General features: G+C 67.7%; 35 protein-coding genes (1 of these 35 only partly in view). 17 read left to right on the forward strand and 18 right to left on the reverse strand.

All coding sequences use genetic code 11. The annotated features are described in order from the left end of the window. The 3 genes in view from ACYQ6W_RS16490 to ACYQ6W_RS16500 are tightly spaced (at most 20 nt apart) and all read left to right on the forward strand, a layout consistent with a single transcriptional unit that may run on beyond the window. Positions 1-1,017, forward strand: the 3' portion of a protein-coding gene (locus ACYQ6W_RS16490; RefSeq protein WP_459676827.1) for an acetylornithine transaminase. It extends 174 nt beyond the left edge of the window; the window shows 1,017 of its 1,191 coding nt (coding positions 175-1,191); its start codon lies off the left edge, out of view; the stop codon is at positions 1,015-1,017. A 20-nt stretch (positions 1,018-1,037) separates the two neighbouring features. Continuing rightward, positions 1,038-1,988 carry an ornithine carbamoyltransferase gene (gene argF / locus ACYQ6W_RS16495; RefSeq protein ID WP_459676828.1) on the forward strand — a complete coding sequence of 317 codons (951 nt, stop codon included), beginning with the start codon at positions 1,038-1,040 and terminating at the stop codon, positions 1,986-1,988. 3 nt (positions 1,989-1,991) lie between these two features. Continuing rightward, on the forward strand, positions 1,992-2,822 hold the full coding sequence (locus ACYQ6W_RS16500; protein ID WP_459676830.1) for an SDR family NAD(P)-dependent oxidoreductase: 831 nt from the start codon (positions 1,992-1,994) through the stop codon (positions 2,820-2,822). A 125-nt stretch (positions 2,823-2,947) separates the two neighbouring features. Here the strand turns inward: ACYQ6W_RS16500 and ACYQ6W_RS16505 are convergent, their stop codons facing one another. Then, positions 2,948-3,901, reverse strand: a complete 954-nt coding sequence (locus tag ACYQ6W_RS16505; protein WP_459676832.1) for an SDR family oxidoreductase — start codon at positions 3,899-3,901, stop codon at positions 2,948-2,950. Between the two features lie 35 nt (positions 3,902-3,936). After that, positions 3,937-4,407 carry a hypothetical protein gene (locus tag ACYQ6W_RS16510; protein ID WP_459676834.1) on the reverse strand — a complete coding sequence of 157 codons (471 nt, stop codon included), beginning with the start codon at positions 4,405-4,407 and terminating at the stop codon, positions 3,937-3,939. A gap of 106 nt (positions 4,408-4,513) precedes the next feature. Between ACYQ6W_RS16510 and ACYQ6W_RS16515 the strand changes: the two genes are divergently transcribed. Genes ACYQ6W_RS16515 through ACYQ6W_RS16530 form a run of 4 tightly spaced genes read left to right on the forward strand, consistent with a single transcriptional unit; the run spans position 4,514 to position 8,692 of the window. Then, positions 4,514-5,092, forward strand: a complete 579-nt coding sequence (locus ACYQ6W_RS16515; protein WP_459676835.1) for a YqaA family protein — start codon at positions 4,514-4,516, stop codon at positions 5,090-5,092. A 3-nt stretch (positions 5,093-5,095) separates the two neighbouring features. Next, positions 5,096-6,163 carry a DMT family transporter gene (locus tag ACYQ6W_RS16520; RefSeq protein WP_459676836.1) on the forward strand — a complete coding sequence of 356 codons (1,068 nt, stop codon included), beginning with the start codon at positions 5,096-5,098 and terminating at the stop codon, positions 6,161-6,163. A 16-nt stretch (positions 6,164-6,179) separates the two neighbouring features. Beyond that, entirely contained in the window at positions 6,180-6,830 is a 651-nt protein-coding gene (locus ACYQ6W_RS16525; RefSeq protein WP_459676837.1) for an NAD(P)H-dependent oxidoreductase, read from the forward strand. Beyond that, the gene (locus ACYQ6W_RS16530; protein ID WP_459676838.1) at positions 6,827-8,692 is read left to right on the forward strand and encodes a monovalent cation:proton antiporter-2 (CPA2) family protein; all 1,866 of its coding nucleotides are present in this window, start codon (positions 6,827-6,829) and stop codon (positions 8,690-8,692) included. Before ACYQ6W_RS16525 ends, ACYQ6W_RS16530 begins: the two co-directional genes overlap by 4 nt. A 15-nt stretch (positions 8,693-8,707) precedes the next feature. Here the strand turns inward: ACYQ6W_RS16530 and ydiK are convergent, their stop codons facing one another. From ydiK to ACYQ6W_RS16555, 5 genes are all read right to left on the reverse strand, one after another. Next, complete coding sequence (gene ydiK, locus ACYQ6W_RS16535; RefSeq protein ID WP_459676840.1) at positions 8,708-9,814, reverse strand: AI-2E family transporter YdiK; 1,107 nt, start codon at positions 9,812-9,814, stop codon at positions 8,708-8,710. 135 nt (positions 9,815-9,949) lie between these two features. Further along, entirely contained in the window at positions 9,950-14,518 is a 4,569-nt protein-coding gene (gene gltB / locus ACYQ6W_RS16540; protein ID WP_459676841.1) for a glutamate synthase large subunit, read from the reverse strand. A 64-nt stretch (positions 14,519-14,582) separates the two neighbouring features. Then, complete coding sequence (locus ACYQ6W_RS16545; protein WP_459676842.1) at positions 14,583-15,095, reverse strand: DUF2059 domain-containing protein; 513 nt, start codon at positions 15,093-15,095, stop codon at positions 14,583-14,585. Between the two features lie 125 nt (positions 15,096-15,220). Next, entirely contained in the window at positions 15,221-16,669 is a 1,449-nt protein-coding gene (locus ACYQ6W_RS16550) for an NAD(P)-dependent oxidoreductase (protein WP_459676844.1), read from the reverse strand. Between the two features lie 335 nt (positions 16,670-17,004). Further along, positions 17,005-18,570 (reverse strand): lysine--tRNA ligase, encoded by a 1,566-nt coding sequence (locus ACYQ6W_RS16555; protein WP_459676845.1) that lies wholly within the window; start codon positions 18,568-18,570, stop codon positions 17,005-17,007. 50 nt (positions 18,571-18,620) lie between these two features. Between ACYQ6W_RS16555 and ACYQ6W_RS16560 the strand changes: the two genes are divergently transcribed. Further along, positions 18,621-21,470, forward strand: a complete 2,850-nt coding sequence (locus ACYQ6W_RS16560) for an ATP-dependent DNA helicase (protein ID WP_459676846.1) — start codon at positions 18,621-18,623, stop codon at positions 21,468-21,470. Positions 21,471-21,561: 91 nt separating this feature from the next. Beyond that, a complete protein-coding gene (locus tag ACYQ6W_RS16565; protein WP_459676847.1) occupies positions 21,562-23,028 on the forward strand; it encodes an MFS transporter in 1,467 nt (488 codons plus the stop codon). A 3-nt stretch (positions 23,029-23,031) separates the two neighbouring features. Here the strand turns inward: ACYQ6W_RS16565 and ACYQ6W_RS16570 are convergent, their stop codons facing one another. Next, the gene (locus ACYQ6W_RS16570) at positions 23,032-23,991 is read right to left on the reverse strand and encodes a sulfotransferase domain-containing protein (RefSeq protein WP_459676848.1); all 960 of its coding nucleotides are present in this window, start codon (positions 23,989-23,991) and stop codon (positions 23,032-23,034) included. Between the two features lie 105 nt (positions 23,992-24,096). Further along, on the reverse strand, positions 24,097-24,528 hold the full coding sequence (locus ACYQ6W_RS16575) for a hypothetical protein (RefSeq protein ID WP_459676850.1): 432 nt from the start codon (positions 24,526-24,528) through the stop codon (positions 24,097-24,099). Between the two features lie 175 nt (positions 24,529-24,703). Here ACYQ6W_RS16575 and mgrA point away from each other — a divergent pair, with 175 nt between their 5' ends. Both mgrA and ACYQ6W_RS16585 read left to right on the forward strand, forming a co-directional pair. Further along, positions 24,704-25,735, forward strand: a complete 1,032-nt coding sequence (gene mgrA / locus ACYQ6W_RS16580; protein WP_459676851.1) for an L-glyceraldehyde 3-phosphate reductase — start codon at positions 24,704-24,706, stop codon at positions 25,733-25,735. A gap of 65 nt (positions 25,736-25,800) precedes the next feature. Beyond that, positions 25,801-27,978 (forward strand): amylo-alpha-1,6-glucosidase, encoded by a 2,178-nt coding sequence (locus tag ACYQ6W_RS16585; RefSeq protein WP_459676852.1) that lies wholly within the window; start codon positions 25,801-25,803, stop codon positions 27,976-27,978. A 180-nt stretch (positions 27,979-28,158) separates the two neighbouring features. On the opposite strand, the gene ACYQ6W_RS16590 is transcribed toward ACYQ6W_RS16585, so the two are convergent. Continuing rightward, a complete protein-coding gene (locus ACYQ6W_RS16590) occupies positions 28,159-29,079 on the reverse strand; it encodes a LysR family transcriptional regulator (RefSeq protein WP_459676853.1) in 921 nt (306 codons plus the stop codon). Between the two features lie 124 nt (positions 29,080-29,203). Between ACYQ6W_RS16590 and ACYQ6W_RS16595 the strand changes: the two genes are divergently transcribed. Continuing rightward, positions 29,204-29,923, forward strand: a complete 720-nt coding sequence (locus tag ACYQ6W_RS16595; RefSeq protein WP_459676855.1) for an SDR family NAD(P)-dependent oxidoreductase — start codon at positions 29,204-29,206, stop codon at positions 29,921-29,923. 4 nt (positions 29,924-29,927) lie between these two features. On the opposite strand, the gene ACYQ6W_RS16600 is transcribed toward ACYQ6W_RS16595, so the two are convergent. From ACYQ6W_RS16600 to ACYQ6W_RS16610, 3 genes are read right to left on the reverse strand one after another with little or no spacing between them, the layout of a single operon-like run. Continuing rightward, positions 29,928-30,458, reverse strand: coding sequence for a chromate transporter (locus tag ACYQ6W_RS16600; protein WP_459676856.1), 531 nt, complete (start codon positions 30,456-30,458; stop codon positions 29,928-29,930). Further along, positions 30,455-31,102, reverse strand: a complete 648-nt coding sequence (locus tag ACYQ6W_RS16605) for a chromate transporter (RefSeq protein ID WP_459676857.1) — start codon at positions 31,100-31,102, stop codon at positions 30,455-30,457. Before ACYQ6W_RS16605 ends, ACYQ6W_RS16600 begins: the two co-directional genes overlap by 4 nt. Further along, a complete protein-coding gene (locus tag ACYQ6W_RS16610; RefSeq protein WP_459676858.1) occupies positions 31,077-32,087 on the reverse strand; it encodes a phospholipase D-like domain-containing protein in 1,011 nt (336 codons plus the stop codon). Before ACYQ6W_RS16610 ends, ACYQ6W_RS16605 begins: the two co-directional genes overlap by 26 nt. A gap of 180 nt (positions 32,088-32,267) precedes the next feature. On the opposite strand from ACYQ6W_RS16610, the gene ACYQ6W_RS16615 reads away from it, so the two are divergent. Further along, entirely contained in the window at positions 32,268-32,471 is a 204-nt protein-coding gene (locus tag ACYQ6W_RS16615) for a hypothetical protein (RefSeq protein WP_459676859.1), read from the forward strand. A 50-nt stretch (positions 32,472-32,521) separates the two neighbouring features. On the opposite strand, the gene ACYQ6W_RS16620 is transcribed toward ACYQ6W_RS16615, so the two are convergent. The 5 genes from ACYQ6W_RS16620 to ACYQ6W_RS16640 form a co-directional block, all read right to left on the reverse strand. Continuing rightward, complete coding sequence (locus ACYQ6W_RS16620) at positions 32,522-32,791, reverse strand: HU family DNA-binding protein (RefSeq protein WP_459676860.1); 270 nt, start codon at positions 32,789-32,791, stop codon at positions 32,522-32,524. Between the two features lie 301 nt (positions 32,792-33,092). Continuing rightward, positions 33,093-33,902 (reverse strand): ABC transporter ATP-binding protein, encoded by an 810-nt coding sequence (locus ACYQ6W_RS16625; RefSeq protein ID WP_459676861.1) that lies wholly within the window; start codon positions 33,900-33,902, stop codon positions 33,093-33,095. A 7-nt stretch (positions 33,903-33,909) separates the two neighbouring features. After that, positions 33,910-34,944, reverse strand: a complete 1,035-nt coding sequence (locus ACYQ6W_RS16630; protein ID WP_459676862.1) for a taurine ABC transporter substrate-binding protein — start codon at positions 34,942-34,944, stop codon at positions 33,910-33,912. 39 nt (positions 34,945-34,983) lie between these two features. Beyond that, positions 34,984-35,760, reverse strand: a complete 777-nt coding sequence (locus tag ACYQ6W_RS16635) for an ABC transporter permease (RefSeq protein WP_459676864.1) — start codon at positions 35,758-35,760, stop codon at positions 34,984-34,986. Further along, positions 35,757-36,554 carry an ABC transporter permease gene (locus ACYQ6W_RS16640; RefSeq protein WP_459676865.1) on the reverse strand — a complete coding sequence of 266 codons (798 nt, stop codon included), beginning with the start codon at positions 36,552-36,554 and terminating at the stop codon, positions 35,757-35,759. Before ACYQ6W_RS16640 ends, ACYQ6W_RS16635 begins: the two co-directional genes overlap by 4 nt. 166 nt (positions 36,555-36,720) lie before the next feature. Here ACYQ6W_RS16640 and gorA point away from each other — a divergent pair, with 166 nt between their 5' ends. From gorA to ACYQ6W_RS16660, 4 genes are all read left to right on the forward strand, one after another. Further along, positions 36,721-38,106 (forward strand): glutathione-disulfide reductase, encoded by a 1,386-nt coding sequence (gorA, locus tag ACYQ6W_RS16645; RefSeq protein WP_459676866.1) that lies wholly within the window; start codon positions 36,721-36,723, stop codon positions 38,104-38,106. 119 nt (positions 38,107-38,225) lie between these two features. Beyond that, positions 38,226-39,644 carry a class II 3-deoxy-7-phosphoheptulonate synthase gene (locus ACYQ6W_RS16650; protein WP_459676867.1) on the forward strand — a complete coding sequence of 473 codons (1,419 nt, stop codon included), beginning with the start codon at positions 38,226-38,228 and terminating at the stop codon, positions 39,642-39,644. Between the two features lie 25 nt (positions 39,645-39,669). Next, complete coding sequence (locus ACYQ6W_RS16655) at positions 39,670-40,842, forward strand: nicotinate phosphoribosyltransferase (RefSeq protein WP_459676868.1); 1,173 nt, start codon at positions 39,670-39,672, stop codon at positions 40,840-40,842. An 81-nt stretch (positions 40,843-40,923) separates the two neighbouring features. After that, positions 40,924-42,692 (forward strand): methyl-accepting chemotaxis protein (locus ACYQ6W_RS16660; protein WP_459676869.1); only part of this gene is annotated, 1,769 nt, incomplete at its 3' end.

Below are 42,692 nucleotides of genomic sequence, written 5' to 3' on the forward strand. Positions count from 1 at the left end.
GCCGCGCGGGTCATGCACGTCTCCAACGTCTATCGCATCCCGCAGGCGGAGCAGCTGGCGGAGCGGCTGGTCGCGAACAGCTTCGGGGACAGCGCCTTCTTCTGCAATTCGGGCGCCGAGGCGAACGAAGGCATGGTCAAGATGATCCGCAAATATCATGCGGAGAACGGCCACGCGGAGCGCTGGCGCATCCTCTGCTTCGACGGCGCCTTCCACGGACGCACGCTCGCCATGATCTCGGCGACCGGAAACCCCGCCTATATCAAGGGTTTCGGGCCGGCGGTGGATGGCTTCGACCATGTGCCCTTCAACAATCTGAACGCGCTGCGCGATGCGATCACGCCGGAGACGGCGGGCATCATCGTCGAGCCGATCCAGGGCGAAGGCGGCATCCGCTCCGCCAATCAGGATTTCTTGCCCGGGCTGCGCGCGGCGGCCGACGAATTCGGCCTGCTGCTCGGCCTCGACGAGATCCAGACCGGCATGGGCCGCACGGGCAAGCTCTTCGCCTATGAGTGGTCCGGCATCACGCCGGACGTCATGTCTCTCGCCAAGGGCCTCGGCGGCGGCTTCCCCATCGGGGCCGTCGTCACCACCGAAGCCGTGGCCCGCACCATCCGGCCGGGCAGCCACGGCACCACCTTCGGCGGCAACCCACTCGCCTGCGCCGCCGGCAACGCCGTGCTGGACGTGGTGCTGGCCCCGGGCTTCCTCGACCAGGTGCAGGCGCGCAGCGCCCTGCTGCGACAGGAACTTGCCAAGATCGCCGCCGACTTCCCGGCGGTCATCAGCGAAATCCGCGGCCGCGGCCTGCTCGTGGGACTCAAGCTCGGCCTGCCCAATTCCGTGCTGCAGGCAGCCTGCCTGGAACAGGGGCTGATGACGGTGGCCGCCGGCGACAACGTGCTGCGCATGGCGCCCCCGCTCGTCATCACGGAAGACGACTGCCGCAGCGCCGCCCGGCTGTTGCGCCAGGCGATCCAGGCCGTGGCCGAAGCGAAGGTGGCGGCTCAGTGAAAGACGTCAGGGACGAAGTGATGGAACTCGCGACCGCAGGGACGGGCGATGAGCCGGCCCCCCGGCATTTTCTCGACATTCGCGATCTCGATACGAAGACGCTGCGCGACATCCTGACGACGGCCGAGGTCTGCAAGAGCCATCGCCATAGCCATGCGCGGCCGCTCGGCGGGCGCTCGGTCGCCCTCATCTTCAGCAAGCCCAGCACCCGCACCCGGGTCAGCTTCGAGGTCGCGATCCGCGAGATGGGCGGCGAAGCGGTGGTGCTCAACGGCAACGAAATGCAGCTCGGCCGCGGGGAGACCATTGCCGACACCGCTCGCGTGCTGTCGCGCTACGTCGATGCCATCATGCTGCGGACGGACCGCGTGGCGAACCTGCAGGAGCTCGCCCAATACGCGACGGTTCCGGTGATCAACGGCCTGACCGAAGCCTCGCACCCCTGCCAGATCATGGCCGATCTCCTGACCTTCGAGGAGTTGCGCGGCCCCATCGCCGGCCAGACCATCGCCTGGGTGGGGGACGGCAACAACGTCGCCCGCAGCTGGATCGAGGCGGCGGCGCGCTTCGACTTCACGCTGCGCCTCGCCTGCCCGGAGGCGCTGGAACCTCGGGCGGAGGTGCTGGCCTGGGCCAAGGCCGAGGGTGCACGCATCGAACTCACCCAGGACCCGCGCGCCGCGGTGCGGGACGCCCGCTGCGTCATCACCGACACCTGGGTCAGCATGTCGGACAATGAAGGCGAAAGCCGGCACAACATGCTCGCGCCCTATCGGGTGACATCCAAGCTGATGGCGGAGGCCGCGCCGGATGCGATCTTCATGCACTGCCTGCCCGCGCATCGCGGTGAGGAGGTGGAGGCTGCGGTGATCGACGGGCCGCAATCGGTCGTCTTCCAGGAGGCGGAGAACCGCCTGCATGCCCAGAAGGGCATCCTCGCCTGGGTTTTCGGCGCGGATCGAGACAAATAGCCGATGGCCGCCGGCCATGCGGTGGTCACCGGGGCAACCGGCGGCATCGGCCGCTGGATCGCCCGCGGCCTGGCCGAGGCCGGCTTCTCCGTCAGTCTGATCGCGCGCGACGCGGCCCGCGCCCAGGCGGCGCGGGACTGGCTGCTGGCGGAAACGCCAGGCGCTGACATCGACCTGTTCCTGGCCGATCTCTCCCTGATCGGTGAGACCCGCGCCGTCGCTTCCGCGATCCGGGCGGCCCATCCTGTGATCGGCCTCCTCGTCAACAATGCGGGCTTGCTGGCCCCGGTGCGGGAGATGACGGCGGAGGGGCATGAAAAGACGCTCGCCACCAACCTGCTCTCCCCCCTCGCCTTGACGGAAGCGCTGCTGCCGGCCCTCGGCGCGGGGGCGCCGAGCCGGGTGGTGATGATCGGTTCTTCCACCTCCGACCGCGCACGGCTCGATCCGGAGGACCTGGACCTCATCCATGGCTGGCGCATGAGCCGCGCTTATGCCCGCTCCAAACTGGCCCTGCTGATGATGAGCCGGCTCTGGGCCGAGCGCCTCGCGCCGCAGGGCATCACCGTCAACGTCGTGCATCCCGGGCTGGTCGCGACCCGTATCGTGCGCCATGGCGGGTTGGATGAGGCGGCCTGGCGGCTGATGCGGCCCTTCATGCTGAGCGCGGAACAGGGGGCAGTGACGCCGCTCTACGCCTGCCTCGCGCCCGAGATGGAGGGGCAAACCGGCCTCTACCTCAAGCGCCGGCGCCCCGTGTCACCCAACCCCCTCGTCCTCCATGCCGAGCTCCTGACACGGCTGGAAGCGGCGGTCGCGGGGCGCTTGGGCTAGGGCACATCGAGTGGCTCGCTCTGCTCCTCGCCACCCGCGGCTCCATGCCGCGGAACTACTGCTGCGGCGGCAAGGCCGGTCGATCGCGGCCAGGCAGGGATGACGATACCTTCGATGAAGAGTCGCTAGGCTCTGGGCGCGAGCCGCGCAAGGGCACGGCGCAGCGTCACCTGCAGGCTCCAGCGCCGTGCGCCTCGCCCGAAGGCGCCATGCGTGCCGGCCGCGGCGTCAGAGGGGGTGAAGACCGTGGGGGCCGTTTCGGACCCCTCTTCCCGCACGAGCTGGCCTTCCACCCCGAGCCGGCGGATCACCGCCCCCGTCCAGACCGGGGCGAGCCGGCTGAGCAGCGAAAAACCTGCGACGGTGCCGGTAATGGCCATCTCCGGCCGGCCGGTGCGGGCGGCGATGAGAATGGCCCGGGCGATGACCTCCGGCTGATAGACCGGCGGCACCGGTCGCGCCGGCCAGCCCATGTGGCTGATGGCGTGGGCGAAGAAGGGCGTGTTGACGGCCGGCGGAAAGACGGTCGAGACGCGCACCCGGCTGCGCTCGAACTGCAGTTCCACCCGCAGCGCCTGCCCGAAGGCACGCACCGCGGCTTTGGCGCCAGAATAGGAGGTCATCAGCGGCAGGCCGTGGAAGGCGACCCCCGAACAGACGTTGACGATGGTACCCCGGTCACGCGGCCGCATCAGGGAGAGCGCCACGCGGGTGCCGTTGACCGTGCCGAGATAGGTGACGTCGGTCACTTGGCGGAACTCCCGCTCCGGCACCTCGGTGAACCGGCCATAGACCCCATTGCCTGCCGCATTGATCCAGACGGAGACGGGCCCGAGCGCAGCCTCGATCGCCGCCGCGGCGGTGCCGAGCGCAGCACTGTCCGTGACGTCGGCGACCGCGGTCGCTGTCCGCGCGCCGCAGGCCTCCACGGCCATGGCGGAGGCCGCGAGCCCTGCGGCGCCGCGGGCGATCAGCCCGACACGCCAGCCGGCTTGGGCGAAGGTGACGGCGGTCGCCCGCCCGATGCCGGAGGACCCGCCGGTGATGACGACGACCCTGGGCCCGTGCGCCCGTGGCACGGCCCGCCTCCCCTAGGCGACCGCGCGGCGCGCGCTCAACGCGGCGCGGTGCAGCGCACGAGCGGCGCGGGAAAGCCCGTGCAGCCCGGCAGTTGGATTTCGTTCGGCCCGATCCGCACCACGCGCAGGACGTTGCCCGACGGGCAGCCAAAGCCGAGGTCCTCCGGCACGCCCGCGATCACCTCAGGTTTGTCCTGCGGCGGCGCCAGCATGAAGATCGTGCCGTTCGGTGTTCCGCGCACGCTGACGATGAGGTTCTGAATCCCGTCCGGATGGGTGAGGGTGCGGTGGATGACGACGTCCTGGGTGACGATGAGGGTGGTGTTCGCCTGGCATTCGGCCGGCGTCATGTGATCGGGCGCGGGAAAGATGCCGCCGGCCCAGGCGCCGAACAGCCAGGCATGGGGCGGCGCTTCGGCGGCGCGGGCGGCTGGGGCGCAGAGACCCGCCATGAGGGCACCGGCCAGAGCCAGCATCGCAATCCGGGGCGCGGACTTCAGGGGCATGATTCTCGTCTCGTCTGTTCGCGTCAAACTCATCCAATCGATCCATTGAAGGGCCGCCGCCGCCGTGGCAAGTCCCTACCCCTCACGAGAGATGGACTCCCGCCGCATGCTCAAGCGCCTCTATGACCGTGTGATGGCGCTGGCCGGCCACCGGCATGCCGGTTGGTACCTGGCCGCCGTCGCTTTCGCCGAGGCGAGTTTCTTTCCGATCCCGCCCGATGCGCTGCTGCTGGCGATGGGTCTCGCGCGGCCGCGCCGGGTCTGGGTCTATGCGCTGATCTGCACGCTCGGCAGCGTCGCCGGCGGGGCGCTCGGCTATCTCATCGGCTACGCGCTCTTCGCCAAGCTCGCCCAGCCCATCATCCACCTCTACCACATGGAGCATGCCTTCCAGGCCTTCCAAGCGAAGTTCGCGGAATACGGGCTCTACATCATCCTCATCAAAGGATTGACGCCGATCCCGTACAAGATCGTCACCATCGCCGCCGGTGCCGCGAAATTCCACTTCTGGGTCTTCATGGGAGCAAGCCTGATCACCCGCGGCGGGCGGTTCTTCCTGGTCGCCCTGATCATCCGCCTCTTCGGCGAGGCGGCGCGGGATTTCATCGAGCGGCGGCTGATGCTGGTGACGACCCTGCTCGCGGTCGGCATCCTGGGCGGCTTCCTCATCCTGATGTTCGCCTGACCCATGGGGACGGGCCTCTCCGCCGCGATTCCTGCTCTCGGCGCGGCCCTTCTCTTCGGCGCCAGCACGCCCTTCGCCCAGGCGCTGCTCGGCGGCACGACGCCTGGCATGCTGGCCGGGCTGCTCTATCTCGGCTCGGGCCTCGGCCTCGGCGCGCTTCTGCTGCTGCGCCGCCTCTCCGGCCGCCGGTCGGCCGAAGCGCCGCTGCGCCGAGCCGATCTGCCGACGCTCCTCGCCGTCGTCCTGGCCGGCGGTGTGCTCGGTCCGCTGCTCCTGATGACCGGCCTCGGCGCCGTGCCGGCGGCCACCGCCTCTCTTCTGCTCAATGCCGAGGGCATCGCCACCATGGCGATCGCCTGGGTGGTGTTTCACGAGAATGCCGACCGACGCATCCTCATCGGTGCCGCCGCGATCCTCCTGGGCGCGGCCCTGTTGTCCTGGCGGCCGGGCGCCGGGGCTGGGTTCGGCGCCGGCGCCCTGTTCATCCTTGCCGCCTGCCTCGCCTGGGGGATCGACAACAATCTGAGCCGCCGCCTGAGTGCCGCTGACCCGCTCACGGTCGCGATGATCAAGGGGCTCGCGGCCGGCACGGTCAATCTCCTGCTCGCCCACGGCCAAGGGGCCGCCCTGCCGCCGCCGCCTTTACTGCTTGGTGCCGCCCTCATCGGCTTCCTCGGCTATGGGGCGAGCCTCGTGCTCTTCATGCGGGCCTTGCGTGACCTCGGCGCCGCACGCACCGGCGCTTATTTCTCCCTCGCCCCCTTCATCGGCACCGTGATCGCGGTGCTCGCCTTCGGCAACGCGGTGACTTGGCCGCTCATCGCCGCCGGCCTGCTCATGGCGCTCGGCCTCTATTTGCACGTCGCGGAGCGGCATGCGCACGAACATACACACGAGGTGATGGAGCATGAGCACGCACATGTGCATGATGTGCATCATCAACATGTGCATGAGCCGAACGATCCGCCGGGCGAACCCCACAGCCACCCGCACCGGCACGCGGCGTTAACCCATACGCATGCGCATTATCCGGACCTGCATCACCGCCACCGGCACGGCGGCGATGCCTGAATGAAAGGGGCGAACCTTGGCCCTCGGCTTCTTGAAGACGAAAGCGCGGAAATCGCCGCAGACCACCCCGAGCTGGGTGCCCCCGGCCGCCGAACCCGAAGGCGAAGGCCGCCCGGCACTGCTCGTCCTGGCGCATCCAGCCATCCACCGGTCGCGCGCGAATGCCGCGCTGCTGGAGACGGTCCACCGCCGCGCAGACGTGACCGTGCATGACCTCTATCGGAAATACCCCGATTTCCTGATCGACGTGCCTGCCGAGCAGAAGAAGCTCGTCGCCCATCCCCTGATCATCCTGCAGTACCCCCTCTACTGGTATTCGACCCCGGCCCTGCTCAAGGAATGGCTGGATGCCGTGCTGCTGCACGGCTTCGCCTTCGGCCGTAGCGGGACTGCGCTGCGCGGCAAGACGTTGATGGTTGCCGTCACCGCCGGCGGCGATCACCACGCCTACCGGCCGGAAGGGATCAATCGCTACTCCATGGCCGAGTTTCTGCGGCCGATGGAGGCGACGGCGCATCTCTGTGGCCTGACATGGGCCCAGCCCTTCGTCCTGCATGACGCGATCCGGATGGGCGATGCCGGCCGCAGGCTCGCGGCCGACGCCTATGACGCCCATCTCGAAGACGCGATCGCCCAGGTCACGACCGCGCAGGGAGCCGGGGCATGAATACCGATACCGTCCTGCTGCAGGCCCTCGTCTATCTCGCGGCAAGCGTGGTCGCCGTGCCCATCGCCAAGCGCGCTGGCCTCGGCTCCGTCCTCGGCTATCTCATCGCCGGCGCCGTCATCGGGCCCTATGCCCTGCACCTCGTGGGCGACCAGAAGGACGTCATGGGCTTCGCCGAATTCGGCGTCGTCATCCTGCTCTTCCTCATCGGTCTCGAAGTGCGACCGGCGCTGCTGTGGACGATGCGTGCGGCGATCTTCGGCCTGGGCCTGGCCCAGGTTCTGGGCATCGGGGCCTGCTTGGCCGCGGCCGCCTTCCTGCTCGGCCTGCCCTGGCAGCAGGCGGTGGCGGTGGGCGCGATCCTCGCCATGTCCTCTACCGCCATCGTCTTGCAGACGCTGGACGAGAAGGGCCTGCGACGCGGCCCCGTCGGCACCGCCGCCTTCGGCGTGCTGTTGTTCCAAGATCTCTCGGTGATTCCGCTGCTCGTCCTGCTGCCGCTGCTGGGCGACATGCAGGCCGCGGCCCCCGGCGAGGATGGTGGGCTGCACGGCTGGATCCATGCGCTCGCCGTTCTCGCCGCCGTCGGCCTCATCGTCACCTTCGGCCGCTATATGACGGCGCCAATCTTCCGCTTCATCGCCGCCACCCGGCTCCGCGAACTCTTCACCGCAACCGCCCTCCTCCTCGTCTTCGCGGTGACGGCGCTGATGCAGGCGGTGGGCGTTTCCCCCGCCCTCGGCGCCTTCCTCGCGGGCGTCATGCTGGCCGAGAACGAATTTCGCCGCGAGCTGGAAGCCGATATCGAACCCTTCCGCGGCCTGCTGCTCGGCCTCTTCTTCATCACAGTGGGGGCCAGCCTCGACTTCAAGCTGGTGGCCGAGCATCCCGTGCTGGTGCTGGGCCTCACCGTCGGGCTCATGGCCATCAAGGGTGTGGCGATGACGGGGCTCGGGCGGCTCTTCCACCTGACCATGGGCGATGCGCGGATGGTCGGCGTCTCGCTGTCCCAGGGCGGGGAATTCGCCTTCGTGCTGACCAGCTTCGTGGTAGGCGCCCATGTTTTGCCGCACGATCTCGGCGCCCTGCTCAACGCCGTCGTCGCCGTCTCCATGGTGCTGACGCCGCTGGTCTTCCTGGGGCATGAGCGGATGGCGACCATGCCCGACCGCGCCGACGGGCCGAAGCCGGAGGCCCCGAGCTTCGACGCGGACCCCGACGTCATCGTCGCGGGCTACGGGCGTTTCGGGCAGATCGCCGGGCGTCTCATCCGCGCCAATGGCTTCAAGACCTCGGTGCTCGACATCAGCACTAGCCAGATCGAGCTGCTGCGGCGCTTCGGCCAGCGCGTGCAATATGGCGATGCCTCGCGCATCGAACTGCTGCAGGCGGCAGGTGCCGAGAAGGCGAAGCTCCTGATCGTCGCGATCGATGACCGGGAGAAGGCGCTGGAACTGGTGGAGGCTGCCCGGCACGCCTTTCCCGAGATCAAGATCCTCGCCCGCGCCTGGGATCGCCGCGCCGCCTACGACCTGCTGAACCATGGCGCAGACGTGGTGGAGCGTGAGACCTTCGAAGGGTCCCTCGCCCTGGCCCGTACCGCGCTCGAGAAGCTCGGCCTGCATCCGCATCAGGCGCATCGCGCGGCGGCCATCTTCCGCCGGCATGACCGCAAGCTTTTCCACAAGCTGCGCCCGCTCTGGGGCAATGAGGAAGGCTTCGTCCTCGCCTCCCGCCAGAGCGCGCAGACGCTGGAGGCGCTGATGATGGCGGAGCGCCAGGGCCAGGACCTGTCGGACCTCGACCTCGGCTGGGACACGACCTCGCTCGCGCGGGAGATGGAGACGGAGGAGCGGGAGTAGCAGCCGCCCCGCCGCTCAGATGTCGCCCGGCTCCACGGCCAGCGGCGCGGGCGGCATCGCATCCTCCTCCGCGATCCAGGCGCGGAGCAAGGTGTAGGCCACGGCAAGCACCGCGGGGCCGATGAAGAGGCCGATCAGGCCGAAGGCGCCAAGGCCGCCGAGCACGCCCACGAGGACGAGCAGCATCGGCAGGTTCGCCTCCTTCCGGATGAGCAGCGGCCGCATCAGATTGTCGATGGCAATGGCGACGACGGTGATGACCAGCAGCACCGTGCCCATGAGATACTGACCCGAGACGTACATCCAGATGTCGGCGGGGATCAGCACGATGCCCGGCCCCACCTGCGCCACGCAGAAGATGAACATCACGGCGGTCAGCAGGGTGGCCAGCGGCACGCCGGCGATGACGAGGCCGATGCCGCCGACCGCCGCATCCACCAGCGAGGTGAGCATGACACCGAGGGCCACGGCCCGGATGGCGCGGGCCCCCAGCACCACCATCTGCCGCCCGCGCTCACCGCCCAGCCGGCCGCCGAAGGCGAGCGCGACGGAGGCACCGGCCTCGCCATGCGTGCTCATGATGGCGACGATCACGGTGGTCAGGATGAACTGCACCAGCAGCCGGCCGAAGCTGCCGATGGAGCCCAGGAACCACTGGGCGGTGGAGCCGATATAGGGCGTGGCGGAGGGCAGCACCTTGCCGATGCCACTGCCCTGGAACTTGTCCCAGGCTTCCTGCAGCTTGTAGCCGATGAGCGGCACCGTCTCGACCCAGGGCGGTGGCGGCGGCAGCCGGAAGCTGACCACCGCATGCGCAAGCCCGATCAGGCTGTCGATGTGGTTCAGGATGGTGGTGACGGCGAGCCAGAAGGGCACGACGAAGAGCACGACGACGATGAGCGTCATCGCCGCAACCGCGAGGCCGCGGCTGCCACCCATCAGCCGCTGCAAGCGCAGCAGCAGCGGCCAGATGGCGACGACGATGGTGGTGGCCCAGATCGTCGCCGGCAGGAAGGGCTTCAGTACCCAGACGGAACAGAGCGTCAGCCCGCCGATGAAGAAGAGCATCATCATCAGCCGGGTGGGATCGGCGCGCGTGCGGGGTGCGCCAGCCGGGGGCACCCCGGCCGTGGATGGTCCGGCCGGAGATGGTCCGGCCGGGGATGGCCCGGCCGGGAAAGGAGCCGTCCTGTCAGACTGGTCCGGCATGGCGGCTCCTCTCTGACCTCAAGCCATCCTGAGTCAAGCCATGGGGGCTCAGGCGGTGGCCTTCGCCGCCTCGTCGCTCAGCGCATGCGGCAGATATTGCACGAAATCCTTCGGCACGACCTGCCAGATGGCACCCAGCGTCTGCTCCCAGTTGTGCAGCAGCATGGCGGCGTAGCGGCTGTTCGTCTCATGCACGTGGCGTTCGACCAGGCCGCGCAGACGGCTCTCCCAATAGGCGGAGCCGACCCGCTGCCAAGTCAGCGTCTCCGGGTTGATCCGGCATTCCAGCTCGTTCTCCGGATCGTACAGGAAGGCAACGCCGCCCGTGAAGCCCGCGCCGAAATTGTCCCCGAAGCTGCCGAGGATGACCACCGTTCCTCCGGTCATGTATTCGCAGCCGTTGGAGCCGCAGCCTTCCACCACCGCCGTCGCGCCCGAATTGCGCACCGCGAAGCGCTCCCCCGCCTGGCCGGCGGCGAAGAGTTGGCCGGAGGTCGCACCATAGAGGCAGGTATTGCCGATGATGGTGTTGGCGTGGCTGCGCATCTTCGAGGAGGGCGCGGTCCGCACCACGATGGTGCCGCCCGACAGACCCTTGCCGACATAGTCGTTCGCGTCGCCGATGACTTCGAGCTTCAGCCCCTGCACGCCGAAGGCGCCGAGGGACTGGCCGGCGGAGCCGCGCAGCCGCACGCTGACATGGCCGGCCGGCAGCCCGGTCTCGCCGAACTTCCGCACGATGGCACCCGAGAACTTCGTGCCGATGGCCCGATGGGTGTTTCGGATGTTGTACTGCAGCTGCATCTTCTCGCGCCGCTCGAAGAAGGGCGTGGCATCCGCGATCATCTGCGCGTCCAGCGTCTCGGGCACTTCGTTGCGGCCCTCGAGCGTGCAGTAGCGCGGATAGGGGCCGGGATCGGCCTGCGCCAGGATCGGGTTGAGATCGAGATCGTCCAGCAACGTGCTGCCGCGGCTGATCTGATGCAGCAGATCAGTGCGGCCGATCACCTCCGTCAGGCTGCGGAAACCGAGCGAAGAAAGAATCTCGCGCACTTCCTCGGCGATGAAGGAGAAGAGGTTGATGACTTTCTCCGGCGTGCCCTCGAACTTGGCGCGCAGCGTCTCGTCCTGGGTGCAGACGCCCACGGGGCAGGTGTTGCTGTGGCACTGACGCACCATGATGCAGCCCATGGCGACGAGGCTCGCCGTCCCGATGCCGAATTCCTCGGCACCGAGCATGGCGGCAATCACCACGTCCCGCCCGGTCTTGAGACCGCCATCGGTGCGCAGCTTCACGCGGTGGCGCAGCCGGTTGAGCATCAGCACCTGATGCGCTTCCGACAGCCCCATCTCCCACGGCAGGCCGGCATACTTGATGGAGGTCAGCGGCGACGCACCCGTGCCGCCTGAATGGCCGGAGATGAGGATCGCATCCGCCTTCGCCTTGGCGACGCCGGCCGCGATGGTGCCGATGCCGGAGCGCGAGACGAGCTTCACGCAGACGGTCGCTTCCGGGTTGATCTGCTTCAGATCGTAGATGAGCTGCGCCAGATCCTCGATCGAATAGATGTCGTGATGCGGCGGCGGGCTGATCAGCATCACGCCGGGCGTGGAATGCCGCAGCTTGGCGATAAGGCCCGTCACCTTGAAGCCGGGCAGCTGGCCGCCTTCGCCGGGCTTGGCACCCTGAGCCACCTTGATCTCGATCTCGCGGCAGTTGTTCAGATAGGTCGCGGTCACGCCGAAGCGGCCGGACGCGATCTGCTTGATCGCCGAGGAGGCGTTGTCACCATTGGCGCGCGGCTTGAAGCGCTCTGGGTCCTCGCCACCCTCGCCGCTGTCGGAGCGCGCGCCGATGCGGTTCATGGCGATGGAGAGGGTTTCGTGCGCTTCCGGCCCGAGGGCACCGAGCGAGATGCCCGGCGCGATCAGCCGCTTGCGGATTTCCGTGATGCTCTCAACGTCTTCCAGAGGAATGGGTGAGAGGCCGTCGGTGCGGAAATCGAGCAGGTCGCGCAGCGCCACGGGCGGAAGCCTGCGGCAGGCGGCCGAATACTTCCGGTAGGTCGTGTAGCTGTCGGTCGCGACCGCCGTCTGCAGCACATGGATCAGGCTGCCGTCGAAGGCATGGGTCTCGCCACCGCGGCGCAGCCTGTAGTTGCCGCCGACGGGCAGCGGCGCCACGCCTTCGGCCCAGGCGGCCTTGTGCAGCTCCAGCACCTTGCGGGCGATGCCGGTGAGGCCGATGCCCGAGATGCGGGACTGCATGCCCGGGAAGAACTCCCCCACCAGCGCACGGCTGAGGCCGATCGCCTCGAAGTTGTAGCCACCCCGATAGGAGGAGAGGACGCCGATGCCCATCTTCGCCATGGTCTTGAGCAGGCCCTTGTCGAGGGCCTTCTTGTAGCGCGTGACCGCGGCACGCACCGTCATCTCGCCGAAGAGGCCGCGGCGCAGCCGGTCGGCGATCGACTCCTGCGCGAGATAGGGATTGATCGTCGTCGCGCCGACACCGACGAGGACGGCGACGTAATGCACGTCCAGGCACTCGGCCGAACGGACGTTGACGCTGGTGAAGGTGCGCAGGCTGTTGCGCACGAGATGCGTATGCACCGCACCCGTCGCCAGGATCATCGGGATCGCGACGCGGCCAGGGCCCATCGCCTCGTCACTCAGGATGAGATGGGCGGCACCAGCGCGCACGGCCTCTTCCGCCTCCTGGCGGATGCGGTCGATACCGCGCCGCAGCCCGGCTTCGCCCTGCTCCACCGGGAAGGTCGCGTCGATCGCGGTCACCGACGCGCCCATCTTCTCGCGCATGGCGAGGAACTCGCCGGTCGAGAGGATGGGGCTGTCGAGCTGCAGGATGTCGAACTGATGCTCGCCCTCCTCCAGCACGTTGCCGAGATTGCCGAGCCGCGTCTTGATCGACATCACGCGGGTCTCGCGCAGGCTGTCGATGGGCGGGTTCGTCACCTGGCTGAAGTTCTGGCGGAAATAATGATGCAGGCCGCGGTAGCGGTCGGAGAGCACGGCGATGGGCGTATCGTCGCCCATGCTGCCTGTCGCCTCGTTCGCATCCTCCACCATGGGCTGCAGGATGGTCTCCATCTCCTCCAGCGTCATGCCGGTCGCATGCTGTCGGCGCCGCAGCTCCTCGGTCGCGAAGGCCACCGGCTCCACCGTGTCGGTCTTCACCAGATCGTCGATCCGCACGATGCGCTTCGCCCATTCGCCATAGGGGTGACGGGCGGCGAGCTGGTCCATGATCGTCGCGTTGTCATAGAAACGCGGCTCTTCGAGATCGACCGCGATCATCTGGCCGGGGCCGACACGGCCCTTCTCCACGATCATCGATTCGTCGAACTTGACCATGCCGGTCTCGGAGCCGACGACGAGCAGATCGTTGCTCGTCACCGTATAGCGCAGCGGGCGCAGGCCGTTGCGGTCGAGCCCCGCCACCACCCACCGGCCGTCGGTCGCCGTCACCGCGGCCGGGCCGTCCCACGGTTCCATCACCGCGTTGCAGTATTCGATCATGTTGCGATGCGCTTCAGGCATGAAGGAGGTCGCGCCGATCGAGGGCGGGATCATCATCGCCTTGACCATCGCGGCATCGCGGCCGGAGCGGATCAGCAGCTCGAAGACATTGTCCATCGAGGCGGTGTCCGAGCCCCCCGCCTGCACAACGGGCTTGATGTCTTCCATGTAGGCATCGAGCAGTTCCGAAGAGAGCCGCGTCTCGTGGCTCTTCATCCAGTTCACGTTGCCGTTGATGGTGTTGATCTCGCCATTATGCGCGATCGAACGGAAGGGCTGCGCCAGCTTCCAGGTGGGGAAAGTGTTGGTCGAATAGCGCTGGTGATAGATCGCGAAGCGCGAGACGAAGCGCGGGTCGAGCAGGTCCGGATAGAATTCCGTCAGGCTCTCGGCCAGGAACATGCCCTTGTAGATGATCGAGCGGCAGGAGAGCGAACAGAAGTAGAGATCCGGGATCTGCGCCGCGATGGTCTGCTTCTCGATCCGGCGGCGGATGACGTAGAGGTCGCGCTCGAACTCTTCTTCCGAGACGCCGCGCGCATTCCACAGCATGATCTGCTCGATCTCGGGCCGCGTCGCATTCGCCTTCTCGCCGATGCAGGCGACGTTGATGGGCACCTGGCGCCAGCCGTAGATTTCGTAGCCGAGGGCCAGGATTTCGGTCTCCACGATCTCGCGGCAGCGCTCCTGCGCGCCGAGGTCGGTCTTCGGCATGAAGACTTGGCCGACCGCGATCGGGCCGGGGCGCAGCACGGCGCCGCTCCGCTCCACGGCGGCGGCGAAGAAATCCTGCGGGATTTCGACATGGATACCGGCGCCGTCGCCGGTCTTGCCATCGGCATCCACCGCACCGCGATGCCAGACCGCCTTCAGCGCGTCGATGCCGGCCTGCACCACGTCACGCCGGCGGCGGCCGTCGAGGGCCGCGATCATGCCGACGCCGCAGGCATCATGCTCCTGGCTGAAATCATAGGAGCCGGCGAGCGCCGTGGTATTGCGCGCCCAACCCTCGACGAATTCGGTGCCGCTTTCCAGCACCGCGCCCATCAGGCCTTCCGTCTCGATCCGGTCAGTCATGGCGTTCTCCTCATCGTGCAGCCCGAAGGCTGCCGGCCACCCCTTGGGCAGGGGCGCGTCACGTTCAATCGATCTTCAAACCCTGGGCGGCGAGCTTGCCGGCATCGGCCTTCAGCACGGCTTCGCCGGCCTGGCCGATCCAGACGTGCCCCGCCTCCACCATCTGATGGGTCAACTCCGGCTGCAGGGTCTGTAGCTTCTGCCCCACCGGGGTCTGATAGAAAGCGAGGATCTGGGTCATCTCCTCGGCGGTGAAGGCCTGGCCGTAGAGCGCGGCGATCGCCGCCACGAACTTCGGCTCCTCCGCGCGCAGATCGGGCATCAGAATCTGGTCGACCACCGGCTCCACCTTCTCGGGCGGCTGCTTGTTGTTGTCGGCGAGCGACTGCACCAGCACGAGCTTGAGCCCCTGCAGCGCGGCATCCGCCACCTGCTGGATGCCGATCGCCTGCACCAGCTGGGTCGCGAGCTGCATCTGCGCCGTGGTGAGCGGCGGGGGCGCGTTGTCTGCGCGCGCGGCTGGCACACCCAGTGCAACCGCCGCCGCGACGGCGACGGTCACAACAAACCGGCTCACCCTTCTGCCGTCATTCGCGGGCTTGACCCGCGCATCCACCCGCAGGGGCGCCCCGCCGGGTCGGTCCCCGGGACAGCCCGAGGGCGGCCCCACCCGGGGATGACGCTGCTCTTTGCGTACCACGTTCATTCCGCCGCCACGGGGACGGTCGCGGGCTGCTGGATATAGGCGTGCACCTGCGCCGCCACGTCCTGCCCATCCTTGATCGCCCAGACCACGAGGCTCGCGCCGCGCACGATGTCGCCGGCTGCGAAGACGCCGGGGATCGAGGTCATGAAGCTGCGGTGGTTGACGCGCAGCGTGCCCCAGCGGCTGACCTCGAGCCCCGCTTCGCCGAACATCTTCGGCATGTCCTCGGGGTCGAAGCCGAGCGCCTTGATGACGAGATCGGCGTCGATATTGAAGTGGCTGCCGGCCACCGGCTCCACCGACTGGCGGCCCGAGGCATCGGGCAGGCCGAGATGCATGCGCACCGCGCGCACACCGGAGACGTGGCCCTCGCCCAGGAAGGCTTCCGGGGCGGAGAGCCAAACGAAGTCCACACCCTCCTCCTCGGCGTTCTTCACCTCGCGCAGCGAGCCCGGCATGTTGGCGCGGTCGCGGCGATAGAGGCACTGCACCGACTTGGCGCCCTGGCGCACGGCTGTGCGCACGCAATCCATCGCCGTATCGCCGCCGCCGATGACGACGACGCGCTTGCCTTCGGCATTGAGCAGGCCATTCGCGAAATCCGGCACGGTCTCGCCGAGACCGAGCTTGTTGGAGGCCGTGAGGTAGTCGAGCGCCGGGACGATCCCGGCGAGGCCGGCGCCGGGGCCGCCGATGTCGCGCGCCTTGTAGACACCGGTCGCGATGACGACGGCGGCATGCTTCGCCCGCAACGCGGCGAAGGAGATGGTGTCCGCCTCACCGTCGCCGATGGCGCAGTTGAGGTGGAACTGGATGCCGCAGTCTTCCAGATACTTCCAGCGACGCAGAACGACGTCCTTCTCCAGCTTGAACCCCGGGATGCCGTAGATCATCAGCCCGCCCGGCCGGTCGTAGCGGTCATAGACATGCACCTGATAACCCTGAGCGCGCAGCCGTTCGGCCGCAGCGAGGCCACCCGGACCCGCACCGATGATGGCGACCGATTCCGCGCGTTCCTGCGCCGGCTTCACCGGCGTCACCCAGCCGTTTTCGAAGGCGGTGTCGGTGATGTAGCGTTCGACCGCACCGATCGTGACGCTGTCGAAGCCCTTCTCGATGACGCAGTTGCCCTCGCACAGCCGGTCCTGCGGGCAGATGCGGCCGCAGATCTCGGGGAAGGTATTGGTGGCCGAAGAAACCTCGTAGGCTTCCTGGAGGCGGCCTTCGGCGGTCAGCCGCAGCCAGTCCGGGATGTGGTTACCGAGCGGGCAATGGACGGAACAGAAGGGCACGCCGCACTGGCTGCAGCGGCTGGCCTGTTCGGAGGCGCGCGCCGGGTCGAAGCGGTTGTAGATCTCGTCGAAATCCTTCAGGCGCAGATCGACGGCGCGCTTCTGGGGGATCTTCTGGGGCGTATGCACGAATTTCAGCATGCGCTCGGCCATGGACGGTCCTCCGGCAGAAAAGGGAGCAGGCAGCCGCCTTCGCGACTGCGGAACGGTGATCTTCTCTAGCTGGATTTTTTTTGAGCGCGAAGGGAAATCAGCAAGAAAGTCAGTAATGCGTACCTAGTTTCGGCGCATGGCAGCCATTCACTGCGGCTGACCATTAGAACTTCTGGATAAGTAAGACCGAATCGGTCCTATCGAGCAAAGGCGAAAGCTTTTGGGGCCGGATCGGACCAAAAAGAACGCGCGACAAGCCCGAGGCGTACAAGAACAAAAAACGCCGCCGGGCAGAACCCTGCGGCGTTTTTGTTCGCGACAGAGGGCGCCTCCAGTCAGCGCGCGAGAGCACCCTCGATCAGCGCCACCGTCTCGGCCACACCATAGAGCGCCACGAAGCCGCCAAAGCGCGGCCCTTCGCTCTGGCCGAGCAGCACCTGATACAGACAGCCGAACCAGTCCTTCAGCGCCGGGAAGGGATGGCGCTTGCCCACCTCATAGACCAGGGTCTGGATGTCCTCGGCAGAGGTGCCGGGCGCGACCTGGCGGAGTTCGGCCGCGAGATCAGCGAGCGCCGCGCGCTCCACCTCGGTCGGCTCCCGGAAGGCCTTCTTCGGCTTCACGAAGTCCTGGTAATAGGCGACGGCGTAGCCCACCAGCTTGGCCAGGAAGGGCGAGGTTTCCGGCGTCAGATCCGGCGAATAGCGGCGGATGAAGCCCCAGAGGATGTCCGGTGTCTCGGCATTGGCGACGGAGGCGAGGTTCAGCAGCATGCCGAAGCTGATCGGGCTGCCGGCATCTGCGGGCACCGGGCCGCCATGGATGAACCAGGCCGGATTGCTCTCATCCACATGCTCTTCGCGCTGTGCTTTGGCGACATGGGCGAGGTAATCGTCCACCGCGCGGGGAATGACGTCGAAGAACAGCCGCTTGGCCCGCTGCGGCGCGTTGAACATGAAGAGGCTGAGGCTCTCCTGCGGCGCGTATTTCAGCCACTCCTCGATCGCGAGCCCATTGCCCTTGGACTTGGAGATCTTCTGCCCCTTGTCGTCCAGAAACAGCTCGTAATTGAAGCCGGCCGGCGGTTCGGCGCCAAGGATGCGGCAGATCTCGCCCGAAAGCTTGATGCCCTCGATATGGTCCTTGCCCGCCATCTCGTAATCGACGCCGAGGGCCGCCCAGCGCATGGCCCAGTCGGCTTTCCACTGCATCTTGGCGCCGCCGCCAGTGACCAGCGTTTCGTAGAAGGTGCCGTCCTCCGGGTCGCGCCAGCACACGGTGCCGGCCTCAGGGTCCACCTTCTCGATGATCACCTGCATGACGATGCCGGTCTTCGGATGCACCGGCAGGATCGGCGAATAGGTGGCGCGCCGCTCCGGCCCGAGGGTCGGCAGGACAACGGCCTTGATCTCTTCATGGCGGCGCAGCGCCTGGCGCAGCGCCTCGTCAAAAACGCCAGCGCGGTAGCTCTCGGTCGCCGAGATGAATTCATAGTCGAAGCCGAAACCGTCGAGGAAGGCGCGCAGGCGCGCGTTGTTGTGGTGGCCGAAGCTCTCATGCGTGCCGAAGGGGTCGGGCACGTCTGTCAGCGGCTTGCCGAGGAATTCGCGCAGCATCTCGCGGTTCGGCACATTGTCCGGCACCTTGCGCATGCCATCCATATCGTCCGAAAAGGCGATGAGGCGCGACGGCAGGCCGGTCAGCGCCGTAAAAGCCTGACGCACCCAGGTGGTGCGGGCGACCTCGCCGAAGGTGCCGATATGCGGCAGGCCGGAGGGGCCGTAGCCGGTTTCGAACAGGGCCACGCCTTTGCCCGTTTTTTCCAGACGAGCGACCACTTTGGCCGCTTCTTCGAAGGGCCAGACTTTCGGGGCAGGCGTGGTTCGGGCGATCTGGTTCATGGCTCGTTTCAGTAAGAAAGGTGCGGTATCCGGTCAATGAAGGTTGCGGTATGAGTGCGTCCCGGCCGGCTACGGCCCTCTCCTTGCCGGACTGGCCCGCGCTCGCCGCCGGCAGCGGCCATGCCGTGCTGCTCACCCCGGATGGCGAGATGCTCGATCTCGCAGGCCGGGACCTTGCAGCCCGGCTGGAAGAATTCGGGCCGCCGCTGCTGGTCCATGCCCCTGCCTGCTGGCGCCGCCTCGGCCTGCGCCCCCTGCCCGCCTATGACCTGCTGGAGCTTTTCGCCTTCGTCCGCCCGGCCCACGCCGTGGTGCCGACCGTGCGCGGCCTTGCCGAAGCGCTCGGCCTGCCGCCGCCCGGGCCAGGGCTGGAGGCCGCGGCGGCGCTGCTGCCCGACATCGCGCTCGCCTTGCTGCGCGAAGTCTACGAAACGGCAACCCGGCCCGCCCAGCGGGATGCCGCCGCGCTCGCCCATCGCATGGGGACGGCCGGCTGGGGCTGGGGGCCGCTGGTGGTGGAGGCCCTCGACGCTGGCGGCGCCCCCCCGCCTCCGGCGAAGGACGCCAACGCCTTCCGCGTCTGGCGGCGGCTGCCCGAATGGGAGGAGACGGCGCCACCTCCGCCACCGTCCAGCCTGCCCGTCTCTTCGGCGGAAGCGCGCTCCCGCCTCGCCCGCCTGCTGGGCGAAGCCGCGGAGCAGCGCCAGGGCCAGGCGGATTACGCCTCCGCCGCGGCCGCCGCCTTCGAGCCCCGCACCACGGAAGGCGCCCCGCATCTCGTCCTCGCCGAAGCCGGCACCGGCACCGGCAAGACCCTCGGCTACGTCGCACCCGCCAGCCTCTGGGCCGAGCGCAACCACGCGCCGGTCTGGATCTCGACCTACACCCGGCATCTCCAGCGCCAGGTGGAAGGCGAGTTGGAACGGCTCTTCCCGGACCCCGCCGAACGGCAGCGCCGCGTCGTGCTGCGCAAGGGGCGGGAGAACTATCTGTGCCTGCTCAATATGGAGGATGCGGTCACCGCCGCGCTCTCCGGCGTCAACCCCGGCATCACCATCCCGCTCGGCCTCATCGCGCGCTGGGCGGCGGTGACGAGCGACGGGGATATCCTCGGCGGCGACCTACCGGGCTGGTTCATGGAACTCTTCGGCGCGCCTCTGCTGGGCAGCCTCGCCGATCGGCGGGGCGAATGCCTCTATGCCGCCTGCACCCATTGGAAGCGCTGCTTCGTGGAGCATAGCATCCGCCGCGCGCGGGAGGCTGATCTCGTCGTCGCCAACCACGCGCTGGTGCTGACGCAGGCGGCCTGGGGCGGCCTCGACGACAATTACGTGCCCACCCGCTACGTCTTCGACGAGGGGCACCATATCTTCGATGCCGCCGACGCCGCTTTCTCCGCCGAGCTTTCGGGGCGGGAGACCGCCGAGCTTCGCCGCTGGCTGCTGGGCGCGGAAGGCATGCGCAGCCGCGGCAAGGGGCTGACGAGCCGCATCGGCGATCTCGTCTCCGGCCAGGCCGATCTGGTGGTGCCGCTCGATGCCGCGCTGATGGCGGCCCGCAGCCTGCCTGCGCCCGGCTGGGGCATGCGGCTGGAGAGTGACCCCGCCGCAACGGCCCCGGACTCGGAACCGGCACAAGCCAACCCCTCGGAAACCTTCTTCGCGGCTCTCCGCCGGCAGATCCTCGCCCGGCTCTCCGGCCGCGGCTCCGAGTACGAGGCGCGGGCGGGCTTCTCGGCCGAATGCGATCTGCAACCAGTCTCGGAAGAGGTCAGGGGTGCGGCCGAGGCGCTGAAGCGCGCGCTCGCGCGCATCGCGGAACCGCTGACCACGCTCCGCACCCGGCTTCTCGCCCGGCTCGACGACGAGGCGGAGGAGTTGGACGCTGGCAGCCGCGCTCGGATCGAGGGGATGGGCCGCACACTGACCCGGCGCGGCATCGAACCTTTGCGCGCCTGGGGGCTGATGCTGGAGGAGCTGATCACGCCGCCCGCAGCCGAGGGCGCTCTGCTGCGCCACATCCAGTTCCTGCGGCTCGACCGGGACGGCGCGCAGGTGCGGGACGTGGCACTGCTGCGCCATTGGCTGGACCCGACGCTGCCCTTCTCCACCACCGTCGCGGCCCCGGCCCATGGCCTCGTCATCACCTCGGCGACGCTGCGCGACGGCGGCGAGGAAGACCCCGAGCAGGCCTGGGCGGAAGCGGAAGCCCGTGTGGGCGCGACGCATCTGCCCCTGCCCGCCATCCGGGCCAGCCTCGCCAGCCCCTTCGATTATGCGACCCGCACACGCGCGCTGGTGGTGAGCGACGTCGATACCGGCGACCCAGCATCGCTGGCCGCCGCCTATCGCACGCTCTTCCTCGCCTCGGGCGGGGGGGCGCTCGGCCTCTTCACGGCGATCGGGCGGCTCCGTTCCGTCCATCGCCGCATCGCGCCTGCGATGGAGGAGGCGGGCCTGCCCCTCTACGCCCAGCACATCGACGCGATGAACAACGCGACGCTGGTGGACATCTTCCGCTCGGAGGAAAACTCCTGCCTGCTCGGCACCGATGCGATGCGGGACGGGGTGGACGTGCCGGGCCGCGCCCTGCGCCTCGTCGTCTTCGAGCGGGTGCCCTGGCCGCGGCCCGACATCCTGCATCGCGAGCGACGGATCCATCTCTCCGGCGGCGCGCCGAAGGAGTTCGACGATCGCATCGCCCGCCTTCGGCTACGCCAGGCCTTCGGCCGGCTCATCCGCCGGGCGGATGACAGGGGTGTGTTCGTGCTGCTTGACCGCCGCACGCCTTCCCGGCTGCTCTCTGCCTTCCCGCCCGGTGTGGCGGTGGAACGGGTCGGACTTGCGGAGGCCGCCGCCACGACCCGACAATTTCTCGGGCCGGAGGATGGGCTGCCATGACGCCGATGACGATGCCACGACGATATGCGACATCCGCCGGCCGCGATCTTCCCTGGCACGCTTGGGAGGGCGCGGCACCGGAGGCCTGACGATGGCCGATGGGACGAATTTTCCGGAAAGCGCCGCGGCACCGCGCCATGCCCGCGTGATCATCACGGCCATGCTGATCTCCACCTTCATGGCGGCGGTGGAGGTCACCGTCATCAGCACCGCCATGCCGGTCATCGTCGGCAAGCTCGGCGGCTTTCACCTCTTTTCCTGGGTCTTCGGCATCTATCTGCTGACGCAGGCGGTGATGACGCCGCTCTACGGCCGGCTGGCCGATAGCTTCGGCCGCAAGCCCGTCTATCTCGGCAGCACCGGCCTCTTCCTGGCCGGCTCCCTGCTCTGCGGCTGTGCCCACAGCATGGTCTGGCTGGTGATCTTCCGCGCCATTCAGGGCATCGGCGGCGGCGGCCTCGCGCCGCTCGGCACCACCATCATCGCCGATGTCTCGGCCCCCGCCGACCGGCCGCGGCTCATGGGCTACGTCTCCGGCGTCTGGGGCATGGCGGCGATTGCGGGCCCGCTGATGGGCGCCTTCTTCGTCCACACCCTGGGCTGGGAATTCTGCTTCTGGGTCAATCTGCCGGTGGGCCTCGTCACCATGACCATGGTCTGGCGCTATCTCTCGGACAGCCATGAGGTGCGGCGGGCCACGCCCATCGACCTGCTCGGCTGCGTGCTGCTGGTCGTGGGCCTCGCGCTGCTCATGGCGGCGCTCGTGCAGTTCGACACGCTGAGCGCGGGCGGGATGGCGGCGATGCTGATCGGCGCGGCCGCATCCCTCGCTGGCTTCGCTGCGCGCGAACGCCGGCTGCGCCATCCGCTGCTGCCGCTGCATCTCATGTTCCGGCGCCTGCTGGTGACGGCCAATCTCTCGGCCTTCCTGGCCGGTGCCCTGCTCCTCGGCGTCACGGCCTTCCTGCCGCCACTGGTGCAGGGGGCGATGGGGCAGAGCGCGCTGCAGGCCGGCATCGTGGTCGGCGTCATCACCCTCGCCTGGACTGTGACGAGCATGACGATCGGCCGCCAGGTCGGCCGCCTCTCGAACCGCAGCCTGGCGGTCGCGGGCGGTCTCGTGCTGCTGGTCGGCATGGTGGCACTGGTGCCGATTGCGGCCGGCCATAGCCTGCTATGGTTGAACCTCATCGGCCTGCCCATCGGCGCCGGCATGGGGCTGACCAGCATCGTCTTCACCATCGCCGTGCAATCGGGCGTGCCGGCGACCGAGCGTGGCCGATCCACCGCCCTCTTCTACTTCAGCCGGTTGATGGGCCAGGCCTTGGGGGCGGCAGCCTTCGGCGGCATCCTCAATGCCGGCCTCGGCGCGACGGGCGGGCATGACGTCATGCGCGAACTGGTCAATCCGCAGCTGCGGGCGGCCCTTTCGCCGGCAGCGCTTGCAGAAGAAGCGGCCCGCCTGTCCCATGCGCTGAACGGCGTCTTCATCCTGGCGGCGGTCATCGCCATCGCCGTGCTGGCCGTCGCGATGCTGGCGCCGCGGCGGACGGCCTGACGCTCAGCCCGGCCGGGCGGCCAAAGCCTCGGCATCCGCGATCCAGTCGGGCGGAACGGGGAAGCCGGCGGCGCCCAGGGCGTCCAGCTCCCGCCAGATCTCGGATGCCGCGGCGGCGGCAAAGGCCGGCGGCATCGTGAGAGACGGGGAGACGTTGAGCCGCGCCGCCGCAAGCTCCGCCGGATAGGCGGCAGGCGCCACCCGCAAGAACGCCTCGATGCCGCGCATCACCTGCAGCGGCTCGGCGGCCATCTCTTCGGCATGCACCACCAGATATTCGCTCGTGTCGCATTCCGCCGCGAGCCGGCTCAGAACCTCGGCATAGCGGCCATTCTGGAAGCAACCGGATTCGGTCAGGAAAGCCTTGAAGGCGGCGGCATCGAAATGGGGCAGTTGATCCAGGCGGCCAATGATGGCGGCGTGGAAACGGGCATGGCTCCAGAGGCGGCGTACCGGGCTGCGCAGCGCATAGAGAATGCGCAGACGGTCGGTGAAGCGCCGCACATGCGCCCATCCCGCCGGCCCGAGATGCGCAGACATATTGCTGAACTCGACACAGAAGGCAGTGCCGCGCCGCGGCGGGAAGAGGCTCGTGAACCAGTGATCGTCGACCGGATCGGCGAGATACGCCTTGTACCAATCGAGGTAAGGCCCGATTTCGGCCGTCGCGAGCGTCGGCAGCTGACCCGAAATATGGCTCGCCGCCGTCGCCCGCCGCTGCTCGGGCGAGAGCAGCGAGAAAGTACCGTAGCATTCCCAGAAGTAGTGGATTTCCTTCACCGGCGCGCAGGAGAGCGCCGGATGGCAGCGCAGCATCTCGTAGAGCCAGCTGGTCCCAGCCTTCATGGCCCCGATCCCCATCAACAAACCGGGCAGCGGCTTCAGGCCGCTCGTCGTGCCCATGGGCAAGGGGGCGGAGGCAAGGCCCTCAATCGAGGGCGCGGGACCCCATGGTCTGGTCATCCTGATCCTTAGACGCGGAACCGTAACGACCTGTGTAGGCCCCATCGGCGCGGCCAGCAAGACCGGGATGCGCCGCCGATCGTCTGACCGCGATCGTCGCCCGGATCAGCGATGGCTCGGGCAGCGCAACGTCAGCGTGTCGTAGGACTCGCTGCCGCCGAAGCTCCATTGATCCAACACCAGCACATTCCCCGGCTGCACGGTGGCGAGTTCGAAGGCGGCCGTCGCGCCGCTGTCGCTGCTCGCTGCCGGCACGGCCTTGTGGACGGACATGCCGTCGCGCAGCGGCGCGTAATCCGTGGCGAAGGGGGCGGCATCGGGCGGCCGGGTGAGCAGCATGTGCAGATAGCCGCCCGATATATCGGCGGCGAAGCTCCAACTGCCATAGGCGAAGGAGGAGGGCTGCACAGAGACGAACTGGCATTCGAGCACGCGCTGCGCCTGGGCCGACCCGCCCGTCATCACCGCAGCCAGCGTCAGCAAGGTGCCTGCGGTCCGGCCGCCCCACCGGCGGAGACACCCCATAATGGCTCCCATGGTCCTCTCCCTGGCCGGTCCGCGTGACCGGAGAACACGATCCGGTCAAGGGCAATATGGGGCGCGGCCGGCCCCGACAAGACGTGGCTCCTGAGCGGCGCCGCCCCCTGTCCCTGGGCGGCATCGCGGGTTAGGCTCGGGACGTCACCCGATAAGACGCAAGATTGGAACGACCATGACCTACATTGCCGATCCCGGCCGCTATGAGGCCATTCCCTATCGCCGCTGCGGCTGCTCCGGCATCCAGCTGCCGGCGATCTCCCTGGGCCTCTGGCACCATTTCGGCGGCACGGACGTTCTGGAAAACGGCCGCGCCATCCTGCGCCGCGCCTTCGACCGCGGCGTCACCCATTTCGACCTGGCCAACAACTATGGCCCGCCCTACGGCTCGGCGGAGGAGAATTTCGGCATCCTGCTGAAGAAGGATTTCGCCGCCTATCGCGACGAGCTGATCATCTCCTCCAAGGCCGGCTGGGACATGTGGCCCGGCCCCTACGGCATGGGCGGCAGCCGCAAATACCTCATCGCGAGTTGCGACCAGAGCCTCAAGCGCATGGGGCTGGACTATGTCGACATCTTCTATTCTCACCGGCCGGATTTCGAGACGCCGCTGGAAGAGACGATGGACGCGCTCGCCCAGCTCGTGCGCCAGGGCAAGGCGCTCTATGTCGGCATCTCCTCCTACGGGCCGGAGCTGACGAAGAAGGCCTCGGCTCTGCTGCGCGAACGCGGCGTGCCGCTGCTGATCCACCAGCCCTCCTACTCCATGCTCAACCGCTGGGTGGAAGGCGGCCTGCTGCAGGCGCTGGAAGAGATCGGCACCGGCTGCATCGCCTTCTCCCCGCTCGCTCAGGGCCTGCTCACCAACAAATATCTCGGTGGAATCAAGGAGGGCACCCGCGCCGCCGAGGACCGCTACTTCTCGAAGGACCTCATCACCGAGGAAAACCTCACCTATGTCCGCGCGCTGAACGGCATCGCGGAACGGCGCGGCCAGTCGCTGGCGCAGATGGCGATCGCCTGGGTGCTGCGCCAGCCGGGCGTGACCTCGGCCCTGATCGGCGCGCGCAACGTCGCCCAGCTCGACAATGCGCTGGACGCGACGAAGAACCTCACCTTCTCCGAGGCGGAATTGGCGGAGATCGACCAGTATGCGCGCGAGGGGGGCATCGACCTCTGGCGCGAAGTATCCTCCTTCGAGGGGTGAATGGATCGGGGCCGGGGCGCGTCTCCGGCCCTGTCTGAGAGATCAACGAGGAGACTGCCCCAGGCATGGCCGACGTTCAGGATACCGACACGCCCCCGCAGGCGGTGGGCGCCACCGTCTCGTTGCAGGAGCGGCAATACCGCACGCTGAAAAACGCGGACATGTTCGGCGTCTTCGATCTGTCCGGCAATATCCTGCCCTATGAGGGCGGTACGGAAGGACTCTACAACCGCGACACGCGCCACCTCTCCGTCTTCGATCTGTCGATCGGCGGCGGCCGGCCGGTGTTGCTGAGTTCCACCATTCGCGACGACAACACCGCGCTGATCTGCGACCTGTCGAACCCCGACCTGTCGCAGAACGGCCGCGTCGTGCTGGACCACGGCTCGGTCCACGTGCGCCGCACGCGATTCATGATCAATGCCACCTGCTTCGAGCGGATCGAGCTGCGCAGCTTCGCGCAGGCGCCAGCGCGCCTGCGGATCGAAATCGGCTTCGACAGCGACTTCGCCGATCTCTTCGAGGTACGCGGCGAAACCCGCCTGCGCCACGGCACGCGCGAGGCGGCGGAGATCACGGCTGACCGGGTGACGCTCGGCTACCGGGGGCTCGACGGGCGGCGCCGTACCACGGCGCTCCGCTTCAGCCCCGAGCCCACGGCGCTGGACGGCAGCCGCGCGACCTTCGATGTCACGCTGCAGCCCGAGCGCCGCCACGTCCTCTACGTGGAAATCGCCTGCGGCGAGGAGCCGGCGGTGCCGGCGCGGGACGTCCGGGCCAATTACCTCGCCTCCCTCGTGGAGGCGCGGCGCTGGATGCGCACCCGCTCCGCCCGCGCCGCCGCCATGGAGAGCTCGAACGAGCTGTTCAACGAGGCGATCCGCCGCGCCATCGCCGATCTCTACATGCTGATCACGGAGAAGCCGACCGGGCTCTACCCTTATGCCGGCATTCCCTGGTTCACCGCCGTCTTCGGCCGGGACGCCCTGATCACCGCCTATCAGGCGCTGTGGCTGGACCCGACGATTGCCCGCGGTGTGCTGCGCTTCCTGGCCGCGACGCAGGCGACGACGGTGGACCCCGCGGCCGACGCCGAGCCGGGCAAGATCGTGCACGAAATGCGCAACGGCGAAATGGCCGAACTCGGCGAAGTGCCCTTCCGACGCTACTACGGATCGGTGGACAGCACACCGCTCTTCATCATGCTGGCCGGTGCCTATGTCGAACGCACGCATGACGACAACACGGCGCAGCAGATCTGGCCGAACCTCGACGCCGCGATGAGCTGGATCGAGCAGCATGGCGACCGTGACGGGGACGGTTTCGTCGAATACTACCGCGCGACGGGCGCCGGGTTGCAGAACCAAGGCTGGAAGGACAGCGCCGACAGCATCTTCCATGCCGACGGCAGGCTGGCGGAAGGGCCGATCGCGCTCTGCGAAGTGCAGGGCTACGTCTATGCCGCGCGCCGCGCGATGGCGCTGATCGGCCGCAGGCTCGGCCATCATGAGGTTGCGGCCGAGCAGGAGCAGAAGGCGGAAGCGCTGCGTCGGTCCTTCGAAGAGATCTTCTGGTGCGAGGAACTCGGAACCTATGCCCTCGCGTTGGACGGACAGAAGCGGCCCTGCCGGGTCAAAAGCTCCAACCCCGGCCACCTTCTGCTCGCCGGCATCGTCTCGCCCGAGCGCGCCGCGCGCATGGCCGAAGGCTTCATGGGGCACGACTTCTTCTCAGGCTGGGGCATCCGCACCATCGCCAGCACCGAAGCGCGCTACAATCCCATGGCCTATCACAACGGCTCCGTCTGGCCGCACGACAATGCGCTGATCGCCATGGGTCTCGCCCGCTACGGCCATACCGAGGCGGTGGCGAAGATCTTCGAAGGCCAGTTCTCGGCGGCGCTGCACATCGACATGCGGCGCCTGCCGGAACTCTTCTGCGGCTTCGCGCGCCGCCGGGCGCAGGGGCCGACGTTCTACCCCGTCGCCTGTTCGCCCCAGGCCTGGGCGGCCGGCGCCCTGCCCGCCCTGCTCCAAGCCTCGCTCGGCATCGCGATCGAGCCCGAGACGCGCACCGTCGTCTTCAGCAATCCCCGCCTGCCGCCCTTCCTCGAAGAGATGGTGCTGCATCGCCTGGCGATCGGCCCCGCGCATGTGACGGTGCATCTGCGGCGCGTCGGCGACGAGGTGGCGCTCAACGTCGTCGAGCGGCAGGGCGCGATCCACGTCGTGGTGCGGAGCTAGAGTCTCTCAGATCTTGCGTAAACTCCTCCCAAAATCGTCATGCCCGGCCTTGAGCCGGGCATCTACCCGCCTGGGCGCCCCGACAATGTTGCTAAACCGCAACGGGTAGACCCGCGGCATGAAGCCGCGGGTGACGACGAAAGAAGGGCACACATTAAATCCCGGCAGATTCTAGCTGCCTCACGGATAGGCTTCGCGGCAGAGCCGCACGACCGTCTCGCGCAACCAGCGATGCGCGGGATCGGCCTCGAGCCGCGGATGCCATAGGGCGGCGATCGCGAAAGCCGGCAGCGCCACCGGCGGCGCAAAGCTCGCAAGCCCGAGGGCCGTTGCATGGTCCGGCACCAGCGCATGGCCGAGGCAGGAGCGCGGGACGAGGCCGATCAGGTCCGACCGTGCGATGACCCGCATGGCATCGGGATAGTTGGGAAGCACCAGAGTGACGCGGCGCTTCAGGCCCCGCGCCTCCAGAATCGGGTCGATCGGCTCGCGGTCCTCGCCCTTGCGGGAGGCGACGGCGTGCTGGCAGGCGGCGTAGGCCTCGGTCGTCACCGCGGCCGCCCGCAGCAGCGGATGGCCGCGCCGGGCGATACCGACCAGTTGATCCCGAAACAGAAGCTGGGTCCGTACTTCGGGCGCTGCCGTCTTCACCACACCGATTTCAAGATCGACCCGCCCGTCCCTCATGGGCTCGGCATCCCAATCGGGCTTGGGGAGGAAACGGAGCTGCACATGGGGCGCCGCCGCTGCGACACGTGCCGCGACCGGCGCCGCCAGAAGCTCGACGAACCCCTCCCCGGCGCGAAGGGAGAAGCGGCGCTCCAGCCGGGCGAGATCAAGGCCGCCTGGCGTCGGCCCCAGCACCGCCCGCGCTTCCCGCATCAGCTCCGGCACCCGCGTCGCCAGCCATTCGGCATGCGGCGTCGGCACCAGGCTACGACCCGCCTGCACAAGGAGGCCGTCCCCCGTTACCGCCCGAAGCCGCGTGAGAGTCCGGCTCGTGGCCGAGGGACTAAGGCCGAGGCGCCGGGCCGCTCCCGTCACACTGCGCTCGGCGAGTAGCGCCTCCAGCGCCGTCAGCAGATTCAGATCAAGGCTCATCCTCTTCCGATACGCCATCCGCCGCCCGATCCATAGCGTTTCATGCAATGATTCATTGCAGCACACGCGTCTGGTGCAATCATTATGGGCGAGTCACCTCTGGACGACCCCAGAGGAGCGCATCATGACCGCAGCGGACACCCCATCACCCCGCCCCGCCATCCTGCTCATCGGCGCGTCACGTGGCCTCGGCCATGCCATGGCCGCCGCATTCGTGCGCCATGGCTGGCACGTCTTCGGCACCGTACGGCAGGAGACGCCGCCCACCCCGCTGCATGATCTAGCAGCCCGTCATCCCACCGAAGTCGAGATCGGACGACTGGACATCCGTGACGCGGACCAGCTTGCCGCCTTGGCAGAGAGCCTGGCGGGCCGGCGGTTCGACATCCTTTTCGTCAATGCCGGCACCACCAATCCGGACCCGAGCCAGACGATCGGCCAGGTATCGACCGAGGATTTCGTGGATCTCATGATCACCAATGCGCTGAGCCCGATGCGGGTGATCGAGCGGCTGCAGGCCCTGGTCCCCGAGGACGGGCTGATTGGCGTGATGTCCTCCGGCCAGGGCAGCATCGCCCAGAACGAGAGCGGCCAGCGCGAGCTTTATCGGGGCAGCAAGGCGGCGCTGAACATGTTCATGCGCAGCTTCGCGGCGCGGCAATCCGCCATCCGTCGCGCCATCGCGGTGATGGCGCCCGGCTGGGTACGCACCGAACTCGGCGGCCCGGAAGGAAAGCTCGCGATCGAGGAGAGCATTCCGAGTCTGGTGCGCGTGCTGCTCGCACAACGCGGCACGCCCGGCATCGTCTACCGCGATTATCTGGGACGGACGGTGCCCTGGTGAGGGCTCAGGCGCCGAGCACGTAGCCGACGAAGCCGCAGGAAACCGCGACGATCAGCGGGTTGATCTTGGTGGCGCAGAGCACGAGGGTCGCGACCAGGGTCATGGCGAGCTGCACCCAGTTGGACTCGGCATGGCGCGCGACGATGACGCCACCCGCGAGAATGAGGCCGACGGTGATCGGCGCCAGCCCATCCTGCAGGGCGTGGCGCACGGGCTTGTCGCCATGCCCGCGGTCCCAGACCTTGGCGATGCCATAGACGATGAGGCCGGTCGGGATCACCATCGCCGCAGTTGCGATCAAGGCCCCCCACACGCCACCGGCGCGGTAGCCGAGCAGGCTGACGATGAGGGTGCTGGGGCCAGGCGCGGCCTGGGCGATGGCGAAGGAATCGGTGAACTGCTGCGGCGTCAGCCAGTGATAGACCTGCACCGTCATCTGCTCGAACTGCGGGATGACCGCGTTGCCGCCGCCGAAGGCGAGCAGCGAGGTGATGCCGAAGACGGAGCAGAGCTGAAGTGCCAGGGTAAGCGTCATGATGCCGCCTTGGCGGCCGTCGCGGCCGCCTTCTTGTGTGCGCGCCGCCAGGCCCAGGCGATGCCGAAGGGGGCGGTGGCCGCGAGCGTCCACCACAGGGGCCAGCGCAGCACGCCATTGAGCAGGAAGGTCACGGCGAAGAGCAGGATGGGCACGACGGAGGTCAGCGTGCTGCGCCCGGTCTTCCACACCATCTGCAAGGTCATGGCGACCGCGGCCGCGGCGAAGCCGGCCAGCACGTGCTGCACCGCATGCGAATGCTGGAAGGCGGCGTAGAGCGCGGCGATGGCGACGAGCAGCAGGGTCGGCATGGCGATCAGCCCGGCAAGGGCCGCCCCCGCGCCGCGCATGCCGCCGAGCTTGGTGCCGACGAAGACCGCGAGATTGACCTGGTTGGCCCCGGGCAGGATGCGGCAGACGGTCATGGCACTGAGGAATTCGGCGTCGTCCATCCACTTCTTGCGGGCCACCACCATCTCGCGTGACCAGGCGGAGAGCCCGCCCCCGAAGCTCGAGAGCGAAATCTCATTGAAAGTGCGGGCGATTTCCCAGGCGGAGGCGCGGACCGGCGGCGCTTCGGCGATCTCGCTCACCGCTGCGGCCGAGCCCGGCGCCGCCTCATTCGTGGACGAGTTCGGAATCATGCGGCTGATCGTCCTCATCCACCAGATGCACGGTCAGCGGGTCCGGCGGATCGTAGGACTTGGCCTCGTGCCAATCGTCCTGGAAGGTTTCGGACAGAACGTCGACCGCCCCCTGGTCATTGATGAAGCATCCGAGTTCGCGCCGCAGGTCGAAGGCGCTGCGGTCGATGTTCATGGAGCCGACGAGAGCGTGCGTGCCGTCGGCGATCAGCAGCTTCGCGTGCAGGCGCAGGCCCTTCTGCTTGCGGATCTTGACGCCGGTCAGCTTCATCAGCCGCAGCGAGGCGAAGGTATCCAGCACGTCCCAGGTGCTGATGCCGTGCTTGCCGCCGCAGAGCACGCGGACGCGCACCCCGCGCTCGCGCGCCTGGATGATCCGCTCCAGCACCACGGCATCGACGAATTTGGGATGCTGGATGTCGAGCGAATGCTTGGCGAGGTCGATGAACTGGCACATCAGGGCACGCGAGCCCCGATTGCTCCACAGCAGGGCGCTGCGCTGGCGCTGCACGAAATGCTTGCGGGACCAGTCGGCCTCAAAACACTCGGTCATTTCGGCAATGACGTCGGGGTCTTCGGTGACGATGCCGTAGTCCCGAGTCGCAGTGAAATACTTCACGCCGAAGTTGTAAGTGGCGATCATGGCGGCGCGGCCGTCCACCACCATCGACTTCTCGTGGGTGACGGCGAAGGCCGGGCTGCTCCAGATGACGTTGATGCCGCCGGCCTGCAGGCGGGCCTTCATGTCGTCGTTCGCACGGCTGCCGGAAGAGCGAGCGGGATTGAGCATGATCCGCACCGTGACGCCGCGGGCCTGGGCCGCGATCAAGGCCTCCGCAATGTCGTCCGCCGTGAAGGTGAACATCTTGAGGGAGATGGTCTTCTGGGCGCCATTGATCAGATCGATGACGGGCTGGCTTCCGTCCTGGGGCTCCACGATCGCCCGCGCGCTGTCGATCCAGGCGATCTCGTGTTCAGTGTCCATGCCCGCGCCTCTGCCGCCCCCAACGCATTCTTCTGACGAAGTGTCACCCATCCGTAGCCTAGCGGAACATCCGGCAACGGCAAACAGGGGGCGGCGGAAATTGCGGAGGCGGTGACGTTTTGCCCTTTTGGACCGGGCGGGGCTTCCCATCTGCCGGGGCGGACACATCAGGAGGTCAGCATGCCTGACGATCTGCCGATCGGCCCCGCTGCGGCCGAAAGCGCCGGGGACGCTCCACCCGCGGCGGGGAATGAGCGCAAAACCCGCCGGGGAACGCCCGAAGGCGAAGTGCGCGGCGGGGGCGAAAGAGTTTCAGACCGCCCGCTCGAACAGCTGCGCCGGGAGGACCGCGAAGCCCGGACCAAGCCGCAACGCGGCGGCTGATCCAGGAGAGAGGAAGGCAGAGGGGCAGGCCGTGCGGCCTGCCTGGGCCTTCAGACGACCTTCTTGAGAGAGGGCGAGGCCTTGAAGCGCACGGTCTTGCCCGCCTTCACCTTGATCTGCTCGCCGGTGCGCGGGTTGAGACCCTTCCGCGCCTTGGTCTTGCGGACGATGAAGGTGCCGAAGCTCGGCAGGGTGAAGCGGCCGTTCTTCTTCAGCTCCTTGACGATGGCCTCCATCACGTCGGTCGCCGCCCGGTTTGCGGCGACGCCCGTGGTCTCGGCGGATTCCTGGATGACCTGAGCAAGAAATGCTTTCGACATCAAAACCTCTCAAAGTTCCCAGCGCTCAACCAAGAATTGCAGATCACGGGTCGCGCGATTCGCAAGGCAGGAAAAGCGTCTCTCAGGCTTCTTTCGCATCCGCCCGTAGGCGTCAACGATTTTCTGAAGAAAACTGAGGGAGCCTTGGGCAGCGTGCCCGTAAGCAGCGATCCGAAAGATGCTTGATCGGGGCAAGAAGGCCGTCGCGGATAGCGAAACCAACCGAGACGGAGGCTGCCTCCGCCGGCGGATTCTCGGACGAAATGACTGACGTATCGCCGTCTCGCCGTCGCCCGCGGCGTTACGCCGCGTCGCCCCAGATGAGGGAGAGCACGTGCTCCCGCAGCGCAACGAAATCCGCGCCGGCCTTGATGCGGCGAATGTCCCGCTCCCCGGCGAGGCGGGCGAAGGGAGCTGGAATCCGCTCCAGCACCCGGCCCGGCCGCGGCGACATGACGACGATTTCGGTGCCGAGATACACCGCCTCGTCCACGCTGTGGGTGATGAAGAGCACGGTCATGCCGGTGCGTTTCCACACGGCATGCAACTCCTCCTGCATCTTTTCCCGCGTCAGCGCGTCAAGCGCGCCGAAGGGTTCGTCCATCAGCAGAATACCGGGCTCGTTCGCCAAGGCCCGCGCGATGGCGAGGCGCTGCTGCATGCCGCCCGAGAGCTGATAGGGGTAGCGATTGCGAAAATCCCATAGCCCGACCGAGCGCAACCAATAGTCCACGCGCGCCCGCCGCTCGGCCTTCGGCAGGCCGCGCATGGCGGGGCCGAATCCGGCATTCCCCGCCACCGTCTTCCACGGGAAGAGTGCGGCGTGCTGGAAGACCACGCCGCGATCCGGCCCTGGCCCCGTCACCTCCTGGCCTGCCACCCGCACCATGCCGCTGGTCGGCTTCAGGAAGCCCGCCAGCGTCTGCATCAGTGTCGTCTTGCCGCAGCCGGACGGCCCGACGATGCAGACGAAGTCGCCGCGGGCGAAGCTGAGATCGGTCGGGCGGAGCGCGAGCGTCGGCTGCGCGGTCTCCGCCCCATAGGTGACGGACACCTGATCGAAGCAGAGGAAGGGCGTCTCCTGCCCCTCCCCCTGCTCCAGACGCGTCATCGGCTGATCAGGCAATGGCCTCTTCCAGGAACTGCGTGTCGATGCCCTTCTGATAGGCAGGCAGCTTCAGCGCGCGGCGGATGCTCTTCTGGCCGACGAGGAATTCGGCCGTGTGCTGCAGCTCTGCCGCGAAGGCGCCGGGCTTGCCAGCGCTGCCGAGCCACTGGCTGGTCAGCTGCTCCTTCAACGGCACGAAATCATATTCCTTCAGATTGGCCGCGGCGACGTCGGTGCTCACGCCGGCCGCACGGCCGACGATCGCCGCGGCCTCGTCGGGCTGGGTGCGGTAGAGATCGAGGGACTTGCCATAGGCCTTCAGGATGCCGACCACGGCGGAGCGATGCTCCTTGGCGAAGGCGGTGCGGGCAACGAAGAGGTCGGCGATGACATAGCCCTTCGCGTCGAGTTCCTTATAGGTCTCGTAGACCACACCGCCATCGGCGAGCAGCTGGGCCTTGGCCGGGCTCCAGACATAGGCGCCGTCGATGTCGCCGCGCTTCCAGGCAGCGACGATCTGCTCGGGCGGCAGGTCGAGCACCGTCACCTCGGAAAGCGACAGATTGTTGGTTTGCAGGAAGCCGATGAGGCGAAAATGCGAGGTGGAGCCGAAGGGCGTCGCGATCTTCTTCCCCTTGAAATCGGCGGGCGTCTTGATGTTCGCCGAGGCGCGGACGGTCATCTCCTCGGCCGGACCGATATTGTCCAACATGGCGATGACTTTGTAGGGAATGCCCTGGCTGAGCCCGGCCGCCGTCGGCGAGGAACCGATGCCGATGCCGATGTCGATGCTGCCGCCGACGACGCCGGCGTTGATCTGGGCGCCGCTGCCCATCTCGACCCAATTGATCTTGGCGGCGGCCATCTCCTCGAACCAGCCCTGCGCCTTGGCGATCATCGTGGGCTTCGTCTCGACGAAATAACCGATGTTGATGGTGGGGGTGGCGGCGCGCGCACGACGCAGCGGCACGGCCGCGGCGGTTGCCGCGAGGCCCGCAGCCCCTGCCAGAACCGCCCGCCGCCCGACCAGACTTGTTTCAACCATGTTCGTTTCCTGACCTTTCCTGAATTGATCTGCGTCGTTTCACTTGCCCGCCCAATGCACGATGCGCCGCTGCACCAGCAGCAGCCCGCGGTCGAGGAGGATGCCCATCACCGCGATGAGCAGAACACCCGCCAAGACGTAGTCGCTGCGCAGGAAGCGCCCGGCATCGAGGATCAGCCAGCCAATGCCGGAGGCCCCCGCGATCATCTCCGCCGCGATGAGGGTTGCATAAACAATGCCAACGGAGAGGCGGGCGCCGACGAAGATTTCGCCCAGCGCCGACGGCAGGACGACGTGGAAAAAGATCTGCGCGCGACTGGCGCCGAGCGACTGGGCGGCCCTCACGCGCTCGGCCGAGACGTTGCGCACCCCATCCCGCGCCGCGACGGCGGAGACCGGCAGCGCCGCCAAAAAGAGCAGCACGATCTTCGGCGTCTCGCCGATGCCGAACCAGATGATGAGCAGCACGAGATAGGCGAGCTGCGGCAAGGGCCGCAGGAATTCGATGAAGGGTGCCGCCAGCGCGTCCACCACTTCGGACATGCCCATGGCGAGGCCGAGCAAGGTGCCGACGATCGTGCCGAAGCCGAAGCCCAAGCCCACCCGCAGCAGGCTGAGGCCGATATGCGCGCCCAGGCTGTAGCCCTTGTAGCCATTGAGGGCGAGATCGGTCGCACCGTCCCAAAGCTCGTCCGGCGTCGGCAGCAGCAGGTCGCTGACGAGGCCGCCATAGGTCGCCCCTACCCAGGCGCCGAGCACGGCCATGATGCTGACGAGAGTGACGATCCAGGGATGGCGGTGCAGTAGCCGGCTCATTCCTGCCCCCGCCAGTGGATCAGCCTGCGGTCGATCGCGAGCAGGAGACCGTTGAGGCCCATGCCGAGCAGGCCGAGCAAGATGATGCCGAGCAGGATGACGTCGTTGCGCAGGAACTGGCTGGCTGAGAAGATCATCCAGCCCAGCCCGTCCGACCCCGCCATGAGTTCGGCCGCGACGACCGTGGAGAAGGCGGCGGCAAGCGCGACGCGCAGGCCCGTCGAGATCATCGGCAAGGCGGCCGGCAACAGGACGTGGCGAAAGATCTGGCCTCGGCTGGCACCCAGGGATTGCGCGGCCTGGATCTTCTGCTGCGGCACGGCGGCGACGGCGGCATAGGTGGCGCTCGTCACGATGGGAAAGGCCGTGAGCGCGAGGAGCGCGACCTTGGCGAGGTCGCCCGTGCCGAGCCACAGCATGAGGAGGACGAGAAAGGAGAGCGGCGGCAGCGGGCGCAGGAACTGGACGACCCAATCGAGCGCCGCAGCAGAGAGCCGGCTTCGCCCCATCCAGAGGCCGAGCGGCACGCCGGCGACCGCGCCCACCCCGAATCCCGCGAGCGCCCGGGCGAGAGTCGCTGCGATATCCTGCCCAAGCGAGGTGCCGCGGTAGCCGTGGCGGGCAATGTCATCGAAGGCGGCGACGACCTGGGCGGGGCTGGCCAGCAGCCCGGCCGGCACAAGGTGGAAGCTGCCAGCTGCCTGCCACAGGGCGAGGGCCACCAGAATGGAGAGGCCACCCAGCGCATGCCGCTGCCACGGCGTCAGGGCTTTGCCACTCGCAAGACCGCTCATGAAGGGGGCCGCCGATAAAACATACTCAACGAGTAGAATTTAGCCTCGCACCTGTCAATTCCTCATGGCGGATCGTACGAGAGCGCGCGCGCCCCTGCCCCTCGTTTGATCGCACAGGTCCTCCGTCCTATGTGAGGACTTTCTTCACGCGGATGGGATCGCCGGCATGGCCTACGACTTCGACCTCTTCGTGATCGGCGGTGGCTCGGGCGGCACCCGCTGCGCTCGTATCGCGGCGGGCCACGGCGCCCGCGTGGGCGTCGCCGAAGAACGCTTCTGGGGTGGCACCTGCGTCAACGTCGGCTGCGTGCCGAAGAAGCTGATGGTGCAGGCGGCCGAATACGGCACCTGGGCGGAGGACGCGCACGGCTTCGGCTGGGATATTCCGAAAGGCGCGCACGACTGGCCCCGCTTCATCACTGCGAAAGATCGCGAGATCGACCGGCTGCAGGGCGTCTACCGCACGCTGCTGGGCAATGCCGGAGCCACCATCTTCGAGACGCGGGCGACCTTCCTCGACCCGCATACCCTCGACGTCGGCGGCCAGCGGATCACCGCGGCCAATATCGTCATCGCGACCGGCAGCACGCCGGACAAGGCAGAGATCCCGGGCGCAGACTTGGCTGGCATCACCGATGATCTCTTCTACCTGCCGCAGCGACCGGCGCGGCTCGCCATCGTCGGCGGCGGCTATAGCGCGGTCGAATTCGCCTGCATCTTTGCGGGCCTCGGCTCGGAGGTGCATCTCGTCTATCGCCAGCCGCTGCCGCTGCGCGGTTTCGACTACGAGCTGCGACAGGCGTTGGCGGAGAGCCTGCTCGCCCAGGGCATCCACCTGCATCACGGCGTGATCCCGACCCACATCCTCGCCGATGGGGCTGCAGGCACGCAGCGCCGCGTGCATCTGTCCGATACCACCGAACTCGCGGTCGATTACGTGGTGCTCTCGACCGGACGGAAGCCCAACGTCGCGGGCTTGGGGCTCGAGGCCGCGGGTGTCGCCCTGAACGAGGCCGGCGCAGTCGCCGTCGATGCCGGCAGCCGCAGCAACGTGTCGCATATCTATGCCATCGGCGACGTGACGGACCGGCTGAACCTGACGCCGGTCGCCATCGCCGAAGGCCATGCGCTGGCCGATACGCTCTTTGGCGGCCGCCCCCGCGAAGCGAGCCACGAGAACGTGCCGACCGCCGTCTTCTCCACCCCGCCCCTCGCGACCGTGGGGCTGACGGAGGAAGAGGCGGTGCAGCGCGGGCCGATAGACATCTACGTGACGCGGTTCACGCCCATGCGCCACACCTTGACCGGCCGCCACGGCCGCCGCGTGCTGATGAAGCTCATCGTCGACCAGGCCAGCCAGAAGGTGCTGGGCGCCCACATGCTGGGCGAGGACGCGGCGGAGATCATGCAGGGCATCGCGATCGCCGTGCGCATGGGGGCGACGAAGCAGGATTTCGACCGCACGACGGGGATTCACCCCACGGCCGCCGAGGAATTCGTAACGATGCGCACGCGGACCCGCGTTGCGAGCGCCGCAGAAGCGGCCGAGTAGCTTTTCGGCCCGTTTCAGCCGATAACCGCCGACTGCGCTCCGGTTATGCCGATCGGAACGCCCGACCGGCGCCGGCAAACAAGGACGAGGCGGCGCCGCCCAAGACGAGGAAGAGAGACATGAGCCAGACGGGAAGCAACCGTCCCCTCGAGAACCGGACCTCGGAGCAGTGGAGCCCGGCGAGCTGGCGCAACAAGCCGGTGCGGCAGATCCCTGCGTATCCGGATCCCGAGCGCTTGGCCGCCGTCGAAAGCCGCCTGCGCAGATACCCTCCCCTCGTCTTTGCCGGCGAAGCCCGGCGCCTGAAGGCGTCCCTCGCCGAGGTCGCGGCCGGCCGCGCCTTCGTGCTGCAGGGCGGTGACTGCGCAGAGAGCTTCGACGACTTCACGGCGAACGTCATTCGCGACACCTTCCGCGTACTGCTGCAGATGGCGGTCGTGCTGACCTATGGCAGCAGCGTGCCCGTGGTGAAGATGGGCCGCATGGCCGGCCAGTTCGCCAAGCCGCGCAGCGCCGATACGGAAACGGTGGGGGACGAGACCCTGCCGAGCTATCGCGGCGACATCATCAACGGGCCGGCCTTCACCCCGGAAGCCCGCGTGCCCGATCCGGGCCGCATGGAGACCGGCTATTTCCAGTCGGCCGGCACGCTCAACCTGCTGCGCGCATTCGCGACCGGCGGCTATGCCGATCTGCAGAGCGTCCATCGCTGGAACCTCGGCTTCGTCGAACGCAGCCCGCTCGGCGCGCGCTATCAGGACCTTGCCAACCGCATCGACGAGACGCTGCGCTTCATGAGCGCCTGCGGCATGACCGCGGAGACGGCGCCGCAGATTCGCGAGACGGAGTTCTACACGAGCCACGAGGCGCTGCTGCTGCCCTATGAGGAAGCGCTGGCCCGCGTCGATTCCACGAGCGGCGAAACCTATGCCTGTTCGGCGCATTTCCTCTGGATCGGCGATCGCACGCGGCAGGTGGATGGCGCGCATGTCGAATTCATGCGCGGCATCAAGAACCCGATCGGCCTAAAGGTCGGCCCGACGACCGAGCCCGAGGATCTGCTGCGCCTGATCGAGGCGCTGAACCCGGCGAACGAGCCCGGCCGTCTGACGCTGATCAGCCGCATGGGCGCGGAAAAGCTGGAGAGCAAGTTCCCCCGCCTGCTGCGCGCCGTGCGCCAGGCCGGGGCCGAGGTGGTGTGGCTCTGCGACCCGATGCACGGCAACACGATCTCGACCAGCCATGGCCGCAAGACCCGCCGCTTCGATTCGATCCTGAGCGAAGTGCGCGGCTTCTTCGAAGCCCATGCGGCGGAAGGCACCTGGCCGGGCGGCATCCATGTCGAGATGACCGGGCAGGACGTGACGGAATGCGTCGGCGGTGCCCATCGCCTCACCGAAGCCGATCTCGGCCGGCGCTACGAGTCCTTCTGCGACCCGCGGCTCAATGCCGAGCAGTCGCTGGAACTCGCCTTCCTGGTTGCCGAGGAACTGAAGGCGCGCCGCCTCCCGTCCTCGGCCGCGGTTGCCGCCGAATAACGCCAGACAGGCAGGAACCGACGGGATGGACACGCTGGCCGCGCAGGATTTGGTGCAGACGGAGACGATAGCCGCCTACACCGATGCCTATTTCAACAAGACCAAGGAGATCGTCCGCCGCTTCGGCGACAAGACGGTCACCTACGCGGTCTTCCTGCGCCGGCCGGTGATCTCGGCGCCCAAGCTGATGCTGGACTGGCTGGCGGAGGTGGCGGCCGCCCGCGGCACCACCTTCGACATCGAAGTGCTGCACGCCGAAGGCGAATGGGTGGGCGCCGGTGAGCCACTGCTCTACATCACCGGCAGCTACGTCCATCTCACCGATCTCGAAACCCTGCTGCTGCAGAAGGTGGGGTCGGTCTCGGTCGCGGCCCACCATGCGTATCAGATGTGCATCGCCCTGCCCCACATCACCTTCCTGGCCATGGAGGCGCGGCACTGCGCCGGCACCGAGATGCAGGCGATGATGGCCTATGGCGCAGCGGTGGGCAGCCGCGCCGCCCAGCGAGAAGGGGCGAAGGGCTTCATCGGCAATGCCAATGATGCAACGGCGCATTTCTTCGGCGCGGAACGGGGCCTCGGCACCATGCCGCATGCCCTGATCGGCTATGCCGGCTCCACCGTCCGCGCAGCCGAGATGTATCACGAGACCTTCCCGGGCGATTCCCTCACCGTGCTGGTCGATTATTTCGGGCGCGAGATCACGGACGGTCTCGCCGTCTGCCGCCGCTTCCCGGAGCTTGCGGCGGCGGGCCGCATGTCCGTCCGGCTCGACACCCATGGTGGCCGCTTCCTCGAAGGGCTCGACCCGGCGGCGAGCTATGCCGTGCTGGAGCGGCGTAGCCCCGGTGCCATCCGGCGCTACCGGTCGGACGCGGAACTGCGCCATCTGGTCGGCACCGGCGTCTCGGCCGCCGCCATCTGGCGCATGCGGGAAGCGCTGGACGAGGCCGGCTTCGACCGCGTCCGCATCGTCGCCTCCTCCGGCTTCGGCGTCGACAAATGCCGGGTAATGGCCGACGCCCATGCGCCGATCGACGTGGTGGGCACCGGCAGCTTCATCCCCGACCATTGGCACGAGACCTACGCGACCGCCGACATCATCGCCTATGACGGGGAGGCGCGGGTGAAGCTCGGCCGCGAATTCCTGCTGCAACGGCGGCAGAACGGACAAACGGCCGCCAAGACCGGCGCCTGAATCCAGGCGAACGGAGACTTTCACCTTCGCTTAACGCCACCCTCCTATCTTCGTTGCCGGATTGCACGAAATGGGGCTGGGATGGGCATCGTCTCGAAGCTGAACGGAAGCGGCAGAGCGGCGCGCTTGGCTGCGCTGGAACTCGTTCGAACCAACGTCATGTTGGCTGATGCCCAATTACGCATCACCTATATGAACCAGCCACTCATCGGCTTCTTGCGGGCGGCCGAGAAGGACATCAAGAAAGATCTGCCGCATTTCGACGTTGATAGGCTGATCGGCAGCAACATCGATATCTTCCATAAGAATCCGGCGCATCAACGCACCATGCTGGGCAAGCTCGGCAACCCGCATTTCGCGACGATCACCGTGGGTGGCCGTAGTTTCGATCTTCAGGTAGTACCGCTGAAATCGGGCAGCCGAACAACCGGCTTTCTCGTCGAATGGTCGGATGCGGAGCTTAGATTGCTCAACATCGACTATTCGAATCAGATTCGCGCCTTCTCCCGCTCACAGGCGGTCATCGAATTCACCCCGGACGGAGTGATCCGGCACGCCAACCAGAATTTTCTGGAATCGGTCGGCTACACCCTCGAAGAGATCGTCGGCCGTCATCACAGCATCTTCTTGGAGCCCGGTGAGGTTGACAGCCCGGCGTACCTGCATTTCTGGAGCGAGCTGCGCAAAGGCAAGTTCCAACAGGGGGAGTTCCGTCGCGTCACCCGCACGGGCCAGCGGATCTGGATCCAAGGCGCCTACAATCCGATCGCCGACGAAAACGGCCGGATCGTCAAGGTCGTGAAATTCGCGCTCGACGTCACGTCCCGTATCGAAGGCGTAGAGCGGATCGGTGCGGCCCTCGCCGGACTGGCCGATGGCAAGTTGAGCCAGCACCTCGACAAACCCCTGCTGCCAGAACTCGACCAGTTGCGGGTTGATTTCAATCGGGCCGTAGCGGCGCTACGGGAAGCGATCATCAAGGCCGGAGAGAGCGCTCAGGCAGTGACCCGAACGAGTAACGAAATTCTCGGCTCGACCTCCGACCTGTCGCGGCGAACGGAACAACAGGCGGCAAGCCTGGAACAGACGGCCGCGGCCCTCGACCAGATCACCGCAACCGTGAAGAAGGCCGCCGATGGCGCGCGCCAAGCCCGCAGCATCGTCAGCGGCGCCAAGGTCGAGGCCGAGAAGTCCGGCATCATCGTGCGCGAGGCCGTCAAATCCATGGATGGCATCGAAAGCTCCTCCCACAAGATCAGCCAGATCATCGGCGTGATCGACGAGATCGCCTTCCAGACTAATCTGCTAGCGCTGAATGCAGGCGTGGAAGCGGCGCGTGCCGGTGAGGCTGGGCGCGGCTTCGCGGTCGTCGCCTCCGAAGTCCGGGCGCTCGCCCAACGTTCCGCCGACGCGGCCAAGGAAATCAAGACGCTGATTTCCACCTCCACCCAGCAGGTGGCGGCGGGGGTCGATTTCGTCGGCCAGACCGGTCAGGCGCTCGACCGCATCATCGCCCATGTCAACGAAATCGACTCTTCCGTCTCAGACATTGCAGCCGGCGCGGGCGAGCAATCGACGGCATTGACCGAAGTGAATACCGCCGTCAATCAGATGGACCGCTCGATACAGCAAAACGCCGCGATGGTCGAAGAAGCGACCGCCGCCTGCCATGCGCTCGCCGAGGATGCCTCCAACCTCTCCGCCCTGATCGACGCCTTCGAGACCGGTGGAACGCCGGCGGAACTCGGGACGGCTAAGAGTCCGTTTGAGAAATGTCAGTTATGGGCGATCCGGCGCAGTAGCAGGCTGCCCATGGCGACATGGATCATGGCTTCGGACACGTCCAGCCG

This window comes from Acidisoma sp. 7E03, from assembly GCF_054665075.1.

Excerpts from the sequence above, each read along its gene's own strand:
- argF (WP_459676828.1), top strand. The coding sequence starts at position 1,038 with ATGGAACTCGCGACCGCAGGGACGGGCGATGAGCCGGCCCCCCGGCAT.
- ACYQ6W_RS16500 (WP_459676830.1), top strand. The coding sequence starts at position 1,992 with ATGGCCGCCGGCCATGCGGTGGTCACCGGGGCAACCGGCGGCATCGGC.
- ACYQ6W_RS16510 (WP_459676834.1), bottom strand. The coding sequence starts at position 4,407 with ATGCCCCTGAAGTCCGCGCCCCGGATTGCGATGCTGGCTCTGGCCGGT.
- ACYQ6W_RS16515 (WP_459676835.1), top strand. The coding sequence starts at position 4,514 with ATGCTCAAGCGCCTCTATGACCGTGTGATGGCGCTGGCCGGCCACCGG.
- ACYQ6W_RS16520 (WP_459676836.1), top strand. The coding sequence starts at position 5,096 with ATGGGGACGGGCCTCTCCGCCGCGATTCCTGCTCTCGGCGCGGCCCTT.
- ACYQ6W_RS16530 (WP_459676838.1), top strand. The coding sequence starts at position 6,827 with ATGAATACCGATACCGTCCTGCTGCAGGCCCTCGTCTATCTCGCGGCA.
- gltB (WP_459676841.1), bottom strand. The coding sequence starts at position 14,518 with ATGACTGACCGGATCGAGACGGAAGGCCTGATGGGCGCGGTGCTGGAA.
- ACYQ6W_RS16550 (WP_459676844.1), bottom strand. The coding sequence starts at position 16,669 with ATGGCCGAGCGCATGCTGAAATTCGTGCATACGCCCCAGAAGATCCCC.
- ACYQ6W_RS16555 (WP_459676845.1), bottom strand. The coding sequence starts at position 18,570 with ATGAACCAGATCGCCCGAACCACGCCTGCCCCGAAAGTCTGGCCCTTC.
- ACYQ6W_RS16560 (WP_459676846.1), top strand. The coding sequence starts at position 18,621 with ATGAGTGCGTCCCGGCCGGCTACGGCCCTCTCCTTGCCGGACTGGCCC.
- ACYQ6W_RS16565 (WP_459676847.1), top strand. The coding sequence starts at position 21,562 with ATGGCCGATGGGACGAATTTTCCGGAAAGCGCCGCGGCACCGCGCCAT.
- ACYQ6W_RS16570 (WP_459676848.1), bottom strand. The coding sequence starts at position 23,991 with ATGACCAGACCATGGGGTCCCGCGCCCTCGATTGAGGGCCTTGCCTCC.
- ACYQ6W_RS16575 (WP_459676850.1), bottom strand. The coding sequence starts at position 24,528 with ATGGGAGCCATTATGGGGTGTCTCCGCCGGTGGGGCGGCCGGACCGCA.
- mgrA (WP_459676851.1), top strand. The coding sequence starts at position 24,704 with ATGACCTACATTGCCGATCCCGGCCGCTATGAGGCCATTCCCTATCGC.
- ACYQ6W_RS16585 (WP_459676852.1), top strand. The coding sequence starts at position 25,801 with ATGGCCGACGTTCAGGATACCGACACGCCCCCGCAGGCGGTGGGCGCC.
- ACYQ6W_RS16590 (WP_459676853.1), bottom strand. The coding sequence starts at position 29,079 with ATGAGCCTTGATCTGAATCTGCTGACGGCGCTGGAGGCGCTACTCGCC.
- ACYQ6W_RS16595 (WP_459676855.1), top strand. The coding sequence starts at position 29,204 with ATGACCGCAGCGGACACCCCATCACCCCGCCCCGCCATCCTGCTCATC.
- ACYQ6W_RS16600 (WP_459676856.1), bottom strand. The coding sequence starts at position 30,458 with ATGACGCTTACCCTGGCACTTCAGCTCTGCTCCGTCTTCGGCATCACC.
- ACYQ6W_RS16605 (WP_459676857.1), bottom strand. The coding sequence starts at position 31,102 with ATGATTCCGAACTCGTCCACGAATGAGGCGGCGCCGGGCTCGGCCGCA.
- ACYQ6W_RS16610 (WP_459676858.1), bottom strand. The coding sequence starts at position 32,087 with ATGGACACTGAACACGAGATCGCCTGGATCGACAGCGCGCGGGCGATC.
- ACYQ6W_RS16615 (WP_459676859.1), top strand. The coding sequence starts at position 32,268 with ATGCCTGACGATCTGCCGATCGGCCCCGCTGCGGCCGAAAGCGCCGGG.
- ACYQ6W_RS16620 (WP_459676860.1), bottom strand. The coding sequence starts at position 32,791 with ATGTCGAAAGCATTTCTTGCTCAGGTCATCCAGGAATCCGCCGAGACC.
- ACYQ6W_RS16625 (WP_459676861.1), bottom strand. The coding sequence starts at position 33,902 with ATGACGCGTCTGGAGCAGGGGGAGGGGCAGGAGACGCCCTTCCTCTGC.
- ACYQ6W_RS16630 (WP_459676862.1), bottom strand. The coding sequence starts at position 34,944 with ATGGTTGAAACAAGTCTGGTCGGGCGGCGGGCGGTTCTGGCAGGGGCT.
- ACYQ6W_RS16635 (WP_459676864.1), bottom strand. The coding sequence starts at position 35,760 with ATGAGCCGGCTACTGCACCGCCATCCCTGGATCGTCACTCTCGTCAGC.
- ACYQ6W_RS16640 (WP_459676865.1), bottom strand. The coding sequence starts at position 36,554 with ATGAGCGGTCTTGCGAGTGGCAAAGCCCTGACGCCGTGGCAGCGGCAT.
- gorA (WP_459676866.1), top strand. The coding sequence starts at position 36,721 with ATGGCCTACGACTTCGACCTCTTCGTGATCGGCGGTGGCTCGGGCGGC.
- ACYQ6W_RS16650 (WP_459676867.1), top strand. The coding sequence starts at position 38,226 with ATGAGCCAGACGGGAAGCAACCGTCCCCTCGAGAACCGGACCTCGGAG.
- ACYQ6W_RS16655 (WP_459676868.1), top strand. The coding sequence starts at position 39,670 with ATGGACACGCTGGCCGCGCAGGATTTGGTGCAGACGGAGACGATAGCC.